A 57671-nucleotide genomic window follows, 5' to 3' on the forward strand; every position below is an offset into this window, starting at 1 on the left:
CGATCGCGGTATTGGACAACAGCTTCGCCAAATTGCGGCTGTTCAAGATCACCGAATTCGTATCGGCCGCGCTGCTGCTCTCGGTTCTCGCCGTATTCACCCTGTATTTGGGAGGTGGCTGATGAGCCTGCCGGCAGCCAGCCACACGGTGCCCACCGTCTTCGACGGCATCGCCAACACTGTCGCGGTCGTCATGCTGTTACTCGAATTCGGGATGCTGCGCGCGGCCCTGCTGCGCTCGCAGGTACGCCTGTATGCGGGGCAGTCGCTGGCTGTCAGTGTGCTCGCCGCCGTCGTTGCCTACGGCCGCGACGTCCCGGAGTTGTATGCGCTGGCCGCTCTTTCGCTATTGCTCAAGGTGGTGGTCGTGCCCCTGGTCGTCCTCGCGCTGTTGCGCGATGCGCGCGCCGAGATCGCGGGCAGCGGCGCGGTGGGGGTGGCCAATCAGGTGCTGGTGGCGATCGGCGTCACCGCGTTCGGCTTCTTCTCGGTTGGTGTCTTGGGCATCCACTCAGCTGTGCTGCCCACCACCGCGTTGAGCCTCTCGGTCGCCGTCGTGCTGGTCGCGTTCGTGTTGATGATCATGCGCCGAGACGTCGTGAGCCAGGCCATCGGATTCTTCTCGCTGGAAAACGGCGTTTCGTTGGCGAGCCTGGTGGTGGCGGCAGGCATGCCGCTGATTCTCGAGGTGGCGTTCCTGTTCGATCTGCTCGTCGCAGTCGTAGTTTTCGGGGTGTTGATGCGAACCCATCACCGCCGCACCCGCTCACTGTCCACCGACACCCTCGACCAGCTGAGGGGGTAGCGAGATGTCGTTCCCGCTGGTGGTTTTGGTGCTCGTGCCAGCCCTGACCACCTTGGCGTGCGTCGTCGTGCCCCGTCGGGTAGCCGCCACGCTGACTGTTGCCACCGGGATTGCCGCGTTTGCATTCGCAGTGGCGCTGGTCGCCCCGGCGAACGAACACACACTGACAGCACTGCGCTATCTGCGTGCCGATGCGTTGTCGGTCGTTTTCGTGTTGGGCACCGCGTTCTTGTACATGACGACTGCCATCTACGCCGTCGGCTATCAGGCGGCCGAAGCCGCCCGGGTCGCCACCGGCGCAGAAGACCGGCATGTGTTTGCGCGCTACAGTCGGTTCTTTTACGTCGGTCTCAATGCCTTCGCGTGGTCGATGCTGGCCGCGCCACTGGTCAACGGGTTGGCGCTGCTATGGATAGCCGTCGAGATCACGACGGTCGTGTCGGCGCTGCTGGTGGCCCTGGACGACACCGAGGGCGCCACTGAGGCGGCGTGGAAGTACGTGTTGATCGCCTCTTCCGGCCTTGGGATCGCGTTGTTGGCAACAATTTTCATGTACTACTCCGGATCCACCGTCCTCGGCGAATCCTACGACTTGGCGTTCGATCCGCTGGTGCGTGGTGCCGCAAAGATGCCGCACACGCCGGTGGCGCTCGCCTTCGTGCTGGCCGTCGTCGGCTTCGGCACCAAGGTTGGACTGTTCCCGGTGCACACCTGGCTGCCTGACGCGCACGCCGAAGCACCCACCCCCGTTTCGGCGCTCTTGTCAGGATCGCTTCTGGCGGTCTCGTTCTACGCGATCCTGCGGTTCTATCAGATCTCCGTCGTCCCCCTCGGCTCTCGCTTCCCGCAACTCGTGCTGCTGGTATTCGGCGTGGCCTCGCTCCTGCTGGCAGCGTTGTATCTGCTGGAGCAGCGTGACATCAAACGGCTACTCGCTTATTCAAGCGTCGAACACATGGGCATCCTGACAATCGGGGTGAGCTTCGGCGTTCCGCTCGCCTTGACCGGTGTGTTGCTCCACGTCCTGGCTCATGCCGCTGCGAAGGGAAATGCGTTCATGGGTGCTGGAGTGATGGTGCGCAAATACGGCACCAAAGAACTTCACCGCATTCGGGATGCGATGTCGCGGCTGCCATGGTCGGCGCCGATGTTTCTGTTAGCGGTATTGGCATTGGGCGCGATGCCACCGTTCGGCTTGTTCCGCAGTGAATTTCAGATCGTCGCCGGAGGGCTGACCGACCACCGCAATGCCGCCGCGGTTGTGCTGGTCTGCCTCGTCACCGTCGCGTTCACCGGCCTCACCGCCGCCACCACGTGGATGCTGTTCGCACCCTCGCGGGTCGAGGGGCCGGGAGCCGCGGCAGCAGCCGCGATGGAGCGGGGGGAGCCCAGCACCTGGATGGTGGTCCCGGTGCTGATGGGCCTGGGGGCATTGCTGCTGCTCGGGCTGTCCCCGCCGGGCGATCTGATCCAACTACTCACCCACGCGGCGAATGATTTGGCGGGAGTGGGCCGATGACCACCGCGGCTACGAGAGAACTCCTACTGCCGCTTCCCCAATGGCGCGCAGAAGTACTGGACCGCCTTCGCGGTGGTGCGCGCTTCGGGGGGATGTATTGCACCCACCAAGACGAGGATGCACAGATGCGGGCTCTGCTGGTCACCCGTATGGGCGTGGAGTGCATATCAGCCGAACTAGCGCCCGAACCGGACGGCGAGTTGACCTATCCGTCCTTGACACCCGATGTGCCCGCGGCGTTTTGGTACGAACGCGCCCTGCGCGACTTGTCCGGGGTGATGCCGCTAGGTCACCCCCGGTTGGATCCCCTCCTGCTGCCCTGGGAGCCCGGCCAACAGCGTCCCCGGCCCGGGCGCCGCGAACCCGCGGGCGAGGTACCGGCCAGCGACCGGCAAGGCCCGGTCGATGTGAGTGGGCACGGTGTGTTTACGCTGCCGCTGGGACCGGTTCGCTCAGGCGTGTACGAGTCGATCGAGTTCCTCATCGAAACGCCGGGAGAAGACGTCCCGCACTTCAATATTCGTCCCCACTACAAGCACCGTGGCATCGCCAAACGCTTCGAAGGCCTCGGCGTCGACGACGCCGTTCTCATCGCCGAACGCGTCGAAGGCATCTCCAGTGTCGCCCATGCCCTCGCGTTCGCTCATGCGGTGGAGAGCTTGTCCGATGTTGAGCTCCCGCCACGCGCCGGGCTCCTTCGCGTCATCCACGCGGAACTCGAGCGCATCGCCAACCATCTCGACGTGGTCGTGCGCCTGTGCGACGCCGCCGGACTCGCCGTGGGCAATGCCCGCTTTGGCTGGCACAAAGAGGCGGTCATGCGGCTGGTATCGCAGTTGTGCGGCAACAGGTTTGGCCGCTCTGTGGTGCGCATCGGCGGCGTTGCCGCGCCACCGCGCATGAGTCCGGCCGCCCTACACGCCACCATTGACCTCGCGGCACAACGAATCCGCGCGGATCGGCGTGCGTTGATGGAAAGCCCGTCCTTCCTGGACCGCATCCGCGGCACCGGTCGGCTGGACGCGAAGCTGGCGGCCTCTCATGGAGCGTTGGGACCGGTCGGTCGCGGCTCGGGATTCGACGACGACGCCCGCCTCCATCGCTCATATGACGGATACTCGGAATTACCCGGGTTCGAGCCCGCCATGAGTGCCGACTGCGACGCGATGGCGCGACTGCGGGTGCGGTGGGCCGAGATTGACACCGCGGTCGCTCTGGTCCAACACGCCTGCCAGCGCCTCGGCGACACGGCGGATCACGATCTTGCGGTTCCGGTCGAACCACGTGATGGGTTCGCTACCGGCTGGGCGGAGTCGCCACAGGGCGAGGTCCTCTACGGCCTGGAGGTACGCGAGGGCCGCGTCGGGCGCTGTTTTGCCCGCAGCGCCTCACTGCACAACATGGTGCTCTTCCATGACGTGTTCCACGGCGACGTCTTCACCGATTTCCCGTTCATCGAGGCCAGCTTCGGCTTGTGTTACGCCGGGGTGGCGATGTAGATGGTGGTGTTTTTCCGCGGCTTGCGCGACGGTCTTCTCAGTACGAGATGGCCGAAGCACCATGACATGTATTTCGATCAGTTTCCGGCCGCGGTCGAGGTAGTACCGCGCCGCGACCCTCGTGCGGGTGACCGCCGCATACTGCGTCGGGCCGCGGAAGCCGCCGCCCAGTGCCCCACCGCGGCGATCGCGGTCGCCGAGATGCCCGAGCTGGACCGGGGCAAATGCATCCTGTGCGGGCGCTGCGTCGCCGCAGCCCCGGAGTGGTTCGACTGGGAGCAGGGCGCGGCCACGGCGAGGTTGCGGCGTGACGCGCTCGTGGTCTCCCCCGTAGCCGAAACCGGCGAGGCACTGGATGTCGTGCGATCCGAACTGGCCAAACGCGTGCGGCGGTTGCGCCGCTCCGTGCACCTCCGCCACGTTGATGCCGGTTCGGACGGCAGCGACGAATGGGAAGTCAATGCCCTCACCAATCCCGTGTATGACGTGCATCGGCTGGGCATCTTCTTCACCGCGAGCCCCCGCCACGCTGACATCCTGCTGGTCACCGGGATTGGCACGACCGGCATGACCGAACCGCTGCGCCGGACTTTCGAGGGCATGCCCCGGCCCACTGTGGTGATCGCGGTCGGTACCGACGCGATCGGTGGTGGCATCATCGGCGGCGGCTACACCGGCGGCACCGGGATCGGCGGACTGGCGCCGGTCGACGTGTGGGTCCCCGGATCGCCCGCCTCGCCGTTCAGCCTGCTACACGGCATCCTGCTCGCACTCGGCCGGCTGCCCGCCGCCTCGAGGAGTGCGTCATGATCGGCGTCGGGTTGGCGCTTGCGGGTCTGGCCGTGGTTGCCGGATGGCCCACGTCTCAGCGACGCGGGCCCCAGTTGGTCGCGGCGACTGCGGTGGTGGCGTCGGCCGCAACGTTTGTCGTGGCCGGTGGGCGTGGCCTAGCCGGGCACGAAGACCGTTTGCCGCTGGGCGGCTTAGGCGGGCTCGGCCCTGCGGCTCTGCACGTCGACCCGCTCGCGGGGCTGTTTCTGGTGATCGCGGGAGGGGTGGCAGTCCCGGCATTGTGCGCGGCAGCCGCGTTTGCCGGTGCCCGCCATGGCCGACTTACCGCCGCGCTGGCGTTGACGATGGCGGCGGTCGCGGTCGTCGTCACCGCAGACAACCTGTTCGTCTTGTTGTTCGGGTGGGAAGCGCTCACTGTCGCGTTCTATCTTCTCATCGGTTTCGACCGGGACCGGCCAGGCCGGGCACGCGCATCGTTGGTCATGGTTGTGTTCGGCAAGGCCAGCGGCACCGCCCTGCTCCTCGGCGGTCTGCTGCTGGCCGCGCACACCCACACCTTTGCCCTTGACGCCAAAGCCGTTGACGCACACGGCGCACTGGGGCAGGCCGCGTATGCGTTACTGCTGGCCGGGTTCGCGATCAAGGTCGGGCTGTTGCCCGGACACGTATGGCTGCCGCGCGGCTACGCCGCCGCCCCTGGACCCGCCCGCGCGGTGATGGCCGGCGCCGCGGTCAACGTTGGCTTCTACGGCATGTGGCGCACCCTGCAACTTCTTGGAGCGCCACCGCCGTGGGTGGTGTGCGCGGTGCTGATACTCGCCGGGATGAGTGCGATCTTCGGCATCGCCCAAGCAGCGGTCCACCCCGACCTCGTGGTCCTGATCGGCTGGTCGAGTGTGGAGAACGCCGGACTGATTCTCGCCGGTTTCGGGACCGCCCTCGTCGGCGCCGCCGCCAATGAGCCGCTCCTGACCGCAGCCGGTCTCGTGGCGGCCACCACCCAGGTCATCACCCACGCCATGGGTAAATCACTCCTATTCACCTCGACAGCGGTGATCGAGGGTGCGACGGGCACCACCGACTTGGACCGCCTCGGCGGCATTGTGCGCCGATTGCCCTGGGCCGGAACAGGACTGGTTATCGGTTCGCTCACGCTGGCAGGTTTACCGCTGACGGCGGGGTTCGCCTCGGAATGGCTGATCTTGGAATCGCTGATGCAGCAATTCCGGGTCCCCGGCCTGGCCATGCAGTTGTGCACCGCCGTCGCCGGCGTGTTGGTCGCGCTCACCGTCGGGGTGGCGGGGGTGACATTCGTCCGCGTGGTCGCGCTGACTGCGTTCGGACCACCACGAATCGACGAACCGTCTTTCGACCCGGCCGGTGCTCGGGTGGACCGTCACACCTGGCTGCGGATCGGCATCGCTCTGCTTATCACCGGATGCCTCGGCGTGGCCGCCCTTGCGCCGCTAGAGATCCGCGTCATCGCTCGCGGGCTGGCCCCGATCGTCGGTGACCGGGCACGCGGTGCCAATGCCAAACCCTGGGTGCTGCAACCGGTTTTCGGCGAGTTCTCGGCGCTATCGCCCAGCTGGCTGTGGATCGTGCTGCCAGCGATGGCCGTCCTCGTCGCGATGGTCGCCAGCGCACTGGCGGGCCGTCGTCTGAATCGCGTGCGGCGGGTGGCACCGTGGTCGTCGGCATCGCCGGGTGTGCACCGTGGCGTCGGATATACCTCTTTCGCCTACGCCAATCCGATGCGCAACGTGCTCGGCAACGTGTTGATGACCCGAACCGAGTTACGCGGTGCCCCAGTCGAACCGTCCACGCAAACCGTCGGGCAGCCCGTCCTGACCTACCGGGTCGAGGTGGTCGAGATTGTCGACCGCTACCTGTACCGGCCGGCGATCGCGGCCCTGCTCGCGGTTGCGCGCGCGGCCAGGCGCCTGCAATCGGGCCGCCTCGATGCCTACATGGCGTATATGCTTTTCGCCGTCCTCGCCGTACTCGCCGTAGTCATCGCGGCATCCCGATCATGAGCGCGCACACCGAGCGCACACCGTTTCGCTTAGCCCCGCGGCAGACCGAACCCACAATCGGGGTAGTCGGCAGCAACCTCTGCCAACCGGTTGTATTTCGCGACCCGCTCTCCGCGCGCGGGGGCGCCGGATTTGATTTGCCCGCAACCGGATCCGATCGCCAGATCGGCGATGAAGGTGTCACAGGTTTCGCCCGAGCGGTGCGAAATCATTGCGCCATAACCAGCGGCTCGGCACACCCGCAAGGCCTCCATCGTCTCGCTGACCGTGCCAACCTGATTGACCTTGATCAATGCCGCGTTGGCGATTCCGGCCTGGACCGCAGCGCGGATCAGCTGTGGATTGGTGACAAAGTTGTCGTCGCCAACCAATTGGACGCGCTCGCCGAGGCGTTCGGTCAGCCCGCGCCAACCAACAGCGTCCGACTCCCCCATTCCGTCTTCGATACTCCAGATCGGAAAGTCCGCCACCATCTGCGCGTACCGCTGGATCAGCTCGTCGCTCGAAAGCGATTGCCCGCCAATCACGTAGCAGCCATCACGGTAGAACTCGCTGGCCGCGGGGTCCAGGGCGATGGCCACCCCGGAACGCCCGGGTGTGTAGCCGGCCGCGACGATCGCCTCGACGAGCAGTGCCAGTACCGCCTCTGGAGAAGCGATGTCGGGAGCGAAGCCGCCCTCGTCACCCAGACCGGTGCCCAACCCGAGTTCTTGCAGCGCGGCGCGCAACCGCGTATAGACTTCCGCACCCGCGCGGATCGCTTCGGGCAACGAGGGGGCGCCCAGTGGAGCGATCATGAACTCCTGGAATTCCAACGCATTTGGCGCGTGTGCACCGCCGTTTACCACGTTGAAGTGCGGCAACGGCAGTCGCGGCCGCACGCCGTCCGGTGTCAACCAATGCCACAAGGGCTGCTGCGATTCGACTGCGAATGCCCGCGCCGCCGCCATCGAGACACCAACGATCGCGTTGGCTCCCAGCCGCGACTTGTCCGGTGTGCCGTCGAGCCGAATCAACTCCGCGTCGACCTGCTCGAGCGTGCCGAACGCACGGCCTATCAGTGCGTCGGCGATCGGGCCTTTGACATTCGACGTCGCTCGGCTGACACCTCGGCCCCCGTATCGCCCCGCGTCGCCGTCACGCAGTTCGGTCGCTTCGCGGCTACCGGTGGATGCCCCCGATGGCACACCGGCGCGCACCTCGCGACCATCGGAGAGCGCCATTCGCACCGATACGGTGGGGCGGCCCCGGGAGTCCAGCACCTCCAAGGCGGAAACAGACGAAAAGGTCACAGGCATAACGGATCTCCTAAACCCAGTCAGCCAGGGACCGTTGGCGCAGCCACAGACGCTTCTGCAGCCGCCGCGATTATGGCGAGCCCCACCGCCGTCGGAAACGAACACTACCAGCGTCCGCCTGGGGCATCGGTCTTCGCGGCGGGGGCAACGGGAGAACGTCCCCGGCGCGGCGATGGGAATCACCGATCTCGATCGGACATCCGCTCGGAGCGTAGTATTTCGGCAAGCGACGGGCCCTGGTGGTTTCCCTTCGGCGGCATGAAAGCCCTTGTACACCAATGTTCGAGGAGCGGCGATGGACGAAGACTGTCTGAAGCTCACGACGTATTTGGCCGAGCGCCGACGGACCGACGACGGCTTTGTTTCCGACGTGCTGCTCGGCCTGTATGAGCGGCACCGCATCGCCTGTAGCGTGGTGCTGCGCGGGATCAGCGGCTTCGGCACCATGCGCCGTTTTCGGACCGATCAATCGTTGACATTGTCCGAGGATCCGCCCGTGGCGATCATCGCGACCGACACCAGAACCAAGATCGAGCCGCTGCTTGATCCGGTGCTGTCGATCAAACAGCGCGGCCTGGCGACATTGGAGCGCGCACGACTGTTACGTGAGGACATCGCTCCCGCAGAGCTCCCGGACGATCTGCGTGAATCGGTCAAGTTGACGATTTTCGTAGGACGCAAGGAACGCGTCTACGGAATGCCGGCCTACATCGCCATCTGCGATTTGATGTATCGACGCCGAATCGCCGGCGCATCCGTACTTTTGGGCGTTGACGGCGTCGCTCACGGACAGCGTCAACGTGCTCACTTCCTCAGTCGCAACGCCGACGTTCCGATGATGATCGTCGCCGTCGGCTCCGGCGAACACATCGGCCGCGTACTACCGGAGCTGGGTGGGCTGCTCCACCGGCCCATGTTCACCCTGGAGCGAGTCCGCGTCTGCAAGCGCGACGGACAGTTACTGGAACGACCGCATGCCCTGCCGGGGACGGACGAACATGGCTTGCCACTGTGGCAGAAGCTGACGATCTACACGTCCGAGTCGGCCCATCATGGTGGCGTGCCGATTCACCGCGCAATCGTCCAGCGGCTACGGCAGGGCATGACCGCGGACGGCGCGACCGTGCTGCGCGGCGTGTGGGGTTTTCACGGTGACCACCCGCCCCACGGTGACAAATTCCTCTCGCTGGCTCGCCGGGTGCCCGTGGTCACCATCGTGATCGACACCCCGGCCAACATCGCCGAATCCTTCGCTGTCATCGACGAATTGACGAGCGAGGAGGGGCTGGTCACCAGTGAGATGGTGCCCGCGCTGGTCTCCGACGAGGGCGACGGCGGGCAGGGCCCGCCGCGCATGGCCCAGCACCGCTACTGATTCAGCCGGCGACCGACGCGTCGTAGATCGACTGGATCGCCTTGTCCAGCGTGGTGTTGAACTGTTCGTCGGTCTGGTCGACCGAAAGCCCCTCGGTGAGCGCGCGGCTGAAGCTGGCGATCAGGCCGGTGTTCTTGGCCAGCAGCTCGTTGGCCTCCTCGCGCGAGTAGCCACCGGAAAGCGCGACCACCCGCATCACCTTCGGGTGCTCGATCAGCGGACGGTAGTAGTTGGCCTCGGTGGGCAGGCTCAGCTTGAGCATCACGCGCTGCCCGTCGGGAACGCTGTCGAGCTGCTTGGTGATCTCGTCGCGCAGGATGCGCTCCGCCTCGGCCTTGTCCGAGATCGAGATGGTGACCTCGGGCTCGATGATCGGGACCAGCCCGTGCGAGAGCACCTGATGGGCGACCTCGAACTGCTGGGCGACCACGGCGGCGATGCCCTCGGCGTTGGCGCCGCCGATCACCGACCGCTCCTTGGTGCCGAACACGCCCTTGCCCACGGCCCGCTCCAGCAGGTCGTCGAGGCCCGGCATGGGCTTCATCAGCTGGACGTCGTTGGACGCGTCCGCCAGCCCTTTGTCGATCTTGAGGATCGGCACCACACCCTTGGTCTCCCAGAGGTAGGTGGTCGAGGGCTTGCCCTCGATTTCCCGGTCCATGGTCTGTTCGAACAGGATCGCCGCCAGCACCCGGTCGCCGGTGAACGACGGGGCGGTGATGATCCGCGAACGCATCTCGTGGATGAGGTCGAACATCTCCTTGTCGGAGGAGTACGCGCTGTCCTCGATGCCGTACAGGCGCAGCGCCTTCGGCGTCGAGCCGCCGCTTTGGTCGAGCGCCGCGATGAATCCCTTGCCCGACGTCATCCGGTCCGCTTGCTGCTGGTTCGACATTGAACTCTTCACTCCCTCGTAATGGGCGCACCAGCCGGGGAGGCCGCGCGCTCAAGCCTGAATCGTGCCGATCATATTCGGCCAGCCCCAACCGGACGAGACAGGCCGTCGGTCCGGTCCGACCCCGGGCCTGGGCCGGCTGCGCCGATACCGGCGGCCGTCCAGCCGGCCCGCCAGAAAACGAACACCTGGGATCGGTGCCCGCGCAGTCGTCGCATCGCCTGGCACCCACCGGCGCGATCACCGGGCGCCACGGGCCGCCGCCCCGCCGAATTGCGCAGGTCGCGCCGCGCGGACCGCGGACGAAACGGGCGGGGGCACGCCAGGCCCTGCCGACAGCATCCGCAGTTTGTCCCGTCGCCCCGCGCCGAGCAGGCACCTCATCTCGGCGCGGCAAATCGTTCAGCATTTGAAGGCGCGATTGGTGCGTGTCCTACCATTGACCAAACACTTGTAGCTGTATCTGCACTTAGCAGGGCAGATCGACGGGGCGCACCCTCGGTAGGCAAGCGTGTTCCCGAGGGGTTGAATCAGCAGCCCCCGGATATGGCAGTGGCTGTACGAGAGCTAGCAGTGTCCCGCACGGGACCGAATGTGAGTGATGGACCATGGGCGAACAATCCGGCGATGTCGTCGATCCAACCGCTTTTGAAGTGGGCAAACACCAGGTAGATCAGGCGGTCGTGCTTACCGTCTCGGGTGAGGTGGACATGCTCAGCTCCCCGCAGCTGGCCGACGCCATCCAGACTGCGCTGGCCACCAAACCCGCGGCACTGATCGTCGATCTGTCGAAGGTCGGCTTCTTGGCATCGGCCGGCATGACCGTGCTGGTGACCGCGCAGGCCGAGGTCGAGCCGCCGACGAAGTTCGCGGTCGTCGCCAACGGCTCGGCCACGAGCAGGCCCATCAAGCTGATGGGGATTGACAGCGTGCTCGCGCTGTACAGCAGCCTGGACGGCGCGTTGAGCGGCATCGCTGGGGAATGAGCCCCGGCACGAGTGAGGACACACCTGGGGACGATGGGTCGCTCGGATCAGCCTCATAACCTGTCGCGCGTCGATGACCGCACCCTTTTCGTGCGCTCGCGCGTGGCGGCTGACGCGCGCAGCGCCGCCCGCATCCGCGCCGAATTCGGAGCGTGGCTGAACGGCCATTTCTCCCTGTGCGCCGACCGCTCCAGCGATCTGCTCCTGGCGGTCTACGAAGCGATCGCCAATGCCGCGGAGTTCGCGTATGTCGACGCGGCGCAGCGCGGGACCGTGGATGTGCGAGCTTCCTACGACGGCGACGCCGACGCCCTCGCCGTGACCGTCGGCGATCGGGGTCGTTGGCGGCAGAAGGTCCCGGCGCAACACCACCAGCAGATGCGCGGCCGCGGCATCCCGTTGATGGAGGCCCTCGCCGACGAAGTGGCCATCGACCGGACTCCGCAGGGCACCCGCGTCACCCTGGTATGGACCGGCCTGACGCGGTCCGCCTGCAACGCCTGAACGCCTACCCGGCCAGCACCTGCGCGATGCGGTCGTCGCGCGGCAGCACCGGCCCGTCGTCGAGGGGTTCGTCGATGCCCAGGTCGGTGAGCCCGGCTTTGGTCATCAGCGAGGTGCCGTAGGCGGCGAGCACGAGTTTTTGATCGTCGCTGTGGCCGTCCTCGACGAGCATCGCGCCGATGAGGCAGATGACGGCCATCTTGAAGGCGTTGAAGGCCCGGTACCAGGCTCGGTTGGCGACGCTGATCCCGCTGGCCGACTCGTAGTGCGCCAGCAGGGCCTCGATGGGCAGGGCCGCGGGGTGGCTGTTGATCCCGACCGGCTGCATCCGCAGCATCTCGAGCCAGCCGATGTCGGTGAGCGGGTCGCCGACGGTCGTCATCTCCCAGTCGAAGACGGCGCTCACCTCGCCGGCGGTGAAGGCGAAGTTGCCCGGTTTCGCGTCGCCGTGCACCAGCGCAACCCTGGGGCACGGGTCGGGCTTGGCGACGAGCAGGGCCTCGTGAAGGCGCTCCAGGGCGGGCAGACGGTCGCGCTTGACCCGGTCCATCTCGGCGGCCCAGTGGCCCAGTTCGCGGTCCAGATGGTCGGCGCCGTCGTCCAGTGTGTCCAGCCCGGTCCGGGTGAGGTCGACGGCATGGATGGCGGCCAATTGTTCGACCAGGCTCTGACACATCCGGACCACCGTGTGGTCGGCGGCGCCGGCGGGGGGCTCCATTTCGTACACGTCGCCGTCGACCCGTTCCATGACGAAAAACGGCCGGCCGAGCACCTCGCCGGACGGTTCGAGCCACAGCGCCGGCGGGACGCGGACCGGCGTGTCGGCCAGGGCGCGCAGGATGGCGAACTGCCGCGCGAGATCGTAAGGCTCGAGCAGCGCGGGCGGTGGGGGCCGCAGCCGCAACACCACGTCTTGGCGGTCGTCACGGCCGCCGCGCCGGGAGATGACGCTGAGCGTCATCATCTCCGCCGAGTGCCCGAAGCTCACCCGATCGATGCCCTCGAGGCGGACGTCGTCGGCGTCGGGCACCTGCGCACGCACCCACTCGGTCAATCGTCGTTCCCGATCCGCGTCCAGGGTCACTGCCGAACCCCTTCGCCGTCTTCCTGCAAGCGATCGACCGGGGTCTTGTCCTGAGTGAAGGCGGACATATCCATCGCGGTCCAGTTGGGGTACCGGGCATAGCCCTGTCCGCCCATCAGCAATTCGAAGATGCCCCAACCGGTCTCGCCGTCGCGCTCGAACCGCATCAGTTGGTCGAGTGCCATCGATTTGTCCTCGGTCTCGGACAGTTGGTCGGGATCGCCGCTGTCCCAGGCGAAATGAATGAAGTAGGCGCCGCCGCCGAGGTCTTCGTATTGGCAGTGTGCCATCGGCAGGCCGTAGTAGGCGTTGACCTGCTGGTGGGGCGACTCGGCGATCACCCGATGGGCCTGCCCGTCTTCGTCGGTGAACACGAGCACCGCGCGCGCGGGCCGCTTGCGGTCACCGTCGAACTCGACGTCGTGCTCGATCGTGACGAACCGTTTCGACAGCCTCCCATCGGCGTAGGTGATGCCGCCGTCGACGTAATGGACTGTGCCGTCAGCGGATTCGATGATCCACGCTTCGATGGCGTGGTCGTCGAACCCGGCGTCGAGCCACAGCCAGAAGTCGATCTTGTCCGAGACCCGCACGCCGAAGGTGCGGTCGCGGCCGCCGTGGAAGCCGTCGACGCTGATACGTTCTCCGTCGATCGTCACCCATCCGGTCCATCGACCGGGCTCTTTCATGTGGTACATGTCGGCGAGTAGCTCGCCGTCCCTGCCGCGCACCTTCATGGGCAACAGCTCCCACATCGGGGCGGTGGGTTCGTAGTAGAGCTCCCACTCGATTCCGGAGTTGTTGGGCTCGACGTCCAACCGCCACTTCTTCAGCGGCTCGACGCAGGTCCAGCGCATCGGCCCGGCGCTCAGGTCGCCGCGGTCGTCGCCGGTGACGGGTCGGCCGGACAGCAGGTCCCAGTGCCGGCCGTCGGCGAGGCTGACCTTGACGTATCCCAATCCGCTGCCGGTGTTGGGGTTGTTGCCGTAGCCGCTGGCCAGCAGCATGGTGCCGTCCGGCGATGCGGCGAAGAAGTAGCAGCGATCCGACCACGTCGGATCGGCGTTGTGCACCTGGTCGAAGGTGCTCGGAAGCTGGTGGGTGAACGATTCGTCCGCGGCGGAGTACGCCATCAATCGGCCTTTCTGGCTAGTTTTGCCGTTGCGCTGCAAGGTGTTTCGTCGGGTCGCTCCGATTTGGCATCAGATACTGAAGCAGCGCAACGCATCCCGTAACATCGCCGCCATGGAACCAAGCCGGCGGTGGGGCGACGACCGCGCGATCCTCGACGACGAGGAGGCCCGTAGACGGATCCTGGATGCCGCCGGCCGCTGCATTGTCCGGCGCGGCAACACCCAGTTCCGCATGGGCGAAGTCGCCGACGAGGCCGGGGTGTCGCGCTCGACGGTGTACCGCTACTTTCCCGGCCGCGACGATGTCCTGCTGGGCTTGATGCTGTCGCGTGTGGATACCGCGCTCGGCGAGCTGGTGCGGTCACTGCCCACGCCCGACGATCCCGTTCGGTCGGTGCCCGAGATGGTGCTGGCGCGGGTGGAATCGGTCGACGGCAACCCGCTGAACGAAGCACTGTTCGCGGCCGAGAGCACCGCGGTCGCCTCGGCGCTGGAGAAGGGGTCCGAACCGATCGTCGAGTTGCTGCTGCAGCACTACGGACCGTTGCTCGACCGCTGGAAAGCGGCGGGACTGCTCTACCCCGACGTCGACTTCCGGTCGATCGTCCAGTGGCTGCACAGCGCGACCCTGTTTCTGCTGGCGCCCTCATGGCGCTACCGCTCCCCGGCCGACAAACGCCAATTCGTCGAACAACTCGTGGTGAGGGCCCTGGTTCCACAGATCAGACAATAATCGTATATTGTCTGATGTCCAGACGTTCGATTGGTTTTCTCCGACGGCGTTGGTGTCGATGACGCAGCGGCGGGGTCGCGTTGAAAACCGGGATGGGTGGACATGAAAACCTCTGTGGGACAAGCTTTCTCTCTCCTCGGACTGGCCGCCCACCTGGGCCGCGGCGCGGGCCGGGTGGCGACCGATGCGGTGGTGGGCGGCCGATTCGGCTTGCCCCGGACCGTCGAGGAGATCGATCCCGCGGTGCTCTCCCGCGTCATGGGAACCACGGTCCGGTCGATGCGCGTGCTGAGCAGCGACGCGGGCACGTCCTCGCGGGCCCGGCTGGTGCTGACCGGCAAGGACGTCCCGGAGTCGGTGTTCGTCAAGGTCGCGGCGAAGACCGCCGCCACGCGGCTGATGGGTGAGCTCGGCCGGCTCGGGCACACCGAGGTGCGCTTCTATCGCGAGCTCGCGCCGCAGGTCATCGGCGTCCCCTACTGCTACGGCGCGGCGTTCGACCCGTGGACGGGCCGGTACCTGCTGGTGCTGGAGGATCTGCCGGCCGAGTCGTGCGAATTCCCGGACACCTTGCACCCGCTGTCGACCGACCAGGCCGGCCTCATCGTTGAGCTGCTGGCCGAACTGCACGCCACGTTCTGGGGCCGGCTGCCGCGCGATGGGCGCGGGTCCCTGGGCTGGCTGTACACGCCGTCCGGGGACGTGACGTCCCTGCTGACCGGCTCGCTGATGCACACCTCGATCAAGCGCCTTGCCGAGCGCACCACTTGCTCTGTCGATCCGAAGGTCGACACTGGGGCCTTCATCGCCGACAACTACCGCGCCGTCGCCGCGCTCATCGACACTCCCCCGCACACCGTCATGCACGGCGACGCCCATCCCGGCAACATGTACTTCCACGGCGGCAAAGCCGGACTGCTGGACTGGCAGGCGGTGCGACGCGGGCACCCGAGCCGCGAGCTCGCCTACACCCTGATCACCAGCCTGACCCCGGAGGACCGGCGGGCCAGCCAACGCGACCTGCTCGACGACTACCGGCGGGCGCTGGTGGCGGCGGGCGGCCCCGAGCTGGACCGCGACGACCTGTGGCTGCGGTTCCGCCAGGGCGCGCTGTATGCCTATGTCGCCCCGCTGATCACCACCGGGATGGGCGGAATGCAGGTCGAAGACATCGCCATGGAAGGCCTGCGCCGGGGCGTCGCCGCGCTCGACGACCTGGAAACCGTCGCCGCCCTGAAGAGTTCTCTGTAGGGCGTGCGAATTCCGCTGAAGCTATTGCCTTCGCCGCGCGACGAGTTACGCTACCTACCGTAGCGAAATGCGGTATGCCTTCCGCTCAGCCCTCCGAGACAGCCCGCGGCGGCGAAGAGGAGTCTCATGTTCGACCTCAAAATCACCGGTGGAACCATCGTCGACGGCACGGGAGCCGAGCGCTACCGCGCCGACATCGGTATCAAGGGCGGCAAGATCGTCGACGTCGTCCGCCGCTCCGCTGACGGGCCCGAGATGGGCGGGGAGGCGGCCGAAACCATCGATGCGACAGGGCATGTGGTGGCCCCCGGTTTCGTGGACATCCACACCCACTACGACGGCCAGGTGACCTGGGACGGCCTGCTGGAGCCGTCCAGCGGCCATGGCGTCACGACGATCGTGACCGGTAACTGCGGCGTCGGCTTCGCGCCCGTGCGGCCCGGCACCGAGCAGTGGCTGATCGAACTGATGGAGGGCGTCGAAGACATTCCCGGCACCGCGCTCACCGAGGGCATCACCTGGGGCTGGGAGACCTACCCGGAGTACCTCGACGCGATCGGCAAGCAGAAGTTCTCCGTCGACGTGGGCAGCCAGGTCGCCCACGGCGCCATCCGCGCCTACGCGATGGGCGAGCGGGGGGCCCGCAACGAGCCCGCCACCCCCGACGACATCGAGGCCATGGGCCGGCTGGTCCGCGAGGCGATCGAAGCCGGGGCGCTCGGCTTCTCGACGTCACGCACGATGGGGCATCGCGCCATGGACGGCGAGCCCGTACCGGGCACGTTCGCCGCCGAGGACGAGCTGTTTGGCCTCGGTCGGGCCATGGCCGCCGGCGGCCAGGCGGTGTTCGAGCTGGCCCCGCAGGGTGCCGCGGGCGAGGACATCATCGGCCCGAAGAAGGAACTGGCCTGGATGCGACGGTTGAGCGGCGAGATCGACCGGCCGGTGTCGTTCGCCCTCATCCAAGTGGACGCCGATCCCAACCTGTGGCGCGAGATGCTGGACCTGTCCGCAGACGCGCACGCCGCGGGCGCGCGGCTGTATCCGCAGATCGCGGCGCGCCCGTTCGGCATGATGATCGGATTCCAGGGCCACCACGGATTCAGCCACCGGCCCACCTACCGTCGCCTCAAAGCGGAGTGCAGCCGCGAGGAGCTCGCGCAGCGCCTGGCCGACCCCGCGGTGAAGGCGGCGATCCTGTCCGAGGACGACCTGCCCGCCGATCCCACGCTGTTGTTCGACGGGATGTTCGCCCTGGTGCAGCACTCGCTCGGCCGGCTATATGCGCTCGGCAATCCGCCCGACTACGAGCCCACCCCGGACCGCACCGTCGCCGCGATCGCCAAGGCCCGCGGCGAGGACCCGCTGTCCACGCTGTACGACCTCATGCTCGAGTCCAACGCGACCAACATGCTGATGCTGCCGCTGTTCAACTACGCCGACGGCAACCACGACGCGATCCGCGAGATGATGCTGCACCCCGCCGGCGTGCTCGGACTGTCCGACGGCGGCGCCCACTGCGGGATGATTTGCGACGCGTCCTATCCGACCTTCCTGCTCACGCACTGGGCCCGGGACCGGCACCGCGGCGACAAGCTGTCGCTGGAGTACGTGATTCGCAAGCAGTCCCGCGACACCGCCCACCTGTTCGGGCTCACCGACCGCGGCACCATCGAGCCCGGCAAGAAGGCCGACATCAACGTCATCGACATGGACGCCCTCACCCTGCACCCGGCGGCGATGGCCTTCGACCTGCCGGCCGGCGGGAACCGGATCCTGCAGGGCGCCAGCGGCTATGCCGCGACCATCGTCAGCGGAACCGTCACCCGCCGCAAAGACGTCGACACCGGGGCCCGGCCCGGACGCCTGGTACGCGGGGCCCGCTGAGAGCTCCGCCCCATGGCAACGGCCGCCGGCAATCCGACGCGCACCCGCTCGCACCACCAGGAGGATGCGATCGGCACCCCGCCGGAGAACCCGACGCTGGTGCCGGCTGAGCGTTACTACTCACCCGCCTTCGCCGCGCTCGAGGTGGAACGGATGTGGCCCCGGGTGTGGCAGCTAGCGTGCATGGTCGACCACGTCGCGGCGCCCGGCGACTATTTCGAGTACCGCTGCGGGCCGTACGGGGTGCTGATCGTCCGCGACGACGATGGAGAGCTCCGCGCGTTCCAGAACGTGTGCCGACATCGCGGCAATTCGTTGTGCACGGGCTCGGGTTCGGGCCTGCGCGAACTCAAGTGTGGTTATCACGGGTGGACGTGGGACCTGGCCGGTGCGCTCAAACGGGTGCCGGACCGCAAGGGCTTCGGCTCGCTGCGCCTGTCCGACTTCCCGCTGATACCGGCCCGGGTCGAGACGTGGGCCGGGCTCGTCTTCGTCAACCTCGACATGGGCGCAATGCCCCTGATCGAGTACCTGGAGGAGATGCCCGACGACATCGCCTGGTGCCGTCTGGAGGACTTTCGCTGCTACGCCACGCTCACGGTCGACGTCGACGCCAACTGGAAAACGATCGCCGACGGCTACAGCGAGACCTACCACATCCAGACCCTGCATCCCGAACTGCTGCGTTGTGTCGACGATATCCATGCACCGCAACAGATTTGGGGTCACACCGGCAAGTCCGATCAGCCCTATGGCGTCCCGAGCCCGCGCTTGGGCGGCACGCTGAGCGACGAAGACGTATGGGATGCCTACGTCTACACGCAGGGAGCGCTGATGGGCGCGGCCGAGGGCACCCCCTTCCCCGCCGACGAGCGCCGGCCCGGACAGACGGTGGCCGAAGTGATCGCCGAGCGGACCCGGGCCTTCGCCGCGGGCCGCGGCGTCGATCTCACCTGGGCCGACACCGACCGAATGACCCGATTGCACCAGTACAACGTGTTTCCCAACATGACCTTGCTGACCAACGCCGACCACCTCACCGTCATGTGTTCGCGCCCCGGCGCCGACCCCGATAAAGGCGAGCTGGTGATGTTCTTGATGACCCGGATGGCGCCGGACGCGCCACGCTCCAAGCCGGCCGACGTGCGCCTGGCCGCCGAGGCGGCCGAGCCGGGCTCCGGACCAGGAGTTGTGCTCACCCAGGACATCGCGGTGCTGCCCGGGTTGCAGCGCGGCATGCATCAGCCCGGCTTCACTCACTTGGTGTTGTCCAGCGAGGAACGTCGCGTGATCAACATGCACCGCAACCTGGAGCGCTACCTCGACCTGCCGGCCGCTCAGCAAATGAGCGGCGGCTCGGCGAAATGATCTCTCGCAACATAATTCGTGTTCACACGGCGAAAGTGGCCCCGAGCGATTTAGAATCCCGCTTGTGATGACCCCGTCTTACCCCTGGGGGGACGATCGAGGGCAACTTTCGCGTCAGCTACGGCTGCCGTATCACACGCTCCGCCGCCGGCGAGCACGACGTCTGTGCCACAGTTTCGAACGGGTGGGTGTTCGAACGGCACCGGAGCGGCTGCGAGAAATGCTGGCGGGCGCGCCGCTGGCCGCTCACGAATTGATCAACGTGAACTTCGCGTTGATCGCGATTCAGCTCGACCGCGAGTCCCGAGCCGCGCGATACAAGCGGCTCAAGCAACGCGGTGCCCGCTCGCTGATGCTCGCGGGCCTGATCATGGTGGTGCTGAACTTCCTCGTGTGCATGGCCTACGTCATGCTGAACCTCGCGGAACAGTCGGCTCCGCTGTAGGTCCTCAGCGCGGGGCGACGATGCCGTTGTCGTACGCATAGACGATCGCGGCTGCGCGATCCCGCAGGTCGAGCTTGCCGAAGATCCGCCCGATGTGGCTTTTGACCGTGACGCCGGAAATGCAGAGTTCGCCGGCGATTTCCGTATTGGACAGGCCCCGGCCCATCAAGGTCAGGACGTCGAGCTCGCGGCTCGTCAACTCGGCGAGCGCGGTGCCGCGCGGGCCGGGCGCCGCCTTGCGGTAGGTGGTGAGCACCCGCGAGGTCACCGCGGGATCCAGGTAACTGTCTCCCCTGGCGACCGCGCGCACCGCGCGGATCAGCTCCTCGGCGGAGGAGTCTTTGAGCACGAAGCCGGCCGCGCCGGCGCGCAGCGCCCCCGACAACAGCTCGTCCTCGTTGAAGGTGGTGAGCGCGAGCACCGGCGGCTTGCCGCCCAGCCTGCGGGTGGCCTCGATGCCGTCGACGCGGCGCATCCGCAGGTCCATCACGACGACGTCGGGGCGGTGCTCGGCGACTGCCGCGGGCACCTCGTCGCCGTCCGCGCACTCCGCGACGATGACGAAACCGTCCTTGCGGCGCAGGATCCGGCGCAGGCCCGACCGCACCAGGTCTTGGTCGTCGACCAGGAGCACGGTGATCTCGGGTGCCGGGTCGGTCATTGCTTGCACCACCACGGGCGCCAGGTGCTGTCGCCTTCCTGTAGCGGTATCTCGGCGCACACCGACCACCCGTCGCGGGTCGGGCCGGCGTCAAGCGCGCCGCCGAGCAGGTCCACACGCTGGCGCATGCCGCGCAGCCCGCGTCCCTCCGGCGATGGCGCGGCCACGACCGCGGCCGGAACCAGATTGCTGACGGCGAGCCGGGCCGACGCCGGCGAAATATCGAGCACCACACTGGCTTTCGATTCAGGCGCATGCTTGGCGATGTTGGCCAGCGACTCCTGGGTGATGCGGTAGAGGGCGAGACCGACCGCGGCCGACACGTGATCGGTGGGTCCTTCGACGCACAGCGTGACCGCCAGGCCGGCCTGCTGAAAACCGTGGACGAGGGCCGGGACATCGTCGAGGCCGGGTTCGGGCGTGGTCTGCGCCGTTTTGGTCGGCCAATTGTCGAGCAGCCCGACAGTGCGGCGGATGTCGGCCATCGCCTGGCGGCCGAGCTTTTCGGCCTGTTCCAGCGCATCGACCGCGTCATCGACGTCGCGATCCTGCTGTAGCGCGCGGCGCGCGCCGGTCACGTGCAACAGGGTGATGCTGAGCGAATGCGCGATGACGTCGTGCACTTCGCGCGCGATGCGCCGCCGTTCGTCGGCGACGGCATGCTCGGCGAGCATGTCCTGCGCCTCGATCTGTTCGGCCAGCAGCAGCCGCTGCGTCCGCATCAGGTAGCCGAGCAGCCAGGCCACCGCGATGAAACCCAGGTACAGCGCCACCGCGTCGAGGCGGTGCAACGCGGACGCGGTGAGCAACATCGCGGCCGCGGACGCGGTGGCCAGGAAGCCGCCGAGGACCGACGCCAACGTCGCGACGGACAAGACCATCAGGACCAACAACGCGGGTGCGAAATCAGCGTGAATGGGCGTCGATGTGGCGAAGAGCGTCAGCGCGGCGCCCGCCGACCAGGCCGCCCACAACGGCCCCGGGACGATCTTCGTGTTGAAGACGAAAAACATCACCTCTGGCGACAGGGCAAGGGCGAACGCGGTCAGCGCCACGGGCCAGTCGGACACTGGCCGCTGCAGCGTCCCGATCAGGCCGCCGAGCACGAGGGCGGCATCGACCGCGATCAGCGACGTCCACGTGATGCCGACGGGAATCAGCTCGCTGCGTCGGCGAAGCTGCTCCCGCACGTGATCCGCGGCGGCGCGCAACATCGTCCAATCCTAGAAGAGCGCGTGTCTCCTCACATCATGCCGAGGTCGGCACCCGTCTCCGCCCGTGGTAGGAGACAAAGACTGAACTTCGGCACGACGCGCAGCCGGCGGCCGCTTTCCTAACGTCGAGTCATGACATGGACACTGCTGCACGACCGCATGGCCTTCATGGCCGAAGTCATCAAGGCCGCCGAGACGGACCCGCAGGCGGCACTTGTGTTGATCGACAACTCATCCGAGGTGCCCGCGCTGTTCGGCGACGCGGAAGGCCTGATGCTTTCGCTCGGCCAGCGCTGGATCACCATGCTGGTGGCCAAGCTGGACCAGGCGGCCCACGAGGGCGCGTCGGCCGAACAGGTGCGAGCCGACCTCGAAGCCGCCGAGCCCGGCCTGCACGCGCTGGTGAGGATCGGGTCACGCCGCTCGGTCCGGGTGCGATCGCTCTCTCGGGGCGAACACGTGGCCGTGGGCCTTTTCGGCGGGCCCGCCGGGGATCGGCAGACCGTTGCATGACCGATCGGGGATGCTGGCGCGGCTGACCGGCCGCTACGCGATCCTGATCGTGGGCCTGTGGGTGCTGGCGGCCGGCGTCGCCAATCTAGCGGTCCCCCAATTGGAACGAGTTGTCGAGACCCACGCCCGATCCTTCATGCCGCCCGCCGCGCCCAGCGCGGTGGCCGCCGCCCGCGCGGCCGAACTGTTCAACCAGACCCCCAGCAACAACTTCGTTTACGTTGTGCTGGAACGCAATCAGCGGCTGACACCGAGCGACCGCCAGTTCTATGACGCGCTGACGACGACGCTGGGTTCCGATCACCGTCACGTGTATGCGGTGACCGATCTCTGGTCCCAACCCGCGACGGCCGCGGGCGCGCAGAGCTCGGACGGGCGGGCCGTCAGCGTGATGGTGCGGCTGGCCGGAATGCTCGGCACCTCCCAGGCTCGCGACTCGGTGAATTCCGTGCGCGCCGCCGTCCAGAAGCTTTCGCCCCCGGCCGGCCTCGAAGTCCATGTCACCGGCCCGGGCGCCACGATTGTCGACGAGTTCTCCGCGATCGACCGGCAGATGCTCGGGATCACCGCCGCCACGATCGGCCTCATCCTGCTGTTGTTGCTGATGGTGTACCGCTCGCCGGTGGCCGCCGCGATTCCGCTGATCTCGGTCGGCCTCGCGCTGGCACTGGCCCGCGCCATCGTCGCCGCGCTGGGCCAGGCCAATATTGTTGAGGTGTCGCTGTTTTCGGTGGCGCTCATGGCGGCCATGACGCTGGGCGCGGGCACCGACTACGCGATCTTCCTGGTCGGCCGCTATCACGAAGGGCGCCGCCGCGGCGTCGCGCCGGAGCAGGCGCTCACACAGGCCTATCGTTCGATCGCACCCGTCGTGATCGGATCGGCGCTGACCGTGTCGGTGGCGCTGGCCTGCCTGGTGTTCGCGCATGTGGGCTCGTTCCGCAGCGCCGGATTGCCGTGCGCCATCGGCATTCTGGCAACCATGGTGGCCGCGCTGACCCTGACCCCCGCGCTCATGGGGTTGGCCGTGCGTCGCGGATATCTCGAACCGCGCCCGTCGACCACGGCGCGGCGCTGGCGCCGCGTCGGCACCTCCGTGGCCCGCTGGCCCGGGCCGATCCTGGCTGCCGCGTTGGGGTTGACCCTGCTCGTCGCGCTCCCGCTGGCAGGCATGCGCATCGGTTTCAACGAGCCCGCCGCCACGCCGTCGTCGACCGACTCCAACCGCGGCTATGCCAGCGCCGACCGGCATTTCGCCGCGAACGCGCTGCTGCCCGATGTCATCGCGATCCAGGCGGATCACGACCTGCGCAATCCGGCCGGCCTGATCGCGATCGAACGGGTCACCCGCCACATCATGGCCGTCCCCGGCGTGCGTGCGGTGCAGTCCGCCAGCCGACCCGACGGCAAGGTGCCCGAACAGGCGACGCTGAGCTATCAGGCCGGCGTGCTCGGCCGTCAGTTCGGCGACACCATGGACTCGCTGACCCGGCGTCTGCAGCGGGTCTCCGAATTGGACGGCGCGCTGGCGCAGACCCAGACTGCCGTCGACGGACTCGGCAAGGGATTGCGCGGCGGCAGCGCGGGCTTGGCCGACATGTCCGGCGCCGCCGAAGACATGCGCGCCGGGATGGACGGATTGCAGCGCAACGTCACCACCGTGTCGGGCTACCTCGACCCGCTGCGCGACGTCGTCGGGCGCACGCCCGACTGCGCCGCCAATCCGATCTGCTCGACGGTGGACCGGGTGCTGCAACCCGTCGACAGCCTGGTGCAGACTTCGGCGCGGCTCGACGCCGGCGCGACGAAACTGACCAGTGGCTCGAGCACGGCCGCCGCGGCGATGGCCGGCCTGCCGCAGAGCGTGACGACAATGAAAGACGCCCTGGGACAGGCTCGTTCGGCTACCCATGACCTACTGACGCTGACCGATACGCTCGGACCACAGATGCGTCAGCTGACCGACTACATGAACGAGATCGCCACGCAGTTCCAGGGCAGCGCCGTGGCGGATTTTTATATGCCGCAGCGGGCGCTGACCGACCCGCGTTACGCAGCCGTGTTGAGCCGCCTGATCTCCGAGAACGGCCGCGCCGCTTATCTTCTCGTCTATGGCGACGGGTCGGAGTGGGGCGCCGACGGCGCCCAGCGGGCAGACCAGGTCCGTACCGCCATCAAGGAGGCCACCAAGGAGGGCGCCCTGACGCCGGTGGAGGTCGACCTCGCCGGTGTCGGGCCGGTGACCGCCGATCTGCAGCGCTTCGTCGCCGGTGACACCACCCTGCTGGTCGGTGCCGCGCTGGTGCTCATCTTCTTGATCGTCACCGCGATGCTGCGCAGCCCGGTCGCCGGGCTCGTCGTCGTCGGCACCGTCGTGTTGTCCTACGCGTCGGCCATTGGTGCGAGCGTGCTGATCTGGCAGCACCTGCTTCATCAGGATCTGCATTGGGCCGTGGCGCCGATCGCGTTCATCGCGCTGATCGCCGTCGGAGCCGACTACAACCTGTTGCTGGCGCTGCGCATCAAACAGGAGGCGGCGGCGGGCCTTCGGACCGGCATCATTCGCGCCTTCGGCGGCACCGGCGGAGTGGTCACGGTCGCCGGCATCGTCTTCGGCCTGACCATGCTGGCCTTGCTGAGTAGCAGCGTGCTCAGCATCGCCCAGATCGGCACGACGATCGCGGTCGGGTTGTTGCTCGATACCCTCGTGGTGCGCGCGTTCGTCGTGCCGTCCATCGTGGCGCTGCTGGGCCGGTGGTTCTGGTGGCCGAGTCCGCTTCCCCGCCGCGCCGCGGCCGCGGAGGTGAAAACGCCTGAGCCGCAGCTGGTTACTGCGGGGGTGTGAACGACGACGGCAGCCCGACCAGCACGCCTTCGACGTCGCCGTCGGCGCTCACCAGCAGCCCCCGCCCCGGCGGCAGCGCCTGGGCGCGGACGTTGCGGTTGATCCGGTTCTGCGGGTCGTTGTCCATATAGAGCTGAGCGACTTTCGCCGAGTTCTGGAACCTGATCCACGGATCCATTTGCAGCGTCGCCCAGTTCGCGCTGTTGCGGGTGGTGAACACGTGCAGGCCGATCTGGCGGGCACGCTCCATCAGCTTCCACAACGCTGCTCCCACCGGCGGCTTGGGCGGGTAACTCTGATCGGGGCGCAGATCCCCAATGTCGTCGATGAGCACGAAATGCCGTGCGCCTTCCCACGGCTTGAGCGCGCGTAGCTCCTCCTGGCTCAGACCCTTGGGAGGCAGCCGGGGCAGTAGCACCTGCTGCGCCAGGGCGGTGATCACCTCGTCGATCTCGTCCTGGTCGTAGGCGTACGCGCGCACATAACCCGGCCCGTGCAGATCGCGCAGGCCGTGCGGGGCGGTCTTGGGGTCGATCAGGGTCAGCTGCGCTTCCTCGGGGCTGAAGCGGTTCATGATCGCCTCGCCAATTGAGACCAGCGACAAGGTCTTTCCGCAGCCCTGCCGCCCCAGGATCATCACCCCCGGGCTTTCGCGCAGCTTGATCGGGACCGGTCCCAGTTCGTGGCGTTCGCCGATGGCAAACGAGATCGACAGGTCGTCCCCGGTCGGGTGGGCGGCCTCGTATTCCAGGATCGCCTTGAGTTCCACCCGCGCCGGGAGCCGCTGCAGGGTTGCGTGCTTGGTCACGCCGGCGACGTCCGCGATGCGGGCGCCGACGTCGACGATGTTGACCATCGCGCCGGTGGCCGGGTCGGTCAGGGCCGGCATACCGACTCTCAGCTCGTGCAAGCTGTCGGTCAGACCGAAGCCGGGGCGATTCAGGGTCCGCCGCGCCGCGTCCCGCGACTCGAGCGACGAGTGGCCCATCTGGCTTTCGCTCGGGTCTGCCAACCGCAATTGGATTCGCGCCGTGGCGTTTTGCAGCAGGCTTTGCCGTTGCCCGTGAATCCAGCCGCCGGCGCTGCACATCACGTGCACCCCGTATTCGGGACCGCGGCTGCTCAGCGAGATGATGCGGTCGCCCAGGACGGTGTCCTTCGAGTACAGGTCGTCATAGTCGTCGACCACCACGAAGACATCGCCGAACGGGTCGTTGGCGTCGGTGCCGCCCAGGCCGTCGCTGCCCGGCGCGAACCGGCGCTCGCGGAATCCGTCGAGGTCGATCTTGAGCCGCCGGAACGAATCTTCGCGCGCGTCGATCAGGGCGTCCATGCTGCTCAGAATGCGCTCGATGCCCTCGGCGTCCTTCGGCGAGACGATGTCGGTGACGTGCGGCAGTGACGCGGCCTGGGCGAGGGTCGCCCCGCCGATGCAGAAGAACGTGACGCGGGCGGGGCTGTACATCGTTGCCGCCGAACACATCAGCGTCATCAAGGTCGTCGTCTTGCCGCGCTGCTTGGCCCCGACGACGATCACGTTGCTGCGCAGCGCGTCGACCGCGTGCACCACCTGCTTGGACTCTTCGGGAATGTCCATCACACCCACCGGGAACATCAGGCCCGCGTTGCGGCCGTAGTCGACGTGCCAGGGCTTGCCCCGGTATCCCGCGACCAGAACGTCAATCGGCTCCGGATTCTCCAGCGGCTCCAGCCACGGCCGGCGCGGCGAGCGGTGCGGCACGTTGTGCAACGACTCCCGCAGCACGTCGACGATCTTCTTCCGCTTGAAACCGTCCTCGTAGTACAGGAATTCGTCGGGCTCGGCGTCCACCGCGGCGGCGGCTTCCAACGCGGTGGCGTCGGCGGCATCCAGCGGCTGGAACTGCCAGTTGTACAGCCGGGGCTTGGTCAGGGTCATGTCGACCGTCTCGGCGACTTCCTTGGTCTTGGGCACCACGAACGGAGCGGAGAGGTAGAAGCAGCGGAACGGCTCCAGGTCGCGCGGCCCCACCTTCAGCAGGCCGAACCCGTTCTCCTTCGACGGCAGGTGGTAGGCGGCGTCCGAGCCGATGACCTCGCGGCTGTCGTCGCCCGACTCGGCGCGCAGTGCGATGCGGAAGGCGATGTTGGACTTGACCTTTTGCAGCGAGGACAGATCCAGGCGCTGGCCACCGAGCATGAAGAACACGTTGGCGCCGCGGCCCTCCTGGCCGATGTGGATGATGAGGTTGATCCACTTCTCGTGGTTGGCGAACAGTTCCAGGTACTCGTCGACGATGACGAGCAAGACGGGCACCGGGGGCAGGTCGCGCCCGGCGAGGCGGATCTCCTCGTAGTCGTTGGCGTCGCGCGCGCCCACCGAGGTGAACAGCTCGTAGCGTTGCTTGATCTCACCGTCGATGACCCGGCGCATCCGCTCGGCCAGGTGGCGTTCGTCCTTGCCGAGGTTGGACAGCGCGGCCACGACGTGCGGGATGCCGAGGATGTCCTGGGCCGCCGACTCGAACTTCATGTCGACGAAGATGACGTTGAACGTCTCCGGGGAGTGGGTCAGCGCGATGCCGTAGACCAGCGACAAGAAGAACTCCGACTTACCCGAGCCGCTGGTGCCGATGACCACGGAATGAAAGCCGAAGCCGCCGAAGTCCTTTGCGCGGATGGTGACGTTCTGCAGCTCGCCGTTGGGTTTGGCCCCGACGGGGACCTCGCACCAGCGCTCGTCGCCGCGGCCGCGCCGCTCGGCCCACAGCCGGTCGACGTCCAGGTCGCGTGGGTCGCTGATGCCCAGGGCGCGCAGCAATTCGGTTGCGCCGCTGACGGAATCAGCGATCTCGCTGCGGCTGGTCGGTGACCAGCGCGCCATCGCCCGCGCGTAGCGGTAGGCGCGGTGCACGGAGAGCTGGTCGGCGTGCGCGAAGAACTTGTTGCGCACCCGCAGCAGGGGCGCCGGGCGGCCGTCTTCTCCGTCGGAGTCCGAGCCGTTGCGGTGCAGGGCGATTTCGCCATTGACCGAACCGTTGGGTGACCTGTGCCGCTCGCTGAGCTCGAACACCTGGTCGGCGGCGAAGCCCACGCCGGTGCCGACGCGTGAGGCGATGCGCAGGAGGGTGATTCCCGCCTTGCCGACCTGGCCGACGACGCTCTCCCAGGCATCAGGGCTACCGGTGTTGTCGTCGACGATCACCAAATGCGGGCCTAAATCGACGGTGTCCGTGGCGGTTTCCAGGGCCGACCCCATCGCGGTGGGGCTGGCCGCGGCCAACGGCGTCCAGGCGCCACGCTTGCCCTTCATGTGCAGCTCGGCGCCCAGGGTCTCTTCGAGTTCCTCCGGCGTGGCGAAGACCAGGCGCCGAAACCCGCACGCGTCGAACAGTTCGTCGTGCAGGTTGTGCGGCAGCCAGACGATCCACGACCACACCTCGGGGTTGCGCGTCACCACCATCAGCTTGACGTCGCGCGGGTTGTGAAAGACGGCCAGCGAGCACAACACCGAGCGCATCAGCGATCGCAGCCGGTCCAGGTCCTCGCCCACGAAGCTGAAGCCGGGGGACGACCGCAGGTTCACGACCTTGGCGATGTCGCGAATCTTGCGCTGCTCCAAGATGAAATCGCGCAGCGCCTGCCCGGTGACGGGTTCGAGCTCCTCGTCGGAGGCGATGTCGGGCCAGGTCACCGAGAGCACCGAGTCCGGTGCGTGCTGCACGCCCGTGCCGAGCCGCGCCTCCAGGAAGTCCGCGTCGGCGCGGCCGCGTTCCCACATGCGCGGGCCGCCGATGATCGCGCCCAGGCCACGCGGGTCGGAATGCACCGAGTTCTGCCATTCGCGTTGGGCGCACACCGCGGTCTGGATTTCGTCACGGTTGCCGTCAAGATCGCGCAGGTAGCGGCGACGGCCCTTCTCCATTTCGCCCCAGGTGATCTTGCGAGCGCGGCCGAAGCGGCCAGAGAACGCCAGCATGCTGAACGCGCCGATGCCCATCAGCGGGAAAAAGCCGGTGGTCAGGCTGCGGACACCGGAAACATAAAGCATGACGATGGTGCCGATGAGCGCGACGATCAGCGCCGGCACACCGATCATCACCCAGATGTTGCGTGGCTCGCGTTCCGGCAGCGCGATCGGCGCGCTGGGTGCTACCCGAACCGGTTTCGGCGGCTCGATCTTGACGCGGTTGATGGGGAACGCTTTCTTGGACATGTTTTAGCCTCCCGGCTTCGCCGATGTCGTCACCACAGCCACCTTGCCCAGCGCTGGTACGGTGTCACGCGCCAAAAGCGCTGCCTCCCTGGACAGCGCGGGACCCGAAGCGAACGTGCGCAGCAGCGGCCAGGGCGCCTGTAACGCTGAGCCCGGGTCAAGCCCGAGCGCCCGCAGCGTCGTCTCGTCGTTGGCGATCCCGAACCGAACCCCGTTGTCGGACACCCAGAACAGCGATTCGCGGGAGTCGGAAGTGACCACGCCGCTGGTCGATGTCACGAAATTCGCCGCACCCGGCAACACCAGCACCTGGTTGGCGACCACTGATGCCGGGTCGTTGTCGTCACGCACCAGATGAACGATTCGGTTGTCCAGGTAGGACGGTGTCGGCAGACCGCGCCCGTTGTAGACCACGACGCGGGCCCGCGGATCCGTCGACGCCTTCTCCCAGCCGACGCAGGTCGTCGGATCGGCCGCGGTGTCAATGAAATTCAGGCGCTTGGTCGGGTAGTAGTCGACGGCCAACGAGCTCACCTCCGGGATGTTGACCAGCACGTCGGGGGTCACCACGCGCGGCGCGGTCGACCCGTACGAGTTGGCGCTGCGCAACAGGTCCGCCACGAAGCTGGTGACCTTTTGCACCCCCTCGGGCAACAGGACGTAGAACTGCTTGCCGCCGCTGGCGGTTTGGGCCTGCAGCACCGCGCCCACCTGTGATCCCGAAACCCACGTCGATGGCGTGCCCGCCAGGGGTACCTGGGGGACGCCGAGCGGTTCGGTCGCCGGCAGCGCGTCGTAGAGGGCTCGCGAAATCTCCACCGGCAGCGTCACTCCCGGGTCGAGCCCCAGGCTGAGCGTGACCGCCCGGTTGACCGGATCGATCTGGGAGCGCTTGCCGCCCCAGATGACATAGGTGTTGCCCTCGAACGTGACCAGCAGCCCGGCGTCGTCGCGCAGCGGTGTGGCGCGGTCGTAGGCGTCGAGCTGGCCGGCGATCGAGGTCACCACCGGCCGTTCCGGGCTGCGCGGGCGTCCCGCGGTGTCGCACACCGCCCAGGCCGAGGTCGCGCCCCGATGGACCGGCATTGCCGCCGGCGCCCCGGGGATGCCGACCAGCGGCCCGGTCGGATACTTCGCTATCTCGGCGGGTTTCACCCAGGTCGGCTGATTCGCCGTCCCCGTCGCCAGCCGCGCGGACGTCAAGTTCAGCGCCGGGTAGAGCCGGCCGTCGATCTTGGCGTAGAGCGCCCCGGAGTCGCGGTCGCCGATGATTGCCGAATCCCCCACGATGCCAGTGGGTTTCAGCACATTCAGCAGCAGCATCCAGCCCGAGGCGATAGCCACGAGGAGCACTGACAGCACCAACGCCGCCGTCTGCTTGCGGTCGTCGTGTTTCATGCGCACCGTGAAGCGGGTGGTGGCGGCCCGCAGCCGCCGGTTGTAGAACAGGTGCCCAGAGTTCTGGTCGCGATTAGACAAACTCAGCGGCATGCTCAGTACCCCTTGGGTGCTCGGTGAGGATCGGCCTGCTGAATCCGATCGGCTAGATTCGACGCGTCGACCGCGACCCCGTAGCGGCCCATCGCGTAGTTGATGAACGCGCATGCCTGCGCGACGAGGTTGTGGATGTCGCGCGAGGTCCCCGGCTGGTGGTAGGCCGCGAACGTGGGCGCGATGAATTGCCACGCGCCCTGGCTGGGGGTCCCCCGCGCCGCGTTGGAATCCCAATCGTTGATCGCGTTGGCGTTGTAGTTGGACTCGCGGCGGGCCACCAGATCCATGCCCCGTTCCCAGCGGGCGCGCGCCGCCGGGTCATGAATGCCCTTGATGTCCAGGGCCTTACGGATGGCCGCCAAGACCGCGGGACGGCCTGCGGCCTGGTTTCTGTGCATCGATCGCCTTCGCGGGTAGTGCAATCGGCGCAGGCGCAGGGCGAGCAGCCTTGCGCGCCTGCGCGATCGGGCGATGTGTTGATGCTGGGTCCGCAACCTCGTCGCCGTGCGCGCCATGGCCTCACGCCGACCGATCGGCGTATCGGCGGCCGGGGTCACGTCCGATTCGGCGGCTTCGAGTACCGCCCGCGTCGCTGCGCGGCCGTGCGCATGATCGGCCCGCGCGACCGCGACGATCGCCCCCAGCGCCCGGTCGGTGTGGCTTGAGTGGCTCAGCAGCTTGATCGCGGCGCCCGAGCGAGTAGCCGCCGCGCGCGGCAGCGCAGGTGCGTGTCGCGCTATCGCATCCGTCTGCTCCGAAACGCCACCGATGCGCGGACTTAGGGAGGTGCCCGCGAAGAGATTGTGGGCGCGGGCCAATGCCGCGACCGCTTGCATTCTCAGGGGATCGGCCATCAACTACCCCGCCCCAATCCACCTGTGCGCCGCCACGGCGCCGCATCCTTGCCGGACACTCGAGCTAGTACTCCCACACCCTCCTGGCCGCGGAATCCGCGGTCGCTGCAGACGTACCTAATAGCATGCACGTATCGACAGTTCCGCTGTCAATAACGGGCAACCCAATGTGAGTTGGGGCCGGCCGGCCGCGATTACGTAGCGAACCCTACTGCCGGGCGCAGTGCCCGACCACTCACCTGTTGGCTAGTCCTTGGGTTCGTCCTCGGACGGCATGATCACGATCCGGCGGTTGGGCCTGTTGGTGACCACCGTCGGCTTGGCCTCGCTGGATTTGCTGCCCGGGGCGCTCGGCGGGACCGTCAGGCGGCCCTTTACCGGCTGGCCGTTGGGCACGCCAGGGGCGGTCACCCGCTTCTCGACCGGCTTGTCTTTGTTGCCGCCTTCGCCACCGGCGCCCATTGCACCCGGCGGCATCATCGGCATCCCGGTCATTCCCGTCTGTCCGGGCATGGCGGGCATGCCGCCGGTTGCCGGCATGATCGGGGCCTTGGCGCCGGCCGGGGTCGTCGGCGGCGATGATGTCGGCACCGGCGGCGGGCCAAGTGAACTGGCCGGAACGGTGCCGCCACCGCCGAGGCCGGCACCGCCCCCGGCGCCGCCTCCCAGCCCGGCGCCGCCGGCTCCGACACTGTCGACCAGGTGAGCACTGTCGGCGAGAGATGCGGCGCCGTGCGCACCCTGAACCGCGCTCATCAGCGGCTGAAGGGCGCTTTGGCCGGCCTGCATCGCCTGCTGGGGAAGCTGAGTCATCGGCCCCATGACGCCACCCATCGCGCCACCCATCGCGCCCGTCACGCTGGACAGCATTTGCTGGATCATCTGCATCTCTTGCTGCCCGTTTGCCTCATTGGCCGGGAACTTCGCCGCGGCGTCGGCCGCGTGCGCGCGACGATCCGCGTCGGCCGTTTCGGCATCTGCCGCGTCTTGCGGGACGCCGGTGTTGCCGGCCGCTCCGACCATCCCCTGCCCGCCGTCCACAGGCGAGGCTCCGCCCGGCGGAACAGGAAATGGCCTGGGAATAGACGCTGGTGGTCCGCTACCTAGCCCCAAAGTGGTTGGCAAATCGGATCGGATGGGTCCGCCGGGAGTACCCACAATCTCACCTCCACCCCAGTCGGAAAGCCCGCAAACGTTCGAGGCTTATCCAGGCACTGCCGATTACTCGTACCGCCATTTTGGCATAAGCCGCCCAGAACGGTATTCACCCGAGGATTGAGGTCCCTCTACGAACCGCTTCGATGGCTGATCGCGTCAAACCAGGCCATGTGGTAATTCGTCAGGTATTCGTGGCCGTCGATCAGCGCCTCGATCGCCGCCAAAAGCATCCAATCGCCGACGGCCGCTGGATCGTGCTTGGGATATGCGGTCATCACCGAGTGCTGAATGTCGGCGACACATTCGCGCAACATCTCGACTTCGCGTTCCAGCACGCCCGTCTTTCGCACTGCGGGCGCGGCGACGGCCTGCGCAATCCGCGGTAGTCCGTCGCGGCGGCGCACCGCTTCAACCAACGTCGGGCCGAGCTCATCGACGTGCGGCGCGGCCGAGCGAGCCGGTCGATCGCCGCTTAGTGCGGGTTCGTCGAATCCAGGCTCTGCGACGTAGGTGTTGGCGTGGTGGGCGGCCGCAACCGTGATGGCGCCGAGCAGATCGACGACGTTCGCGTCATGGCGCCGCGGCGTCGGCTCGAGCAGGGTCACGTGGGCGGGCAACCGGACGTGGGGCGGCATCCACCCGCCGGCGAGATCGGTGACCAGCGTCGTGGTGCCGTCGTCGCGGAGGCCGGCCGCCCATGACAGTCGCGGCTCCTGACGAGCGACCGCATCGACGAGCCGCTGGAGCCGCTGCTGTTCGGCCGCCCGGCCGGACACCGCGCCTGCCGTCGCGCCCGTTGCCGCGGACGCTGCCGATGCGCTGGCCATCGCTGACGAACCCGCGCCGGCATGTCCCGCGGCCGCCCCAGCTGCCGTGCGCTCAACCGGCGAGACCAGCGGCCCGCCCGCCGACGGGGACGACGCCGGCGACGGCGCTACCGGCGCACCCGAGATCGGACCGGCCGGAGCGGATGGCACCGACGGTGGTGCCACGACAGGCGGGCGAAGGTCAGAACCGTAGGCGGGCAACGATCCTGATGGGATGGACGGTCCGCCGCCGACTGAGGCCCCGGGCGACGACCACGAACTACCGGTCATGACCGCCGGCGCTACGGACGTGGCTCCGCCGGTTGTCATCGGGGCGGGGGCTGCCGGCGGGGGCGCGTCGACGGGAGGCGTTGCCGCAATGAACGCTCCGGCGCTGGGCACAGTCGGTGCAACTGCCGGCACGCCCTGCGGGGTTTGGGGCGTCCCGCCGTCGAATGCGTTAAACGCTCCCGACGAAAATACTTGCCCCTGAGGGCCTGTCGCCTGGCCCGTCGCAAAGCCCGATGTGAAGGATTGAGCCAGGTTGGGCTGAGCGCCTTGGCCGAGGCCGGCCGGTGACATCGACATGCCGCCGCCTTGAATGCCTGACATTCCTGGCGATACGGTTCCTGCGCCACCCGACAACGGCGCGCCGGTCGGCACACCCGTCGAGGCTCCTGGTGACGGACCCAGGAACTGTGTGCCGTGGCCCTGAAGGCCACCCACTGGCGCCCCTGATGATGGGCCAGCTGTCGCACCGCCACCCGGCGCCTGTACACCATGCCCCTGCAGGCCGCTGACCGCTGACGATGGTCCCGTTGCACCACCGCCACCCGGCATCTGTACACCATGCCCCTGCAGGCCGCTGACCGCTGACGATGGTCCCGTTGCACCACCGCCACCCGGCATCTGTACACCATGCCCCTGCAGGCCGCTGACCGCTGACGATGGTCCCGTTGCTCCACCGCCACCGCCACCGCCACCTGGCACCTCAGCACCGTGGCCCCCGGCGCCACCGAGGGCTGCCACCCGAGCCGGCGCGCCGCCTCCCGGCGAAGAACCAACGCGGCCTTGTCCTCCGCCCACGCCTGAACCCCCGGATGCCGCGGCCGACGCACCCCCACCCCGCTCCGTGCCACCCCCAAGCGCTTGCGTACCTGAGCCTCCAGGTTGGGGTGCAGCCGAATTCAAGTCATGCTCACTGATCGGGCTCGGTGGAGGAGGATCGTCGACGTTCAAGCCGTTGGCACGCGCCCAGCTCCGAGCGTCGCCCCCTATACCTTCAACATTGAGGATTTTCTGCGTCGCCGCCGTCATCTTGTCGAGCGCGTCACGACTAGCGTTCCCGGCATCCGCGTTACAGCGCGCCTGTACAGCTTGTATTTCCGCTAACTTTTGCGGAAGCAACTTCTTCGACGCAAGTATTTGATTGATCTCGTTATTACCCGAATTCGCAATCTCTGCCAATCTACTTCGTAGATAGTCAGTGGCGTCGGCGGCAGAATTGAATGCCGATGCCTTTGTTTGATACTTCTCGGCGAGGTCCAGGTGAAACTTCTCGCCCTGCTGGAAGCGGTCTATAAGGTCGTCTGCCGTATGCCCCTGATTCTGCGCCGCGAATAACGTCCACTGGGTGCGCAAGGTCTGCGAATAGAGCTGCTGCTCCGCGCATGCTTCACCCCAATGTTGGGCACCGGCCCGTAGTGCCGTCGACGGCGCTGGCCACCACGGTCCAATTAGCGCAGCCGTCCAGGTGCCCGGCGGAAGGTCAGCCCACACCGCATACCTTTTTCATTGCCGCGTCCTCTGCGTTCACGTCGGCGACAGCACCCTGAAATTCGGAATCGGGGGCGACTCCCTCGCTGCTCTTCGCCGTGTCCGTCAGGTACGCCGTTACTAGCGCCCCGGCGGCACCGCGGTGCTGTTCGTCCAGAGCAGGGTCGTTGGTTGCGTTGTAAAGCAGGATGGCGGAGTTCGTAAGGGCGGTGCGCGCGAACGCCTTATCGCTGCCGTTTGTATCAACTTGGACGGCTCTGGCGGCCAGCTTGTAGGTATCGCAAAGCCGCTGTGACGCCACTGCAGTTTCCGTAGCGGTATGAGTCGGTTCCGTAGGGATGGACGTCGACGAATTCGGATGCGCAGACCGAGTTAGCGCCACGATCAGTGCAGCGACAGCTGTCGCAGCCGTCGCCACAACAGCAATCGCCAGCCACGGGCGTGAGCGCGTCGCGGGCTGCTCAACTGGGTGAGGCGGCCCGTTCCCCGCAGGCCGCTGTGCGGCTGGCCCCTGACCGAAGCCCGAAGGCGCGTCGCCCTCCATCCGTCCCCCTATTCGTCGGCAGCGCGGTAAGTCCCGTTTCCGAGTGCCCGGCACCCTTATCGTTTCAATAGTGAGGCAGGCAACGCGACGACAGCAATTCACTACGAAGTGGACTGTCCTGGCGCTCTACTAACCCTTTCGGCTCCCGGAGATTTGCTCCGATACTCCAATAGTTGAACAGCTAACTGACTAAGGATCAATCAGCCGGACTGACGCGGAGGTATGGTCACCCGCTCCCGCAGACCCTTTTCATCGAAGCATCCTTGGCGTTGGCATCGTTCAAGGCAGATTGCCATGCTGGGTCTTGGCCGCCCGCCAAGCTGGATGTGGCCGCAACGTTGCTGTAGGCCTCAGCTAAAGCGAGCGCGGCGGCACGTTCACTCGGAGCAAGCCCCGGATTGTTATTCACGGCTTCTTGCAACATCACTGCGCCATTGACGGTCGCGATTCCTGCGAACGCCTGGTTAGTGCCATTCGTCTCTATTTGCACTGCGCGCGACGCCAACTTGTAGGCATCACATAACTTCTGATGCGCTGCCGCCGTTTGCTCCGCGGTGTACGAAGGGGTCGTAGAAGTAGTTGCAGAGGTCGTCGACGGGCTTCCCACAGTCCGCGTCAGCGCAACAACCAGAGCCGCTGCGCCCAGCAGTCCGGCAATCGCGGCCAGAATGATCGCTGACCATGGCCGCGGGCGTGGCGGCGGCTGCGTGGGAAACGCTGGTGGCCACTGCATTGGATTCGGCGGCGGGCCCCCGGTTGGCCCCCCACCCGAAGCTGGAGGCAAATCCTCCGCCATACGTCCTCCTCATAATTCGCACGCCCCTCCGAGACCGTCTCCCGGAGACTGCTCCAATAGTTGAACAGCTAACTGACTAACGATCAATCACCGTGACTTGCCGGGGGTAGGTCACCCGCGCCCGCATACCATTTTCATGGCGATATCCTTCGCGTTGACATCGCCGATCGTCGACTGCCACAAGGGATCGTCGCGCTGACGCACTGTCGCGGCAGTGGCTTGCGCATTGCTGTACGCCTCCGCCAACGCCACTGCTGCAGTGCGATCGCCAACTGCGATCGCAGGCGTTGTACTCAACGCGTGCTCTAGGATCAACGCCCCATTGACGGTGGCGATGCCCGCCAATGCTGGGTTTTCTCCATTCGTTTCAATTTGGACGGCTCGTGCAGCGAGCTTGTAAGCGTCGCACAACTTTTGGTGCGCCGCGGAGACTTCGGCAGCACTATAGGTCGGAGAGGACGTAGTAGGCGTCGGGCCAGACGCGGGCGGTCGGTTCGTAGCTACAACCAGTGCAACGACGGCCACTATCGTGGCGGCCACCGCTATAACAAACGTACCCACAACGATCGCTGGCCAGAACTGGGAGCGTTTTGGTGGCGGAGGCGGATAACCCGGTGCCCACTGCTCGAAGGGCGGGCCCGCAACCGGATTAGAGGGCTGCTCTTCCGCCACGAGCCTGCCTCAGCCGTTCAGCGCCGACGGGCCCGAACTCGGTCGCACCGCCTTGAGTTCGGCAGCGTTGTGCTGATCCATATTGGTGAACCCGTTGGCCGCGCGGTGTGCCTTCGTACCGACCCCGGTCAGCGTTTCGCTGTGGCCTTGCAGGTTTTTCACATGCTGCCCGTGTGCGGCCGTCACGGCACTGTGGAAGCTGGCGGCCGCTTCGAAATCACCGAACATCCCTGACTCCAGGGTTCCGCCGGCGAGGTGATCGGCCCCTTCTTGGGCGTGCCCACCCGCGCGGTGAGACTGGTTGCCTCCTGAGTGCAATTGCTCCGGATTGACGAACATTGGCACTCCTTCCGAACTTCGGGCCGACACGGCCTCCAGTGGCCTCATAGCCTTTTGACCAGCCTAAACGCACGCTGGCCAGCGGTCAATTCACCGGGCGTCGGGGCGAATCGCTGCCTCCGTCGCTCCTAGAAACCATGCCCGTTGGTGACGGTCCGCGCCGGGCGATCCCATTCCGGGTCCACGGCGACGGGCATCTGTATCTCGAGGTGGGGTAGCGAGACCGTTCCCAAGGGACTGTGGAGCTGGCGAGGCATCGCTATCCGCGCCTGAGCTCGGTCGGCCGCCAGCATGCCTTCGGCGGCCAAACGATCGCCGTGCCCGGTGACAATTTGAGTCATGTTGTGCAGCGCTTCGCTGCCCACGTCGTAATAGTGCCCGTGGTCGGTGAACCAGGGCGCGAGGCTGTGCGAGCCGGCGACTTCGGCGCGAAAGCGCACCGCTCCGAAAGCTTCGTGAGCCGGGTCGGCGCCCAGTCCGGCCCACGGGCCCAGCGGTCCCCCGAGCGTCTCGTTCAGCCCGTTCGGAAGCCCGCTGCCGGACTCCCCGATCCAGCTGATCGCATCGGTTGACGCGGCGCCCACATACAGCCTGCCGCCGTCGAGCCGAAAGTCCGCGGCGCGGTGCGCCAAATCGGTTCCCGGGCAACCGGTTAGCACGGCATCATTGGCGCGCATGCCGCTGTCGGCAAAGGCATCGGCCACGGTCGTGGATCCATAGGAATGTCCGAGGACGGTGACATGTCTCGGCGTGCCCGCATCGTGGGTCGCCGCGAGACCGTTGACGTCGGCGGCCAGCAGCGCACCCGCCTGCCGTGCCCTCCATGGAGTGCCAACCTGCTCTAGTTCCGCTGGGCGGGTGAGTGTCTGCTGCCAATGCGGAGGATCGAATTCCGGTGCGTCATAACCCATCCACGCCAACACCGCGGTCGTACCTTTCGGATCGGCCTTCGCCGACTGCTCGTAGAGGTTGATGGCGTCATCGGGGCCGTTGGACATCCATCCGCCCCTGACGCTGCTGTTGGTCCCCGGAACCATGACGGCCGTGTTCCGGGACCTGTCCGGGTTGCCAATTGCGACCGCAGCCCTGCCCTTGCCGTCGAACGCCAGCGGGTCATAAGCCCACAACATGATCGGAAGGCCGCGAGGCGCGTCAGAACGTTCGTCGCGCGCGAGGAAATCATTGGTCTTCACCGCATTCCGGTACCTGGCGATGTCTATGCCGCATAGACCGTATTCCCAAGGGCAGGTGAACACGTCGGCATCCCGATTGTTGAGTGCCTTGTCGCGCAACGCTTCCGGTGTCAACCCGCGGCGACGTGCGGCGCCTTCGACCTTCTGCAAGTCGTCGTTCATCGCCGCCCGATTCGCCGCGTCGCGCGCATCGGCCGGAATCCCGTTGAGGTTTCCCAACTCGGGGGGGTGTTGATCGGTCAGGAGCCGCTTTTGGTTGGTGCTCAACGAGTCCCACCAGCTTTTGACCAGATTCGGGCTGGTGTCCGACGGCGGGATCAGCAGCTCGTCGACGCCGCTGATCTCGACCGGGTCAGCACCGTCTGCTCGCAAAGCGCCCAGCGCCGCGCGGAGTACCGTCGCATACTGGTCACGTATCTGGCCGAGCACGAACACGATCGCCCTCGTCTCGTCGACGGCCTCCCCCCGCCGATCATCGACGCCGCAGCGGTCCCCGTCCGCAAGGGTTTCGCAAATCTCGTCGTCGATATCTTGTAGGTCGTACTCCAGCGCGGCGATGTACCACGCAGCCGTCCGTTGCGCTTCGGCCAATGCAGCGGCGACATTCTCCAAATCAATTGCGATCTTGGGTAATTGCTCGGCCTGCAGGCCGAGCGACCGCGACACGCATCGTACTTCGTCGGAGTCGTTGATGGGATGCTCACCACGTCGGCGATTCCACGCCGCCTCGAACCGCCGGCGAGCTGCCTCAAAGGCGGCAGTGGCCTCGGAGGTACTGGCCCCGGCGGCGCGGAAGGCCCGCGCCAGATCGGAGATCCGCGCCGGGCGCCCAGATTGCAAGCTGGCGTTGAGCACCCACGGATCACCGCCGGATTCAGCGACGAGAAACGGGAGGCTGATGTAGCGGAGTTCCATCGCTGCCGCCGTCGAACCGAAATCGCTACGCTAACAACCTCATAGGGCGCTCGCGCCGTCGGCGAGACCGTCTCCGTCGCTGTCGGTCAGCCGGACGTTCCACTTGCCGTCGCCGTCGGTGTCGACGTATCCGGTCACACCGTTATCGTCAGAGCGCAGCACCCGGTCGGCCAGCCCGTTGCCGTCGGTATCGAGAAGCCGGTCATCGGAACGCCCGTGGCCGTCGAGATCGACCAGCGGACCGCCGGTGTGCTCGACACCGTCGAGGCCGAACCAGCGCAGTTGGCCGCCGCGGTCCATCGCCACCGCCCACGTCCCGGATCCGTCGTCGGTGAAGTAGGCCTCGGGGGTGCCGTCGTTGTCGAGGTCGAGCACGGCGTGATCGACAAGACCGTCGCCGTCGAGGTCGGCGAGCGCGTCGTCGCGCAGCCCGTCGTGGTCGAAGTCCATCCCGATCGATTCGAAGCGGCCATCGCCGTCGAGGTCCAAGTCGGGTTGCCCGTGCCAAATCGCCGCCGCGCCATCATCGCCACCGATGCAATAGTCCACGACTACTCGGACGCGACCCCGCCGCTAGGCGTTCCCCCGCGACTGCCACCACGCCAACAATTCCGCGGTCGCCTCGTCGCTGTCCAACGGACCGCGCTCCAGGCGCAGCTCTTTCAAAAACCGCCACGCCTCACCGACCTGGGGACCCGCGGGAATGCCGAGCAGTTCCATGATCTGGTTGCCGTCCAGGTCGGGGCGCACCCGCGCCAAATCCTCCTGCGCCGCCAACTCCTCGATCCGCGTCTCGAGCCGGTCGTAGCTGGACTGCAGCCGCGCGGCGCGCCGCTTGTTGCGCGTCGTGCAGTCGGCGCGCACCAGTTTGTGCAACCGCGGCAACAGCGGGCCGGCATCGGTGACGTAGCGGCGCACCGCGGAATCGGTCCAGTTGCCCTCGCCGTAGCCGTGGAATCGCAGATGCAGATACACCAGCTGCGAGATGTCCTCGACCATCTGCTTGGAATACTTCAAGGCCCGCAACCGCTTTCGGACCATCTTGGCGCCGACGACCTCATGGTGGTGGAAGCTCACCCCACCGTTGGCTTCGTGGCGTCGGGTGGCGGGCTTGCCTATGTCGTGCAATAACGCGGCCCAGCGCAGTACCAAATCGGGGCCATCGTCTTCGAGTGCGATCGCCTGGCGCAGCACGGTCAACGAATGCTGGTAGACGTCCTTGTGTTGATGGTGTTCGTCGATGGCCATCTGCATGCCGCCGACCTCGGGCAACACCACCTCGCCCATGCCGGTCTGCACCAGCAGGTCGATCCCGGCCGTCGGGTCGTCGCCGAGCACCAGCTTGTCCAATTCGGCGGCCACCCGTTCGGCGCTGATCCGGGCCAGCTGGGGCGCCATCTGTTCGATCGCCTCGCGCACCCGCGGCGCGACGGTGAAGCCGAGCTGCGAGACAAACCGCGCCGCTCGCAGCATGCGCAACGGATCGTCGCCGAAGGACACTTCGGGCGCGGCCGGGGTGTCCAGCACCCGCTCGCGCAGCGCCGCCAGCCCACCGAGCGGGTCGAGGAATTCACCCGGCCCCTCCGGCGTGATGCGGACGGCCATCGCGTTGGCCGTGAAGTCGCGGCGGACCAGATCGTCTTCGAGGCGATCGCCGTACCGCACCTCAGGATTCCGCGACACCTGGTCGTAGGTGTCGGCGCGAAATGTGGTGATCTCCAAGCGATGGTCGTTCTTGCCGACGCCGATGGTGCCGAATTCGATTCCGGTGTCCCACAGGTTGTCGGCCCATCGCCGCAGGATGTTTTGCACCTGCTCGGGGCGCGCGTCGGTGGTGAAGTCGAGGTCGGGACTCAACCTGCCCAGCAAGGCATCCCGCACCGAACCGCCGACGAGATAGAGCTGGTGGCCCGCGGCGTCGAACGCCGAGCCCAGCTCGGCGAGCATGGGCGCATGCCTGTTGAGTGCGACCGCGGCGGCGGTCAGCAGCTCGGCATCCTGGGCGGCGTCAGGCACGTTCGATCAGCCTAGTCGGCTGGAGACGGAATGCCGGTGTGAGGAGCCTCGCACCCGCCCGGGTCATGGCGGGTGCGCACTGCAGGTGAGTTGACCTAGCGATTTGCAGTAGTAGCGTTACGCAGCCATGTCGTCGGCCCGCTCGAATTATCTCGATGCCGCCGCCTGGCGCACGGCCACATGGTCGGCGCCTTTCGTCGTTCAACTGACGTTGGCGGCGTTGCTTGTCGTGATGTGGCTGCTGGGCAAATGGCCATTCGAAACGCACAGCGCGTACGCCGGTGAGCGCGCATGGATGCTGACCTCGACCGTCATTGCGGCTTTGGTGTCCCTAGTGATCGGCGCCATGTTCTTGAGGTCGCCGTCTGCGCGCAATCGCGGCATTGGCCTCAGCGTGGCGGCATCCGCCGTCGTCGTCTTGGTCGGCGGGGCCATCTACGCCTACCTGATTCTGCGCTGAAAGGTGTTGCGATGACTGATGAACCAACGATCAGTGCATCGCAATTTCGCTATGGCCCAGTCACTTTTCTGGTCGCCACGCTGCACATCTTCGTCGTCGAGCTCGCCACGTGGCTCTTCATACCCTATTCAATCGTGTTCGTGCTTCCGCTAGTGCTCGTCTATCTCGCAATCTCCGCGTTTGTCGCGTGGGTGTGGCCTTCCGGAGTGGTGGGTCAGCTCGGGCGCGGAATGTTCATCGGCAGCCTGTCCGGGCCGCTGTCCCTGACCGTCTTCGGCGCGGCTTACGCAATAGCCCAAGCAATCGGCCCGATCTGACGCGACGGGACCGTTGTGGCTATTGCGCCATCGCGCACTCATCCAGCGGCGAGTATGTCCAGGAGAGCATGCCGTGCCAGCTACTATCGCTTGGGTGTCGGACGGCGAACAAGGCAAACCACGTCGGCGCCGGGGACGGCGCCGCGGTCGTGGCGCTGCGGCTTCGTCCGAGAAGCAGACCACGGGTCAAGTGAACGGCGATTCGACAGCCACGAAATCGCGCCGATCCCGCGCGTCTCGCCACGGGCCGGAGCGGCTGCGCACGGTGCACGAAACGTCCGCGGGCGGGTTGGTGATCGACGGGCTCGACGGACCGCGCGACTCGCAGGTCGCCGCCCTGATCGGCCGCATCGACCGGCGTGGGCGGATGTTGTGGTCGCTGCCCAAGGGGCACATCGAACTCGGCGAGACGGCCGAACAGACCGCCATCAGAGAAGTAGCCGAAGAGACCGGCATCGAGGGCAGTGTGCTGGCCGCATTGGGGCGCATCGACTACTGGTTCGTCACCGACGGGCGCCGCGTGCACAAGACCGTGCACCACTACTTAATGCGCTTCTCCGGCGGCGAGCTCTCTGACGAGGATCTCGAAGTCGCCGAGGTGGCCTGGGTGCCGATGCAAGAACTGCCGTCGCGGCTGGCCTACGCCGACGAACGCCGCCTGGCCCGCGTGGCCGACGAACTGATTGACAAGCTGCAAAGCGACGGACCGGCCGCGCTTCCCCCGCTGCCGCCCAGCTCGCCGCGGCGCCGCCCGCAGACGCACTCGCGGACTCGGCATGCTGACAAACCGGCCACCGGCCGGAAGAATGGCCACGGACCGGGGCCGTGACGGCGCCGCTTTTCAGTTGGGCCGGCTTGTTGCGCATCGCGGCCGTGCTCGGCATCGTGGCCGGACTTGCGGTACTCGCCGGGCCGGTGGTTCCGCCCGCGGCCGCGGGCGAGCCGGGCGGTACGCCGTTTATCCGGGTTCGCATCGACCAAGTGACCCCGGACGTGGTCACCACCACCAGTCCGCCCGTCGTGACCGTCAGCGGCATGGTGATCAACGTCGGCGACCGCCCCGTCCGCGATGTCATGGTCCGTCTCGAACACGCCGGCGCGATCACCGCCTCCGCCGGCTTGCGCACCACCCTGGACGGCGACACCGACCGATACGAGGCGGCCGCCGATTTCCTCACCGTGGCGCCCGAACTGCAGCGCGGGCAAAAAGTCGGCTTCACCCTGTCGGCTCCGCTGCGCGCGCTGACCAAGCAGTCGCTGGGAGTGGAAAAGCCCGGCATCTATCCGGTCCTGGTCAACGTCAATGGCACGCCCGACTACGGCGCTCCCGCGCGGCTGGACAACGCGCGTTTCCTGCTGCCCGTGGTCGGGGTGCCGCCGGACCGCGCCGACGACGTGGGCTCCGCCGTCGCGCCCGACACCTCCAAACCGGTGGGGATCACCATGCTGTGGCCGCTGGCCGACCGGCCGCGGCTGGCCCCCGGCGTACCCGGGGGGACCATCCCGGTCCGCCTGGTCGACGACGACCTGGCCACCTCCCTGGCCGGCGGCGGCCGGCTCGACATCCTGCTGTCGGCGGCCGAGGTCGCGACCAGTCACGACGTCGACCCCGACGGCGCCGTCGGCCGCGCGCTGTGTCTGGCGATCGACCCGGACCTGCTGGTCACCGTCAACGCGATGACCGCCGGCTACGTCGTGTCCAATTCCCCCGACGGCCCGGCTCAACTTCCCGGCGCCCCGACGCACCCCGGTACGGGCCAGGCCACCGCGGCCGAATGGCTGAACCGCCTGCGCGCGCTCGCGCACCGGACCTGCGTCGCCCCGTTGCCCTACGCGCAAACCGATCTGGACGCCCTGCAGCGCGTCAACGATCCCGGCCTCACCGCCACCGCCACCACCAGTGGCAACAGCATCGTCGACAAAATCCTCGACGTCTCCTCCGTCCGCGGCGCCACGCTGGTGCCCGACGCCCCGCTGACCGGCCGCGCGGTCAAGCTGCTCAGCGCCAACGAGGGCACGGTCGCGATTGCCGCCGCCGACCTGTCGGCCGCCGACACCCAGGAAACCGCGGTCGACACCGCTCCCCGGCGGTTGTCCCCGCAGGTCACGGTTGCGCCGTTCGATCCGGCCGTCGGCGCCGCCCTGGCCGGAGCGGGATCTGCCCCCGAAGTGCCCACCTATCTGGACCCCGCCCTGACAGTCCACCTGGCGCACGATTCAGTGACCGCCCGCCGCCAGGACGCCCTGGGCTCGATCTTCTGGCACGCGCTCCAACGCGACGACGCGCCCCGCACCCAGATCCTGGTCCCGCCGGCCACCTGGAACCTGCAGGCCGACGACGCGCAGGTCATGCTCACCGCGCTGAGCACCACCATCCGCTCCGGTTTGGCGGTCCCGCGCCCCCTGCCGGCGGTGGTCGCCGACGCCTCATCGCCCGCCGGACCACCGCAAGAGGCCGGTGCCTACCCCTCCGCGCGCGGCCAGGTCAGCGACGACGTCACCGGCGCGATCGCCGGGCAGGTCGGCCGGTTGTGGGGTTTGACCTCCGCACTGATGACCGACGACCGCACCGGGCTGACCGGGGTGCAGTACACCGCGCCGCTGCGCGAGGACATGCTGCGCGCACTGAGCCAGTCCGAGCCGCCCGATTCCCGCAACGGGTTGGCGCAGGAGCGCCTGGCCGTAGTCGGTAAGACGATCAACGACCTGTTCGGCGCCGTCACGATCGTCAACCCGGGCGGCTCGTACACGCTGGCCACCGAGCACAGTCCGCTGCCGTTGGCGCTGCACAACGGCCTGACCGTGCCGATCCGCGTGCGGGTGCATGTGGATGCCCCGCCGGGGATGAACGTCACCGACGTCGGGCAGATCGAACTGCCTCCCGGTTACCTCCCGCTGCGGATTCCGATCGAAGTGAACTTCACCCAGCGCGTCGCCGTCGACGTGACGCTGCGGACGGCGGACGGTCTGCGGCTGGGCGAGCCGGTGCGCTTGTCGGTGCATTCCAACGCCTACGGCAAGGTCCTGTTCGCGATCACGCTGTCCGCCGCGGCGGTGCTGGTGCTGCTGGCGGGGCGCCGGCTCTGGCACCGCTTCCGCGGCCAGCCCGATCCCGCCGACCTGGACCGCCCCGACCCGCCCCATGCCCGCCACGCCGCCGACTCCGGGGATACGCACGACGACGCCGACCAGCGGGTCGAACAAGAGCACCGAGTATGACCCCCGCCTACCGGCAGGCGCCCTCACACCACCACCGCCTGCCCGAGCCGTCGCGACGTTCCCCGATGCAGGGCTCGCCGCCGACGGGACCGCTGCCGCCCGTGCCCGCCGGCATCGATCGTCGACGCCCGGAACTGTCGGACGCTGCGCTGGTGTCGCGGTCCTGGGCGATGGCCTTCGCGACACTGATCAGCCGGCTCACCGGCTTCGCCCGGGTGGTGCTGCTCGCCGCGATCCTGGGCGCCGCGTTGTCGAGCGCGTTCTCGGTGGCCAATCAGCTGCCCAACCTGGTGGCGGCCCTCGTCCTGGAGGCGACGTTCACCGCGATCTTCGTGCCCGTGCTGGCGCGGGCCGAGCAGGGCGACCCCGACGGCGGCGCCGCGTTCGTGCGGCGCCTGGTCACGCTGACGACGGCGCTGCTGATCTTCGCCACCGTGGTCTCGGTCGTCGCCGCGCCGCTGCTGGTGCGGCTGATGCTCGGCCGCGCCCCGCAAGTCAACGAACCGCTGACCGTCGCCTTCGCCTACCTGCTTCTCCCCCAGGTCCTCGCCTACGGCCTCACCTCGGTGTTCATGGCGATCCTCAACACCCGCAACGTGTTTGGGCCGACCGCGTGGGCGCCCGTTGTCAACAACGTCGTCGCGCTGGCCACCCTGGCGATCTATGCGGCGGTCCCCGGCGAGCTCTCGGTCGATCCCGTCCGGATGGGCAACGCCAAGCTGCTGGTGCTCGCCATCGGCACCACGCTCGGCGTCTTCGTGCAGACCGGGGTGCTGCTGGTCGCGCTGCGCCGGCAACGTGTCGACCTGCGCCCGCTGTGGGGTATCGACGAACGCCTCAAACGGTTCGGCGCCATGGCCGCCGCCATGGTGCTCTACGTGCTGATCAGCCAGCTCGGGCTGGTGGTGGGCAACCAGATCGCCAGCACCGCGGCGGCCTCCGGGCCCGCGATCTACAACTACACGTGGATGGTCCTGATGCTGCCGTTCGGCATGATCGGGGTGACGGTGCTGACGGTGGTGATGCCGCGGCTGAGCCGCAACGCGGCTGCTAACGACACCAAGGCCGTGCTCGCCGATCTGTCGCTCGCCACCCGGCTGACGTTGATCACGCTGATCCCGATCGTGGCCTTCATGACCGTCGGCGGTCCGGCGATGGGCAGCGCACTGTTCGCCTACGGTCATTTCGGAAACGTCGACGCCGGATACCTCGGCGCCGCGATCGCGCTCTCGGCGTTCACCCTCATCCCCTACGGCCTGGTCCTCTTGCAGCTGCGGGTGTTCTACGCGCGCGAACAGCCCTGGACGCCGATCGTGATCATCCTCGTCATCACCGCGGTCAAGATCCTCGGCTCGGTGCTGGCGCCCCACCTCACCGACGACCCCAAGCTGGTCGCCGGCTTCTTGGGGATGGCCAACGGCGTCGGTTTTCTCGCCGGCGCTGTCATCGGCTACGTGTTGCTGCGACGCACGCTGTTGCCCGCGGGCGGCCAGCTGATCGGAATCGGCGAGGTGCGCACGATCCTGGTGACGCTCACCGCATCGATGTTGGCCGGCCTGATCGCGCACGTCGCGGACCGGTTGTTCGGGCTGGACCGGCTGACCGACCACGGCGGCGCCGGCTCCCTCCTTCGCCTGTTCGTGCTGGGGCTCATCATGCTGCCGATCACGGCCGCGGTCATGCTCCGCGCGCAGGTTCCCGAAGCCCGGGCCGCTCTGGACGCCCTGCGGTTCCGCATCACCGGCCGGGGGCCGCGGCCCCGCAGGCCGAAGGCGGCGGATCGATCGTCTCACCGGCGCCCGGTCACGTACCCTGAGCAGAGGAATTCGTCCCCGCCTGGGGTCAATGCGGTCCAGGAGCCGATCCGGCGCAGGCCTCCGGAGCGGGCAAACCGAGCCCGGCTAGCGAAAGGACCGGAGGTGACCGACCGCCCGATGGAGAGCCCCGCTTCCAGCGCCGGGCCCGGCACAGGGTCAGGGACTTCGCGGCCGGTCGCCGACGACTTCCAGCCCGACATTCCCGCCGACGAGCCGCAACGGTCGACGCCGCGCCCGCCCGAACCGGCCAACGGCGACCTCGCCGGCGAATCCCGGCGCGGGCCGGCCTCCTTCGATGCGCCCCGCGAGCGCGCCGCGGACACGTCCGGCGACGACGTCCACCTGGTGCCCGGCGCCCGGATCGCCGGCGGCCGGTATCGATTGCTGGTGTTCCACGGCGGCGCCCCGCCACTGCAGTTCTGGCAGGCGCTGGACACCGCGCTGGACCGGCAGGTGGCACTGACCTTCGTCGACCCGGACGGCGCCCTGCCCGACGAGGTGCTGCAGGAGATCCTGTCCCGCACGCTGCGGCTCAGCCGCATCGACAAACCCGGCATCGCCCGCGTCCTCGACGTGGTGCACACCGGCTCCGGCGGTCTGGTGGTCTCCGAGTGGATCCGCGGTGGTTCGTTGCAGGAGGTCGCCGACACCGCACCGTCACCGGTGGGCGCCGTGCGCGCCATGCAGTCGCTGGCCGCCGCCGCCGACGCGGCCCACCGCGCCGGCGTCGCGCTGTCGATCGATCACCCCAGCCGGGTGCGGGTCAGCATCGAGGGTGACGTCGTGTTGGCCTACCCGGCGACCATGCCCGACGCCAACCCCCAAGACGACATCCGCGGCATCGGGGCCGCGCTGTATGCCCTGCTGGTCAACCGGTGGCCCTTGCGGGAGAGCGGGGTGCGCAGCGGGCTGGCGCCCGCCGAACGCGACTCGTCGGGCAATCCCGTCGAACCGATGGCCGTCGACCGCGACATCCCGTTCCAGATCTCCGCGGTCGCCGTCCGGGCGGTCCAGGAGGACGGCGGAATACGCAGCGCCTCAACGCTTTTGAACCTGCTTCAGCAGGCCACCGCGGTCGCTGACCGCACCGAGGTGCTCGGCCCGATCGACGATTCCCCCTCGCCGTCGACCGCGCTCATCTCGCCCGGCCAGGAGCAGGCGAATTTTGCGCGCCGGCGGCGCAACGTGCTCATCGGCGCGGGCGCCGGCCTGGCCGTGATCGTGGTCGCCTTGCTGGTGCTGGCGTCGGTGGTGAGCAAGATCTTCGGCAACGTCGGCGGCGGCCTCAACAAGGACGAACTCGGACTCAACGGCCCCTCGTCGTCCGCCTCGTCGTCGGCGGCCACCACGTCCGCCGCCGCGGCCGGCAGCGTCGTCAAACCCACCAGGGCAAGCGTCTACTCCCCGGACGGCGAGGTCGATAACCCGGGCACGGCCGGACAGGCGATCGACGGCGACCCCTCCACCGCCTGGGCGACCGAGGTCTACACCGACGCCGTCCCCTTCCCCACTTTCAAACAGGGTGAGGGCCTGATCCTGCAATTGCCCAGCCCCACCGTCGTCGGGCAGGTCACCATCGACACGCCCAGCTCCGGGACCAAGGTCGAGATCCGCGCGGCCTCCTCCTCGGCGCCCGCCTCCCTCAACGACACCAAGCTGCTGGCTCAGGCCTTCACGCTCAAGCCCGGCCACAACGTGATCCCGGTCCGAGCGGGTTCGCCGACATCGAATCTGCTGGTGTGGATTTCGACGCTGGGAACCACGAGCGGCAAGAGCCAAGCCGGCTTTTTCGAGATCACGGTCCAGGCCGCGTCCTGATCCGCGCGTGTTCCGCCGACTCACATGGCCGCCGCCAAGTGAAGTGCCGCCGGATACCGGATTAGTTAATGTCCGGCCGTGGGCTTCGGGGGAAACGTCAAGCGGGACCGCAGTGACGCCGAGCTGCTGGCAGCCCACGTGGCGGGTGACCGCTACGCCTTCAGCGAGCTCTTTCTCCGTCATCAGCGCCACTTGCACCGGGTGGCCCGGCTGACCACGCGCACCCCCGAGGACGCCGAAGACGCGCTGCAAGATGCGATGCTCTCCGCGCACCGCGGCGCCGGCGCGTTCCGGCACGACGCCGCCGTCGGCAGCTGGTTGCATCGCATCGTGGTCAACGCCTGCCTGGACCGGCTGCGCCGCACCAAGACCCACCCGACCGTTCCGCTGGAGGACGTTTACCCGGTCGCTGATCGGACGGCCCAGGTCGAGACGACGATGGCGGTGCAGCGCGCGTTGATGCGGCTTCCCGTCGAGCAGCGGGCGGCGGTGGTCGCCGTCGACATGCAGGGCTACTCGGTGGCCGACACCGCCCGGTTGCTCGGCGTAGCCGAAGGCACGATCAAGAGCCGCTGCGCTCGCGGCCGTGGCCGCCTCGCCGAACTACTGGGCTACCTCAACGCCGGCGCGCACGCCACACCGGAGGCCGCCACCGGTCAGGCCTGACCAGACACCGCGCGGGCCCATCCGTGGCCATCCGTCGGTACATGACGGACACTGGGTCCGATGAACGCGGCGGAGAACGAGGGGGCGGATCACCGCAGTGCGGAACCCGACCCGCCGCTGACCGTCGAACTCCTCGCCGATCTACAGGCCGGCACACTCGACGACGAGGCCGCAGCCCGGGTCCGCCGGCAGGTCCGCGCCGACCCGCAGGCCGCGGGTGTGTTCGCCGCGCTGAACCGCGTGCGCCGCGAGGTCGCCGCCGTCGGCGCCGATCCGGCCGCCGCTCCAGATCCACCGCCGCAAGTTGCCGCCCGCATCACCGCGGCGCTGCGATCCGCGGAGCCCCCCACCGGCGGCGCGGCCGGGCCGGCCGCACACTCCGCACGCCCACACCCCCGCCCGGCCCGCGTGATCGCGGCGATCGCCGGTCTGTGCGCGGTGCTGGCCGCGATCGGCTTCGGCACGGTCGCGCTCCTGAACGCTCCCGACCCCGCTCCGAGCACCCCGGACGACATCCAGCACATCACGGTGTCGACACCGCCGATGGAAGTTCCGCTCTCCCCGGACGAGATCCTCGGCCTGCTCGACCGCGCTCCCGACTTCGGCCCCGCTGGATCCACGCTCGGCGACCCCGCCCGGCGAGCCTCCTGCCTCACCGGTCTGGGCTATCCGGCGGCCACACAGGTGCTAGGTGCGCGTCCGGTCGAGATCAACGCCCGCCCCGGCATCGTGCTGGTGCTCGCCGGCGACGGCCCGCACGTCCTTTCGGTCTACGCCGTGTCACCGAACTGCAGCGCCGCCGATACCGGGCTGTTGGCCAACACCCAGGTGCCGCGCCCCTAATGTGGTGCCATGGGCGGTGCCCGTGTTATTCCGAACACCCGGGAACAGCCGTGCCTACGCTGGCGTTTACACGAGTCCAGAGACGATCGCTCGAAAGGGTTTCATGACCGCCGACACTGTGCATGACGTGATCATTGTTGGTTCGGGTCCTGCTGGGTATACCGCGGCGTTGTATACGGCGCGGGCGCAGTTGGCGCCGGTGGTGTTTGAGGGGACGTCGTTTGGTGGGGCGTTGATGACGACGACCGAGGTGGAGAATTATCCGGGTTTTCGTGACGCGATCATGGGTCCGGAGTTGATGGATCAGATGCGTGAGCAGGCGCTGCGGTTTGGGGCTGATCTGCGGATGGAAGACGTCGAATCGGTGGCGTTGGACGGGCCGATCAAGTCGGTGACCACGGCTGAGGGTGAGACGGTGCGCGCGCGGGCGGTGATCTTGGCCATGGGGGCGGCGGCCCGGTATTTGGGGGTGCCGGGTGAGCAGGAGTTGTTGGGGCGTGGGGTGTCGTCGTGTGCGACCTGTGATGGGTTCTTTTTCAAGGATCAAGACATCGCGGTGATCGGGGGTGGGGACTCGGCGATGGAAGAGGCCACGTTTTTGACCCGTTTTGCCCGCAGTGTGACGTTGGTGCATCGCCGGGAGGAGTTTCGGGCCTCGCGGATCATGCTGGACCGGGCGAAGGCCAACGACAAGATCACGATTGTGACCAATAAGGCGGTCGAGGCCGTGGAGGGTGTCGACACGGTGACGGGGTTGCGGTTGCGCGACACGGTGACCGGTGAGGTTTCGACGTTGGCGGTGAGCGGGGTGTTCGTGGCCATCGGGCATGACCCGCGTTCGGAGCTGGTGCGTGAGGTGCTCGAGACCGACCCCGATGGCTATGTGCTGGTCCAGGGTCGCACCACCAGTACCTCGATCGAGGGGGTGTTCGCCGCCGGGGATCTAGTCGATCGCACCTACCGCCAAGCCGTCACCGCGGCCGGCAGCGGCTGTTCGGCCGCCATCGACGCCGAACGCTGGCTCGCCGACCACGAACCGTCCAGCGTCGCCGCCCAGGGCGACGCCACCGAATTTCCGGGCAGTACCGACACATTGATTGGAGCACCACAATGACCGATGCCGAAAAGGCCGGGGCCACAATAGAAGTCTCGGACGCGTCGTTTTCGACCGAGGTATTGTCCAGCAATAAGCCTGTGCTAGTGGACTTTTGGGCCACGTGGTGTGGACCGTGCAAGATGGTGGCGCCGGTACTCGAGGAGATCGCCGGCGAGCGCAGCGATCACCTCACCGTCGCCAAGCTCGACGTGGACGCCAACCCGGAAACCGCCCAGAACTTCCAGGTGGTCTCCATCCCCACCATGATCTTGTTCAAAGACGGCCAGCCGGTGAAGCGGATCGTGGGCGCCAAAGGCAAGGCGGCGCTGCTCCGCGAGCTCTCTGACGCGGTTCCGGGCCTCAGCTGATCGTCATTTGATCGTCGCACCACACCCCGGCGCATAGCCTGGGGTTTTCTGGAATCTGCGAAGCGTCTGCGACAATACGATTAGCTGTTGCTCATCTGTGAGCCTGTCAGTTTGTCCCGGAGGGCCCTTGGTATGTCGAGTCCGCGCCGCGAATACGGCGACGCGCTGCGCTGTGGTGACCGCAGCGCCGCTGTGACCGAGATCCGGGCCACGCTCGCCTCACTGGGCATGCTGGACGGCTCCGACGACGAGGATCTCACTACCGGGCGGCACGTGGCCCTCGAACTCTTCGACGCCGAACTTGACCAGGCGGTTCGTGCTTTCCAACAGCATCGCGGACTGCTCGTAGACGGCATCGTCGGCGAGGCCACCTACCGCGCGCTCAAGGAAGCGTCGTACCGCCTGGGTGCACGCACGCTATATCACCAATTCGGCGCCCCCCTCTTCGGCGACGACGTCGCCACGCTGCAGGCGCGGCTGCAGGACCTCGGCTTCTACACCGGACTGGTCGACGGCTATTTCGGGCTGCAGACACACAACGCTTTGATGTCGTATCAGCGTGAGTACGGGCTGTCCGCCGACGGCATCTGCGGTCCAGAAACGTTGCGGTCCTTGTACTTTCTGAGTTCGCGGGTCACCGGCGGGTCGCCCCACGCGCTTCGCGAAGAGGAACTGGTGCGCAGCTCGGGTCCCAAACTGTCGGGCAAGCGAATCATCATCGATCCGGGCCGCGGCGGTGCGGACCACGGGCTCATCGTGCACGGCGCGTCTGGTCCGGTCAGCGAAGCAGATGTGTTGTGGGACTTGGCGAGCCGTCTCGAGGGGCGCATGACCGCCATCGGGATGGAAACCTTCCTGTCCCGTCCGGTCAACCGCAGCCCCCTGGACGCCGAACGCGCGGCCACCGCCAACAATGTCGGCGCCGACCTGATGATCAGCCTGCGCTGCGAGAATCAGCTCAGTGCCGCGGCCAACGGGGTGGCGTCCTTTCACTTCGGTAACTCCCATGGTTCGGTGTCGACCATCGGCCGCAACCTCGCCGACTTTATCCAGCGAGAAGTCGTGGCCCGCACCGGTTTACGCGATTGTCGAACGCACGGCCGGACGTGGGATCTGCTGCGTCTGACCCGGATGCCGACGGTCCAGGTCGACATCGGCTACATCACCAACCCCCGCGACCGCGCGATGCTGGTCTCCACCCAGACTCGCGATGCCATCGCCGAGGGAATCCTTGCCGCGGTCAAGCGGCTGTACCTGTTGGGCAAGAACGACCGGCCCACGGGCACATTCACGTTCGCCGAGCTACTGGCGCACGAATTGTCGGTGGAGCGCACCAGCCAGCTGGGCGGTTCCTAACTACCCGCTAACCACCCGGGGTGGTTCCCAACGCATTGCCCGCCGCAGACCCGGCCCCGACCGGCTGCTCCAGATGCGCACTTTCCAGCAGGCGCTCCAGGGCCGCCTCCACTTCGGCCTTCCATCCCAGACCCTTGTCGAGCTCGAGTCGCAGTCGCGGGAAATAGGTATGTGGTGCCACCACAACGAAACCCGCGTCTTTCAAGAACTCCGCGTCCATCACGCAACGGTCTACCGAGCAATCGCCGACTGCCTCCAGCACCGCCCGCACATCGGGACCCACCAACTGCGGATCCTGCAATTCCGACGCCGCCGGCGTGCGGCCGAACGCCTCGAGTGCCCGCACACCGCGCCGCACCAACTCGTCAATGACTCGGGCGATCAAGCCGTGCGGTAAGTCGTCGGCAGCTGGCCCCGGTTCGATGCCCATCGACGTCAACATCACCGCGTCCGCGGACACCGGCCCGGTCGGAAATCGCTGAGCCCGCGGCACCGCCCGCGGCGGCGCATAGAACACATACCCCAGGCACGGGGGCTCGGCCTGGCTTCGCTCGTCGGGGATCGCAGTCGCCACCTGACCGCACGACCCCCACTCCAGCATCACCATCGACAGCCACGCTTCTTTTTCGAACTCGGGGTCCGTGAGGTGATCCTGGTTGCCGAGGGTCGCCGGATCAACCTCCCAGAAGACGCACCGGCGCGCATGCTTGGGAAGCTGCTCGAAGGCCTCGAGCCGCAACGGCATGATTCGAGCGGACACTAGCCTCCTGCTCCTGTGCGGTACTGCAGCCATCTGCACCGACAACCCCTCCAGGATAGGAGAGGTGGTCGCGATCGGGCCAGCTTTAGCCTGGCCACGCGCAGTGCGACGGCCCAACCACTGCCACAGTGCGGCAGCGGGCCGCCGAATCCCGAAACTCGTTGCTACTCATGCTATTTCGTCGAACCGCGACGTCGGGGTACGGAAATTCGCCTCGGCGCCGGCCCCAGTGTCACAGTGACGTAATTACACCGTGTCCTAGATCAGGCCTTGGGCGGCGTCATAACGTCGATGATCCGCTGTAGGTCGTCCACCGACCCGAACTCGACGACGATCTTGCCCTTGCGTTTGCCCAGGCTGACCGTCACCCGGGTATCGAAGGCGGTCGAGAGCCGGTCGGCCACGTCCTGCAGGCCGGGCATCTGGATCGGCTTGCGACGTGGGGCCGTCGGAGTGCTGGCGCCGGACCGGTTGGCCAGCGTGACCGCCTCCTCGGTGGCCCGGACCGACAATCCTTCCGCGACGATGCGGGTGGCCAGTTCCTCTTGCGCGTCGGGGCCGGCCTCCAGAGACAGCAGTGCCCGGGCATGCCCAGCGGACAACACCCCGGCGGCCACCCGCCGTTGCACCGCGATAGGCAGCTTGAGCAACCGGATCATGTTGGTGATCAACGGCCGCGACCGTCCGATGCGGGCCGCCAGTTCATCGTGGGTGACGCCGAACTCGTCGAGCAGCTGCTGGTAGGCGGCCGCCTCTTCCAACGGATTCAGCTGCACCCGGTGGATGTTCTCCAACAGGGCGTCGCGCAACAGATCATCGTCGCCGGTCTCGCGCACGATCGCTGGGATCGTCGCCAGGCCGGCCTCCTGGGCCGCCCGCCAACGCCGCTCCCCCATCACGATCTGGTAGCGCGCCCCGCTGTCCGAATCCTTGACGGCCCGCACGACGATCGGCTGCAAGAGCCCGAACTCGCGGATAGAGTGCACCAGTTCGGCCAGCGCCTCCTCGTCGAACACCTGCCGGGGCTGACGCGGGTTTCGCTCGATGTCGGCCGGCGCGATTTCGCGGTAGACCGCGCCCACCGAGGACGCCTCCTGGGGAGCCGGTCCTCCGATCAACACGTCGGCGGCCGCATCCCCCATCCGGGGACCCAGGGTCGCCGGACCGGAATCACCCTCCGCGGGACCGGTCGGAATAAGCGAAGCCAGCCCCCGGCCGAGGCCACCCTTTTTGCGTAACGGCTGCGTCATGGTCGTCCCTTCACGGATGGTGGTCAATCGCGCTCGGCGAGTTCGCGGCTCGCGTCGAGGTAGCTCATCGCCCCGCGGGAACCGGGGTCGTAATCGATGATGGTCATGCTGTAACCCGGGGCCTCGGAAACCTTGACGCTGCGCGGAATCACCGTCCGCAGCACCTTGGTTCCGAAGTAGCGGCGCACCTCCTCGGCGACCTGGTCCGCGAGCTTGGTGCGGCCGTCGTACATCGTCAGGACCACGGTGCTCACCTCGAGCCTCGGATTGAGATGGGCCTTGACCATTTCGATGTTGCGCATCAGCTGCGAGACGCCCTCGAGGGCGTAGTACTCGCATTGGATCGGGATCATGACTTCCGGTGCCGCCACCAGTGCGTTGATGGTGAGCAGGCCTAGCGACGGCGGGCAATCGATGAAGACGCAATCGAAGTCGAGGCTGTCGAGGTCGGCCAAAGCGGTACGCAATCGATTCTCGCGCGCGACCATGCTCACCAATTCGATCTCGGCGCCCGCCAAGTCGATCGTCGCGGGGATGCAGAACAGCCGCTCGTTGTGCGGGCTCTGCCGCAGCGCCTCGTGAACGGAGACCTCGCCGAGCAACACCTCGTACGACGACGGCGTCCCCGACTTCCGGTCGGTGATGCCCAGCGCGGTGCTCGCGTTGCCCTGGGGGTCGAGATCGATGACGAGGGTCTTGAGTCCCTGCAGCGCGAGGGCGGCGGCGAGGTTGACCGCGGTTGTCGTCTTGCCCACGCCGCCCTTTTGGTTCGCGACGGTGAAGACCCGGCGACGGGCCGGCCGGCGCAGGGGCGGATACGTGGTGTGCAGAATCCGCATGGCCCGTTCGGCGGCCGCCCCGATCGGTGTGTCGAATTCGGCCGTTGTTTCACGTGAAACATTGGGCGGTGCCGCCGGCGCGGCATCCGGCCGAACCGGTGCCGCGCCCACCGGCGAAGCGGGCGCCGCCGTCGGAGCGCCCTCCGGCCCCGGCGATGTGACCGGCCTGTCTCCTGGAGAAGTCATCGCGTTCGGGCCTTCCCGGTCCGTGCCGACTTGTGGTGCGGCGGCTGTCCGCGTCGAGCTGAAACTACGGTTGCGGGGGGACGCAAATAGTCCGCGCCACATGTCACCACCCTGACATCAGCGGCGCCCGATGCTGTCATCACACGCCGGAATTGTTCAACTTCCTCGGACGCCCGCTCCCCCTTGATGGCCAGCATCCGACCGCCCGGGCGTAGCAACGGCATGCTCCACTTCGTCAGCTTGTCCAACGCCGCAACCGCTCGTGACACCGCCGCATCCCTCTTCCCGAACCGACCGTGCAGGGCCGGCTCTTCCGCACGGCCGCGGACCACCTCGACGGCTAACCCTAGTTCGTTGACGACCTCGGTGAGAAATTCACTGCGGCGCAGTAGGGGCTCGAGCAACACGACCTCGAGATCCGGCCGCGCGATTGCCAGCGGGATGCCGGGCAAGCCGGCGCCACTACCGATATCGATGATGCGGTCGTCGGCACCGAGGAGCTCGGCGACCGCGGCGCTGTTCAATATGTGGCGCTCCCAGATGCGGCCGACCTCGCGCGGCCCCAGTAGCCCGCGCTCCACACCCGCACCCGCAAGGAGCCTGGCGTACCGCTGCGCGATTTCAAGTCGCTCGCCGAAGACCGCGGCGGCCGTTTCCGGAGGGGCGCCGGGATCGGGGTCCGGGCCGGGGGGCTCCCCCGCGGCTTCGGCCGGACCGCCATGTTTCACGTGAAACATCCTCTAGATGGCGCGTGCACTTTCAACCTTCGGACGCTCGCTCTCCGGGCAGACGAACTACATCGCTGTAACTCTCAGTCGTGCAGGACGACCACGCGCCGCGACGGCTCGACGCCCTCGCTCTCGCTGTGCACCCCGGAGACCGCGGCGACGGCGTCGTGCACGATCTTCCGTTCGAAGGGGGTCATCGGCGACAGTTCTTCGCGCTCCCCCGATTCGAGCACGCGCCGCGCCACCTTGTCGCCCAGCGCCGCCAACTCTTCGCGCCGGCGCCGGCGCCAGCTGGCGATGTCGAGCATCAACCGGCTCCGCACCCCGGTCTTCTGGTGCACGGCCAA

The 57671-nt window shown here is 67.5% G+C and carries 48 protein-coding genes and 1 pseudogene (2 of these 49 only partly in view); 26 read left to right on the plus strand and 23 right to left on the minus strand.

Annotated features, from left to right (window positions below; all coding sequences use genetic code 11):
- The 6 genes from G6N26_RS17585 to G6N26_RS17610 form a co-directional block, all read left to right on the plus strand.
- A protein-coding gene (locus G6N26_RS17585) for a respiratory chain complex I subunit 1 family protein (RefSeq protein WP_083015846.1) crosses the window boundary here: on the plus strand, positions 1 to 122 show its 3' portion. 838 nt of this gene lie to the left of the window's left edge; only the last 122 of its 960 coding nucleotides appear in the window; the start codon falls outside the window, past its left edge; its stop codon occupies positions 120 to 122.
- A complete protein-coding gene (locus G6N26_RS17590; protein WP_179960228.1) occupies positions 122 to 805 on the plus strand; it encodes a hydrogenase in 684 nt (227 codons plus the stop codon). The genes G6N26_RS17585 and G6N26_RS17590 overlap by 1 nt, the downstream gene beginning before the upstream one ends.
- A gap of 4 nt (positions 806 to 809) precedes the next feature.
- Positions 810 to 2324: a proton-conducting transporter transmembrane domain-containing protein gene (locus tag G6N26_RS17595; RefSeq protein WP_083015843.1), complete on the plus strand. Its 1515-nt coding sequence runs from the start codon at positions 810 to 812 to the stop codon at positions 2322 to 2324.
- A gap of 125 nt (positions 2325 to 2449) precedes the next feature.
- The gene (locus tag G6N26_RS17600; protein ID WP_232067480.1) at positions 2450 to 3823 is read left to right on the plus strand and encodes a hydrogenase large subunit; all 1374 of its coding nucleotides are present in this window, start codon (positions 2450 to 2452) and stop codon (positions 3821 to 3823) included.
- Positions 3824 to 3889: 66 nt separating this feature from the next.
- On the plus strand, positions 3890 to 4633 hold the full coding sequence (locus G6N26_RS17605; RefSeq protein WP_225323266.1) for an NADH-quinone oxidoreductase subunit B family protein: 744 nt from the start codon (positions 3890 to 3892) through the stop codon (positions 4631 to 4633).
- Positions 4630 to 6651 carry a proton-conducting transporter transmembrane domain-containing protein gene (locus tag G6N26_RS17610; RefSeq protein ID WP_083015833.1) on the plus strand — a complete coding sequence of 674 codons (2022 nt, stop codon included), beginning with the start codon at positions 4630 to 4632 and terminating at the stop codon, positions 6649 to 6651. The genes G6N26_RS17605 and G6N26_RS17610 overlap by 4 nt, the downstream gene beginning before the upstream one ends.
- Positions 6652 to 6680: 29 nt before the next feature.
- Here G6N26_RS17610 and eno read toward each other — a convergent pair whose 3' ends face one another.
- Positions 6681 to 7913, minus strand: coding sequence for a phosphopyruvate hydratase (gene eno, locus G6N26_RS17615; RefSeq protein WP_232067608.1), 1233 nt, complete (start codon positions 7911 to 7913; stop codon positions 6681 to 6683).
- A gap of 331 nt (positions 7914 to 8244) precedes the next feature.
- Between eno and G6N26_RS17620 the strand changes: the two genes are divergently transcribed.
- The gene (locus G6N26_RS17620; RefSeq protein ID WP_067168063.1) at positions 8245 to 9324 is read left to right on the plus strand and encodes a DUF190 domain-containing protein; all 1080 of its coding nucleotides are present in this window, start codon (positions 8245 to 8247) and stop codon (positions 9322 to 9324) included.
- Between the two features lies 1 nt (position 9325).
- On the opposite strand, the gene G6N26_RS17625 is transcribed toward G6N26_RS17620, so the two are convergent.
- The gene (locus G6N26_RS17625; RefSeq protein WP_083015830.1) at positions 9326 to 10219 is read right to left on the minus strand and encodes a fructose bisphosphate aldolase; all 894 of its coding nucleotides are present in this window, start codon (positions 10217 to 10219) and stop codon (positions 9326 to 9328) included.
- Positions 10220 to 10827: 608 nt separating this feature from the next.
- Between G6N26_RS17625 and G6N26_RS17630 the strand changes: the two genes are divergently transcribed.
- Both G6N26_RS17630 and G6N26_RS17635 read left to right on the plus strand, forming a co-directional pair.
- Positions 10828 to 11205 (plus strand): STAS domain-containing protein, encoded by a 378-nt coding sequence (locus G6N26_RS17630; RefSeq protein ID WP_009953136.1) that lies wholly within the window; start codon positions 10828 to 10830, stop codon positions 11203 to 11205.
- A 60-nt stretch (positions 11206 to 11265) separates the two neighbouring features.
- The gene (locus G6N26_RS17635; protein WP_051197844.1) at positions 11266 to 11709 is read left to right on the plus strand and encodes an ATP-binding protein; all 444 of its coding nucleotides are present in this window, start codon (positions 11266 to 11268) and stop codon (positions 11707 to 11709) included.
- Between the two features lie 4 nt (positions 11710 to 11713).
- Here G6N26_RS17635 and G6N26_RS17640 read toward each other — a convergent pair whose 3' ends face one another.
- Both G6N26_RS17640 and G6N26_RS17645 read right to left on the minus strand, forming a co-directional pair.
- Entirely contained in the window at positions 11714 to 12793 is a 1080-nt protein-coding gene (locus tag G6N26_RS17640; protein WP_083015826.1) for a phosphotransferase family protein, read from the minus strand.
- The gene (locus G6N26_RS17645) at positions 12790 to 13926 is read right to left on the minus strand and encodes a DUF7064 domain-containing protein (protein ID WP_083015823.1); all 1137 of its coding nucleotides are present in this window, start codon (positions 13924 to 13926) and stop codon (positions 12790 to 12792) included. Before G6N26_RS17645 ends, G6N26_RS17640 begins: the two co-directional genes overlap by 4 nt.
- A gap of 112 nt (positions 13927 to 14038) precedes the next feature.
- Here G6N26_RS17645 and G6N26_RS17650 point away from each other — a divergent pair, with 112 nt between their 5' ends.
- The 5 genes from G6N26_RS17650 to G6N26_RS17670 all read left to right on the plus strand — a co-directional run bounded on the left by G6N26_RS17650 (position 14039) and on the right by G6N26_RS17670 (position 19610).
- Positions 14039 to 14659, plus strand: a complete 621-nt coding sequence (locus tag G6N26_RS17650; RefSeq protein WP_067168090.1) for a TetR/AcrR family transcriptional regulator — start codon at positions 14039 to 14041, stop codon at positions 14657 to 14659.
- 102 nt (positions 14660 to 14761) lie between these two features.
- On the plus strand, positions 14762 to 15910 hold the full coding sequence (locus G6N26_RS17655; RefSeq protein ID WP_083015819.1) for a phosphotransferase: 1149 nt from the start codon (positions 14762 to 14764) through the stop codon (positions 15908 to 15910).
- 126 nt (positions 15911 to 16036) lie between these two features.
- On the plus strand, positions 16037 to 17797 hold the full coding sequence (locus tag G6N26_RS17660) for an N-acyl-D-amino-acid deacylase family protein (protein ID WP_083015816.1): 1761 nt from the start codon (positions 16037 to 16039) through the stop codon (positions 17795 to 17797).
- Positions 17798 to 17809: 12 nt separating this feature from the next.
- Positions 17810 to 19165: an aromatic ring-hydroxylating oxygenase subunit alpha gene (locus tag G6N26_RS17665; RefSeq protein WP_083015812.1), complete on the plus strand. Its 1356-nt coding sequence runs from the start codon at positions 17810 to 17812 to the stop codon at positions 19163 to 19165.
- A gap of 184 nt (positions 19166 to 19349) precedes the next feature.
- On the plus strand, positions 19350 to 19610 hold the full coding sequence (locus G6N26_RS17670; RefSeq protein ID WP_020824014.1) for a hypothetical protein: 261 nt from the start codon (positions 19350 to 19352) through the stop codon (positions 19608 to 19610).
- A gap of 4 nt (positions 19611 to 19614) precedes the next feature.
- Here G6N26_RS17670 and G6N26_RS17675 read toward each other — a convergent pair whose 3' ends face one another.
- Together G6N26_RS17675 and G6N26_RS17680 are read right to left on the minus strand one after the other, a co-directional pair.
- Positions 19615 to 20271, minus strand: coding sequence for a response regulator transcription factor (locus G6N26_RS17675; protein WP_067168070.1), 657 nt, complete (start codon positions 20269 to 20271; stop codon positions 19615 to 19617).
- Positions 20268 to 21485 (minus strand): sensor histidine kinase, encoded by a 1218-nt coding sequence (locus tag G6N26_RS17680; protein ID WP_067168071.1) that lies wholly within the window; start codon positions 21483 to 21485, stop codon positions 20268 to 20270. The genes G6N26_RS17675 and G6N26_RS17680 overlap by 4 nt, the downstream gene beginning before the upstream one ends.
- 132 nt (positions 21486 to 21617) lie before the next feature.
- On the opposite strand from G6N26_RS17680, the gene G6N26_RS17685 reads away from it, so the two are divergent.
- Both G6N26_RS17685 and G6N26_RS17690 read left to right on the plus strand, forming a co-directional pair.
- Positions 21618 to 21998 (plus strand): hypothetical protein, encoded by a 381-nt coding sequence (locus G6N26_RS17685; protein WP_067168072.1) that lies wholly within the window; start codon positions 21618 to 21620, stop codon positions 21996 to 21998.
- Positions 21991 to 24843: an MMPL/RND family transporter gene (locus tag G6N26_RS17690; protein WP_083015809.1), complete on the plus strand. Its 2853-nt coding sequence runs from the start codon at positions 21991 to 21993 to the stop codon at positions 24841 to 24843. Before G6N26_RS17685 ends, G6N26_RS17690 begins: the two co-directional genes overlap by 8 nt.
- Here G6N26_RS17690 and eccCa read toward each other — a convergent pair.
- The 12 genes and pseudogenes from eccCa to G6N26_RS17745 all read right to left on the minus strand — a co-directional run bounded on the left by eccCa (position 24827) and on the right by G6N26_RS17745 (position 41601).
- A complete protein-coding gene (eccCa, locus tag G6N26_RS17695; RefSeq protein WP_067168074.1) occupies positions 24827 to 29038 on the minus strand; it encodes a type VII secretion protein EccCa in 4212 nt (1403 codons plus the stop codon). The two genes, G6N26_RS17690 and eccCa, sit on opposite strands and share 17 nt — an antisense overlap.
- 3 nt (positions 29039 to 29041) lie before the next feature.
- Positions 29042 to 30529: a type VII secretion protein EccB gene (gene eccB, locus G6N26_RS17700; protein ID WP_083015805.1), complete on the minus strand. Its 1488-nt coding sequence runs from the start codon at positions 30527 to 30529 to the stop codon at positions 29042 to 29044.
- Between the two features lie 2 nt (positions 30530 to 30531).
- Positions 30532 to 31386: a transglycosylase SLT domain-containing protein gene (locus tag G6N26_RS17705; RefSeq protein ID WP_232067481.1), complete on the minus strand. Its 855-nt coding sequence runs from the start codon at positions 31384 to 31386 to the stop codon at positions 30532 to 30534.
- Between the two features lie 246 nt (positions 31387 to 31632).
- Positions 31633 to 32409, minus strand: coding sequence for a hypothetical protein (locus tag G6N26_RS17710; protein WP_083015800.1), 777 nt, complete (start codon positions 32407 to 32409; stop codon positions 31633 to 31635).
- A gap of 263 nt (positions 32410 to 32672) precedes the next feature.
- Positions 32673 to 33371 (minus strand): DUF5631 domain-containing protein, encoded by a 699-nt coding sequence (locus G6N26_RS26180; protein WP_232067483.1) that lies wholly within the window; start codon positions 33369 to 33371, stop codon positions 32673 to 32675.
- A gap of 1747 nt (positions 33372 to 35118) precedes the next feature.
- Entirely contained in the window at positions 35119 to 35427 is a 309-nt protein-coding gene (locus G6N26_RS26435; protein ID WP_308208077.1) for a hypothetical protein, read from the minus strand.
- Positions 35428 to 35896: 469 nt separating this feature from the next.
- Positions 35897 to 36553 (minus strand): annotated as a pseudogene (locus G6N26_RS26440) (hypothetical protein).
- A 24-nt stretch (positions 36554 to 36577) separates the two neighbouring features.
- Positions 36578 to 37027, minus strand: coding sequence for a hypothetical protein (locus tag G6N26_RS26585; protein ID WP_083015787.1), 450 nt, complete (start codon positions 37025 to 37027; stop codon positions 36578 to 36580).
- A gap of 120 nt (positions 37028 to 37147) precedes the next feature.
- Positions 37148 to 37477, minus strand: coding sequence for a DUF2563 family protein (locus tag G6N26_RS17730; RefSeq protein WP_083015784.1), 330 nt, complete (start codon positions 37475 to 37477; stop codon positions 37148 to 37150).
- A 128-nt stretch (positions 37478 to 37605) separates the two neighbouring features.
- A complete protein-coding gene (locus G6N26_RS17735) occupies positions 37606 to 39585 on the minus strand; it encodes a putative alpha/beta hydrolase (protein ID WP_083015781.1) in 1980 nt (659 codons plus the stop codon).
- A 39-nt stretch (positions 39586 to 39624) separates the two neighbouring features.
- Positions 39625 to 40134 (minus strand): pullulanase, encoded by a 510-nt coding sequence (locus tag G6N26_RS17740; RefSeq protein WP_083015778.1) that lies wholly within the window; start codon positions 40132 to 40134, stop codon positions 39625 to 39627.
- 24 nt (positions 40135 to 40158) lie between these two features.
- On the minus strand, positions 40159 to 41601 hold the full coding sequence (locus G6N26_RS17745) for a CCA tRNA nucleotidyltransferase (RefSeq protein WP_083015775.1): 1443 nt from the start codon (positions 41599 to 41601) through the stop codon (positions 40159 to 40161).
- A gap of 127 nt (positions 41602 to 41728) precedes the next feature.
- Here G6N26_RS17745 and G6N26_RS17750 point away from each other — a divergent pair, with 127 nt between their 5' ends.
- The 10 genes from G6N26_RS17750 (at position 41729) to G6N26_RS17795 (ending at position 53561) form a co-directional block, all read left to right on the plus strand.
- Entirely contained in the window at positions 41729 to 42061 is a 333-nt protein-coding gene (locus G6N26_RS17750; protein WP_225323513.1) for a hypothetical protein, read from the plus strand.
- 11 nt (positions 42062 to 42072) lie between these two features.
- Entirely contained in the window at positions 42073 to 42378 is a 306-nt protein-coding gene (locus G6N26_RS17755; protein ID WP_083015772.1) for a hypothetical protein, read from the plus strand.
- A 94-nt stretch (positions 42379 to 42472) separates the two neighbouring features.
- Entirely contained in the window at positions 42473 to 43207 is a 735-nt protein-coding gene (locus G6N26_RS17760; RefSeq protein ID WP_067168084.1) for an NUDIX hydrolase, read from the plus strand.
- Positions 43204 to 45597 carry a hypothetical protein gene (locus tag G6N26_RS17765; protein WP_067168085.1) on the plus strand — a complete coding sequence of 798 codons (2394 nt, stop codon included), beginning with the start codon at positions 43204 to 43206 and terminating at the stop codon, positions 45595 to 45597. The genes G6N26_RS17760 and G6N26_RS17765 overlap by 4 nt, the downstream gene beginning before the upstream one ends.
- Before the next feature lie 65 nt (positions 45598 to 45662).
- Positions 45663 to 49232: a murein biosynthesis integral membrane protein MurJ gene (locus G6N26_RS17770; RefSeq protein WP_067168092.1), complete on the plus strand. Its 3570-nt coding sequence runs from the start codon at positions 45663 to 45665 to the stop codon at positions 49230 to 49232.
- Between the two features lie 78 nt (positions 49233 to 49310).
- Positions 49311 to 49898, plus strand: coding sequence for an RNA polymerase sigma factor SigM (gene sigM, locus G6N26_RS17775; RefSeq protein WP_083015769.1), 588 nt, complete (start codon positions 49311 to 49313; stop codon positions 49896 to 49898).
- Positions 49899 to 49958: 60 nt separating this feature from the next.
- Positions 49959 to 50741, plus strand: a complete 783-nt coding sequence (locus G6N26_RS17780; protein WP_067168087.1) for a hypothetical protein — start codon at positions 49959 to 49961, stop codon at positions 50739 to 50741.
- 103 nt (positions 50742 to 50844) lie between these two features.
- Positions 50845 to 51855, plus strand: coding sequence for a thioredoxin-disulfide reductase (gene trxB, locus G6N26_RS17785; RefSeq protein ID WP_083015765.1), 1011 nt, complete (start codon positions 50845 to 50847; stop codon positions 51853 to 51855).
- Entirely contained in the window at positions 51852 to 52205 is a 354-nt protein-coding gene (trxA, locus tag G6N26_RS17790; protein ID WP_008262471.1) for a thioredoxin, read from the plus strand. The genes trxB and trxA overlap by 4 nt, the downstream gene beginning before the upstream one ends.
- A gap of 132 nt (positions 52206 to 52337) precedes the next feature.
- Positions 52338 to 53561, plus strand: coding sequence for an N-acetylmuramoyl-L-alanine amidase (locus G6N26_RS17795; RefSeq protein ID WP_067176259.1), 1224 nt, complete (start codon positions 52338 to 52340; stop codon positions 53559 to 53561).
- A gap of 7 nt (positions 53562 to 53568) precedes the next feature.
- On the opposite strand, the gene G6N26_RS17800 is transcribed toward G6N26_RS17795, so the two are convergent.
- From G6N26_RS17800 to G6N26_RS17820, 5 genes are all read right to left on the minus strand, one after another.
- Entirely contained in the window at positions 53569 to 54321 is a 753-nt protein-coding gene (locus tag G6N26_RS17800; protein WP_067176263.1) for an acetyltransferase, read from the minus strand.
- A gap of 263 nt (positions 54322 to 54584) precedes the next feature.
- Positions 54585 to 55571 (minus strand): ParB/RepB/Spo0J family partition protein, encoded by a 987-nt coding sequence (locus tag G6N26_RS17805; RefSeq protein WP_067176267.1) that lies wholly within the window; start codon positions 55569 to 55571, stop codon positions 54585 to 54587.
- A gap of 23 nt (positions 55572 to 55594) precedes the next feature.
- A complete protein-coding gene (locus tag G6N26_RS17810) occupies positions 55595 to 56596 on the minus strand; it encodes a ParA family protein (protein ID WP_082991572.1) in 1002 nt (333 codons plus the stop codon).
- Complete coding sequence (rsmG, locus tag G6N26_RS17815) at positions 56593 to 57333, minus strand: 16S rRNA (guanine(527)-N(7))-methyltransferase RsmG (RefSeq protein ID WP_083015762.1); 741 nt, start codon at positions 57331 to 57333, stop codon at positions 56593 to 56595. Before rsmG ends, G6N26_RS17810 begins: the two co-directional genes overlap by 4 nt.
- 74 nt (positions 57334 to 57407) lie before the next feature.
- A protein-coding gene (locus G6N26_RS17820) for a Jag family protein (RefSeq protein ID WP_083015983.1) crosses the window boundary here: on the minus strand, positions 57408 to 57671 show its 3' portion. The gene runs 303 nt beyond the window's last position; 264 of the gene's 567 nt are visible here — the last part of the coding sequence; the start codon falls outside the window, past its right edge — the gene reads right to left on this strand; the stop codon is at positions 57408 to 57410.

The organism is Mycobacterium marseillense (assembly GCF_010731675.1).
In the GTDB taxonomy this organism is placed as follows: Bacteria; Actinomycetota; Actinomycetes; order Mycobacteriales; family Mycobacteriaceae; genus Mycobacterium; species Mycobacterium marseillense.

Coding starts and splice junctions, on each gene's coding strand:
- G6N26_RS17810 (WP_082991572.1), bottom strand. CDS start 56,596: ATGACTTCTCCAGGAGACAGGCCGGTCACATCGCCGGGGCCGGAGGGC.
- G6N26_RS17705 (WP_232067481.1), bottom strand. CDS start 31,386: ATGGCCGATCCCCTGAGAATGCAAGCGGTCGCGGCATTGGCCCGCGCC.
- G6N26_RS17675 (WP_067168070.1), bottom strand. CDS start 20,271: ATGACCGACCCGGCACCCGAGATCACCGTGCTCCTGGTCGACGACCAA.
- G6N26_RS17755 (WP_083015772.1), top strand. CDS start 42,073: ATGACTGATGAACCAACGATCAGTGCATCGCAATTTCGCTATGGCCCA.
- G6N26_RS17620 (WP_067168063.1), top strand. CDS start 8,245: ATGGACGAAGACTGTCTGAAGCTCACGACGTATTTGGCCGAGCGCCGA.
- G6N26_RS17595 (WP_083015843.1), top strand. CDS start 810: ATGTCGTTCCCGCTGGTGGTTTTGGTGCTCGTGCCAGCCCTGACCACC.
- G6N26_RS17650 (WP_067168090.1), top strand. CDS start 14,039: ATGGAACCAAGCCGGCGGTGGGGCGACGACCGCGCGATCCTCGACGAC.
- trxB (WP_083015765.1), top strand. CDS start 50,845: ATGACCGCCGACACTGTGCATGACGTGATCATTGTTGGTTCGGGTCCT.
- eccB (WP_083015805.1), bottom strand. CDS start 30,529: ATGCCGCTGAGTTTGTCTAATCGCGACCAGAACTCTGGGCACCTGTTC.
- G6N26_RS26180 (WP_232067483.1), bottom strand. CDS start 33,371: ATGGCCAGCGCATCGGCAGCGTCCGCGGCAACGGGCGCGACGGCAGGC.
- G6N26_RS17660 (WP_083015816.1), top strand. CDS start 16,037: ATGTTCGACCTCAAAATCACCGGTGGAACCATCGTCGACGGCACGGGA.
- eccCa (WP_067168074.1), bottom strand. CDS start 29,038: ATGTCCAAGAAAGCGTTCCCCATCAACCGCGTCAAGATCGAGCCGCCG.
- G6N26_RS17685 (WP_067168072.1), top strand. CDS start 21,618: ATGACATGGACACTGCTGCACGACCGCATGGCCTTCATGGCCGAAGTC.
- G6N26_RS17630 (WP_009953136.1), top strand. CDS start 10,828: ATGGGCGAACAATCCGGCGATGTCGTCGATCCAACCGCTTTTGAAGTG.
- G6N26_RS17590 (WP_179960228.1), top strand. CDS start 122: ATGAGCCTGCCGGCAGCCAGCCACACGGTGCCCACCGTCTTCGACGGC.
- G6N26_RS17750 (WP_225323513.1), top strand. CDS start 41,729: ATGTCGTCGGCCCGCTCGAATTATCTCGATGCCGCCGCCTGGCGCACG.
- G6N26_RS17730 (WP_083015784.1), bottom strand. CDS start 37,477: ATGTTCGTCAATCCGGAGCAATTGCACTCAGGAGGCAACCAGTCTCAC.
- G6N26_RS17795 (WP_067176259.1), top strand. CDS start 52,338: ATGTCGAGTCCGCGCCGCGAATACGGCGACGCGCTGCGCTGTGGTGAC.
- rsmG (WP_083015762.1), bottom strand. CDS start 57,333: ATGTTTCACGTGAAACATGGCGGTCCGGCCGAAGCCGCGGGGGAGCCC.
- G6N26_RS17735 (WP_083015781.1), bottom strand. CDS start 39,585: ATGGAACTCCGCTACATCAGCCTCCCGTTTCTCGTCGCTGAATCCGGC.
- G6N26_RS17710 (WP_083015800.1), bottom strand. CDS start 32,409: ATGGTCGGAGCGGCCGGCAACACCGGCGTCCCGCAAGACGCGGCAGAT.
- G6N26_RS17610 (WP_083015833.1), top strand. CDS start 4,630: ATGATCGGCGTCGGGTTGGCGCTTGCGGGTCTGGCCGTGGTTGCCGGA.
- G6N26_RS17600 (WP_232067480.1), top strand. CDS start 2,450: ATGCGGGCTCTGCTGGTCACCCGTATGGGCGTGGAGTGCATATCAGCC.
- G6N26_RS17655 (WP_083015819.1), top strand. CDS start 14,762: ATGAAAACCTCTGTGGGACAAGCTTTCTCTCTCCTCGGACTGGCCGCC.
- G6N26_RS17645 (WP_083015823.1), bottom strand. CDS start 13,926: ATGGCGTACTCCGCCGCGGACGAATCGTTCACCCACCAGCTTCCGAGC.
- G6N26_RS17780 (WP_067168087.1), top strand. CDS start 49,959: ATGAACGCGGCGGAGAACGAGGGGGCGGATCACCGCAGTGCGGAACCC.
- G6N26_RS17625 (WP_083015830.1), bottom strand. CDS start 10,219: ATGTCGAACCAGCAGCAAGCGGACCGGATGACGTCGGGCAAGGGATTC.
- G6N26_RS17605 (WP_225323266.1), top strand. CDS start 3,890: ATGTATTTCGATCAGTTTCCGGCCGCGGTCGAGGTAGTACCGCGCCGC.
- G6N26_RS17680 (WP_067168071.1), bottom strand. CDS start 21,485: ATGTTGCGCGCCGCCGCGGATCACGTGCGGGAGCAGCTTCGCCGACGC.
- G6N26_RS17805 (WP_067176267.1), bottom strand. CDS start 55,571: ATGACGCAGCCGTTACGCAAAAAGGGTGGCCTCGGCCGGGGGCTGGCT.
- G6N26_RS17770 (WP_067168092.1), top strand. CDS start 45,663: ATGCAGGGCTCGCCGCCGACGGGACCGCTGCCGCCCGTGCCCGCCGGC.
- G6N26_RS17665 (WP_083015812.1), top strand. CDS start 17,810: ATGGCAACGGCCGCCGGCAATCCGACGCGCACCCGCTCGCACCACCAG.
- trxA (WP_008262471.1), top strand. CDS start 51,852: ATGACCGATGCCGAAAAGGCCGGGGCCACAATAGAAGTCTCGGACGCG.